At 35.9% G+C, this 57,671-nt stretch carries 61 protein-coding genes (1 of these 61 running past the window's edge); 25 read left to right on the forward strand and 36 right to left on the reverse strand.

Going from position 1 to position 57,671, the window contains the following annotated elements; all coding sequences use genetic code 11:
* Positions 1–1,010, reverse strand: a 1,010-nt coding sequence (locus tag ACFYKT_RS18940; RefSeq protein ID WP_389222726.1) for a type I restriction enzyme HsdR N-terminal domain-containing protein, incomplete at its 3' end; no start/stop codon positions are given.
* 49 nt (positions 1,011–1,059) lie between these two features.
* Positions 1,060–1,608: a hypothetical protein gene (locus tag ACFYKT_RS18945; protein ID WP_389222728.1), complete on the reverse strand. Its 549-nt coding sequence runs from the start codon at positions 1,606–1,608 to the stop codon at positions 1,060–1,062.
* A gap of 573 nt (positions 1,609–2,181) precedes the next feature.
* Between ACFYKT_RS18945 and ACFYKT_RS18950 the strand changes: the two genes are divergently transcribed.
* Together ACFYKT_RS18950 and ACFYKT_RS18955 are read left to right on the forward strand one after the other, a co-directional pair.
* A complete protein-coding gene (locus tag ACFYKT_RS18950; RefSeq protein ID WP_389222730.1) occupies positions 2,182–2,541 on the forward strand; it encodes a hypothetical protein in 360 nt (119 codons plus the stop codon).
* A gap of 3 nt (positions 2,542–2,544) precedes the next feature.
* A complete protein-coding gene (locus tag ACFYKT_RS18955) occupies positions 2,545–2,859 on the forward strand; it encodes a type II toxin-antitoxin system RelE family toxin (RefSeq protein WP_389222732.1) in 315 nt (104 codons plus the stop codon).
* A 92-nt stretch (positions 2,860–2,951) separates the two neighbouring features.
* Here the strand turns inward: ACFYKT_RS18955 and ACFYKT_RS18960 are convergent, their stop codons facing one another.
* From ACFYKT_RS18960 to ACFYKT_RS18975, 4 genes are all read right to left on the reverse strand, one after another.
* The gene (locus ACFYKT_RS18960; protein WP_389222734.1) at positions 2,952–3,248 is read right to left on the reverse strand and encodes a hypothetical protein; all 297 of its coding nucleotides are present in this window, start codon (positions 3,246–3,248) and stop codon (positions 2,952–2,954) included.
* Positions 3,232–4,029 carry a ParA family protein gene (locus ACFYKT_RS18965; protein WP_389222858.1) on the reverse strand — a complete coding sequence of 266 codons (798 nt, stop codon included), beginning with the start codon at positions 4,027–4,029 and terminating at the stop codon, positions 3,232–3,234. Before ACFYKT_RS18965 ends, ACFYKT_RS18960 begins: the two co-directional genes overlap by 17 nt.
* A gap of 116 nt (positions 4,030–4,145) precedes the next feature.
* Positions 4,146–4,472, reverse strand: coding sequence for a type II toxin-antitoxin system PemK/MazF family toxin (locus ACFYKT_RS18970; protein WP_389222736.1), 327 nt, complete (start codon positions 4,470–4,472; stop codon positions 4,146–4,148).
* Positions 4,472–4,768 carry an AbrB/MazE/SpoVT family DNA-binding domain-containing protein gene (locus ACFYKT_RS18975; RefSeq protein ID WP_389222738.1) on the reverse strand — a complete coding sequence of 99 codons (297 nt, stop codon included), beginning with the start codon at positions 4,766–4,768 and terminating at the stop codon, positions 4,472–4,474. The genes ACFYKT_RS18970 and ACFYKT_RS18975 overlap by 1 nt, the downstream gene beginning before the upstream one ends.
* Before the next feature lie 231 nt (positions 4,769–4,999).
* Between ACFYKT_RS18975 and ACFYKT_RS18980 the strand changes: the two genes are divergently transcribed.
* The 10 genes from ACFYKT_RS18980 (at position 5,000) to ACFYKT_RS19025 (ending at position 10,608) form a co-directional block, all read left to right on the forward strand.
* Positions 5,000–5,188 (forward strand): hypothetical protein, encoded by a 189-nt coding sequence (locus ACFYKT_RS18980; protein WP_389222740.1) that lies wholly within the window; start codon positions 5,000–5,002, stop codon positions 5,186–5,188.
* Positions 5,189–5,412: 224 nt separating this feature from the next.
* Complete coding sequence (locus ACFYKT_RS18985) at positions 5,413–5,931, forward strand: hypothetical protein (protein ID WP_389222742.1); 519 nt, start codon at positions 5,413–5,415, stop codon at positions 5,929–5,931.
* Between the two features lie 163 nt (positions 5,932–6,094).
* Positions 6,095–6,307 carry a DUF1659 domain-containing protein gene (locus tag ACFYKT_RS18990; protein WP_389222744.1) on the forward strand — a complete coding sequence of 71 codons (213 nt, stop codon included), beginning with the start codon at positions 6,095–6,097 and terminating at the stop codon, positions 6,305–6,307.
* 41 nt (positions 6,308–6,348) lie between these two features.
* Complete coding sequence (locus ACFYKT_RS18995) at positions 6,349–6,564, forward strand: DUF2922 domain-containing protein (protein WP_389222746.1); 216 nt, start codon at positions 6,349–6,351, stop codon at positions 6,562–6,564.
* 69 nt (positions 6,565–6,633) lie between these two features.
* On the forward strand, positions 6,634–6,768 hold the full coding sequence (locus tag ACFYKT_RS19000) for a YvrJ family protein (protein WP_389222860.1): 135 nt from the start codon (positions 6,634–6,636) through the stop codon (positions 6,766–6,768).
* A gap of 179 nt (positions 6,769–6,947) precedes the next feature.
* Positions 6,948–7,613: an N-acetylmuramoyl-L-alanine amidase gene (locus ACFYKT_RS19005; RefSeq protein WP_389222748.1), complete on the forward strand. Its 666-nt coding sequence runs from the start codon at positions 6,948–6,950 to the stop codon at positions 7,611–7,613.
* Positions 7,614–7,796: 183 nt separating this feature from the next.
* Positions 7,797–8,363, forward strand: coding sequence for a site-specific integrase (locus tag ACFYKT_RS19010; RefSeq protein ID WP_389222750.1), 567 nt, complete (start codon positions 7,797–7,799; stop codon positions 8,361–8,363).
* Between the two features lie 564 nt (positions 8,364–8,927).
* Positions 8,928–9,107: a hypothetical protein gene (locus ACFYKT_RS19015; RefSeq protein ID WP_389222751.1), complete on the forward strand. Its 180-nt coding sequence runs from the start codon at positions 8,928–8,930 to the stop codon at positions 9,105–9,107.
* Between the two features lie 142 nt (positions 9,108–9,249).
* The gene (locus tag ACFYKT_RS19020) at positions 9,250–9,927 is read left to right on the forward strand and encodes an SOS response-associated peptidase (protein ID WP_389222753.1); all 678 of its coding nucleotides are present in this window, start codon (positions 9,250–9,252) and stop codon (positions 9,925–9,927) included.
* Positions 9,928–10,290: 363 nt separating this feature from the next.
* Entirely contained in the window at positions 10,291–10,608 is a 318-nt protein-coding gene (locus ACFYKT_RS19025; RefSeq protein ID WP_389222755.1) for a hypothetical protein, read from the forward strand.
* A gap of 776 nt (positions 10,609–11,384) precedes the next feature.
* Here ACFYKT_RS19025 and ACFYKT_RS19030 read toward each other — a convergent pair.
* Positions 11,385–11,726, reverse strand: a complete 342-nt coding sequence (locus tag ACFYKT_RS19030; RefSeq protein WP_389222757.1) for a hypothetical protein — start codon at positions 11,724–11,726, stop codon at positions 11,385–11,387.
* Between the two features lie 801 nt (positions 11,727–12,527).
* Here ACFYKT_RS19030 and ACFYKT_RS19035 point away from each other — a divergent pair.
* Together ACFYKT_RS19035 and ACFYKT_RS19040 are read left to right on the forward strand one after the other, a co-directional pair.
* Positions 12,528–13,826, forward strand: coding sequence for a replication protein (locus tag ACFYKT_RS19035; RefSeq protein ID WP_389222759.1), 1,299 nt, complete (start codon positions 12,528–12,530; stop codon positions 13,824–13,826).
* Positions 13,827–14,065: 239 nt separating this feature from the next.
* Positions 14,066–15,433 (forward strand): MmcB family DNA repair protein, encoded by a 1,368-nt coding sequence (locus ACFYKT_RS19040; protein WP_389222761.1) that lies wholly within the window; start codon positions 14,066–14,068, stop codon positions 15,431–15,433.
* 81 nt (positions 15,434–15,514) lie between these two features.
* On the opposite strand, the gene ACFYKT_RS19045 is transcribed toward ACFYKT_RS19040, so the two are convergent.
* Positions 15,515–16,753, reverse strand: a complete 1,239-nt coding sequence (locus ACFYKT_RS19045) for a replication initiation protein (protein ID WP_389222763.1) — start codon at positions 16,751–16,753, stop codon at positions 15,515–15,517.
* 822 nt (positions 16,754–17,575) lie between these two features.
* Between ACFYKT_RS19045 and ACFYKT_RS19050 the strand changes: the two genes are divergently transcribed.
* The 7 genes from ACFYKT_RS19050 (at position 17,576) to ACFYKT_RS19080 (ending at position 22,937) form a co-directional block, all read left to right on the forward strand.
* A complete protein-coding gene (locus ACFYKT_RS19050; protein ID WP_389222765.1) occupies positions 17,576–17,905 on the forward strand; it encodes a YolD-like family protein in 330 nt (109 codons plus the stop codon).
* 9 nt (positions 17,906–17,914) lie between these two features.
* Positions 17,915–19,180, forward strand: coding sequence for a Y-family DNA polymerase (locus tag ACFYKT_RS19055; protein WP_389222767.1), 1,266 nt, complete (start codon positions 17,915–17,917; stop codon positions 19,178–19,180).
* Between the two features lie 433 nt (positions 19,181–19,613).
* On the forward strand, positions 19,614–19,859 hold the full coding sequence (locus tag ACFYKT_RS19060; protein WP_389222768.1) for a hypothetical protein: 246 nt from the start codon (positions 19,614–19,616) through the stop codon (positions 19,857–19,859).
* On the forward strand, positions 19,859–20,257 hold the full coding sequence (locus tag ACFYKT_RS19065; protein WP_389222770.1) for an aspartyl protease family protein: 399 nt from the start codon (positions 19,859–19,861) through the stop codon (positions 20,255–20,257). Before ACFYKT_RS19060 ends, ACFYKT_RS19065 begins: the two co-directional genes overlap by 1 nt.
* 198 nt (positions 20,258–20,455) lie before the next feature.
* Complete coding sequence (locus ACFYKT_RS19070) at positions 20,456–20,677, forward strand: hypothetical protein (RefSeq protein WP_389222772.1); 222 nt, start codon at positions 20,456–20,458, stop codon at positions 20,675–20,677.
* A 135-nt stretch (positions 20,678–20,812) separates the two neighbouring features.
* Positions 20,813–21,763: an HNH endonuclease gene (locus ACFYKT_RS19075; protein WP_389222774.1), complete on the forward strand. Its 951-nt coding sequence runs from the start codon at positions 20,813–20,815 to the stop codon at positions 21,761–21,763.
* A 259-nt stretch (positions 21,764–22,022) separates the two neighbouring features.
* Entirely contained in the window at positions 22,023–22,937 is a 915-nt protein-coding gene (locus ACFYKT_RS19080) for a hypothetical protein (protein WP_389222776.1), read from the forward strand.
* A 120-nt stretch (positions 22,938–23,057) separates the two neighbouring features.
* On the opposite strand, the gene ACFYKT_RS19085 is transcribed toward ACFYKT_RS19080, so the two are convergent.
* The 12 genes from ACFYKT_RS19085 to ACFYKT_RS19140 all read right to left on the reverse strand — a co-directional run bounded on the left by ACFYKT_RS19085 (position 23,058) and on the right by ACFYKT_RS19140 (position 35,827).
* Positions 23,058–24,239, reverse strand: a complete 1,182-nt coding sequence (locus tag ACFYKT_RS19085; RefSeq protein ID WP_389222778.1) for a M20 metallopeptidase family protein — start codon at positions 24,237–24,239, stop codon at positions 23,058–23,060.
* A 335-nt stretch (positions 24,240–24,574) separates the two neighbouring features.
* Positions 24,575–25,858 (reverse strand): TRAP transporter large permease, encoded by a 1,284-nt coding sequence (locus ACFYKT_RS19090; RefSeq protein WP_389222780.1) that lies wholly within the window; start codon positions 25,856–25,858, stop codon positions 24,575–24,577.
* Complete coding sequence (locus ACFYKT_RS19095; protein WP_389222782.1) at positions 25,855–26,349, reverse strand: TRAP transporter small permease; 495 nt, start codon at positions 26,347–26,349, stop codon at positions 25,855–25,857. The genes ACFYKT_RS19090 and ACFYKT_RS19095 overlap by 4 nt, the downstream gene beginning before the upstream one ends.
* Positions 26,350–26,416: 67 nt before the next feature.
* Entirely contained in the window at positions 26,417–27,442 is a 1,026-nt protein-coding gene (locus tag ACFYKT_RS19100) for a TRAP transporter substrate-binding protein (protein ID WP_389222784.1), read from the reverse strand.
* A 39-nt stretch (positions 27,443–27,481) separates the two neighbouring features.
* Positions 27,482–28,630, reverse strand: a complete 1,149-nt coding sequence (locus tag ACFYKT_RS19105; RefSeq protein WP_389222786.1) for a M20 peptidase aminoacylase family protein — start codon at positions 28,628–28,630, stop codon at positions 27,482–27,484.
* A 45-nt stretch (positions 28,631–28,675) separates the two neighbouring features.
* Positions 28,676–29,026 (reverse strand): Rieske (2Fe-2S) protein, encoded by a 351-nt coding sequence (locus tag ACFYKT_RS19110; protein ID WP_389222788.1) that lies wholly within the window; start codon positions 29,024–29,026, stop codon positions 28,676–28,678.
* Between the two features lie 35 nt (positions 29,027–29,061).
* Positions 29,062–30,174 carry an amidohydrolase family protein gene (locus ACFYKT_RS19115; protein WP_389222790.1) on the reverse strand — a complete coding sequence of 371 codons (1,113 nt, stop codon included), beginning with the start codon at positions 30,172–30,174 and terminating at the stop codon, positions 29,062–29,064.
* A gap of 29 nt (positions 30,175–30,203) precedes the next feature.
* Positions 30,204–30,878: an RraA family protein gene (locus ACFYKT_RS19120; protein WP_389222792.1), complete on the reverse strand. Its 675-nt coding sequence runs from the start codon at positions 30,876–30,878 to the stop codon at positions 30,204–30,206.
* Positions 30,879–31,030: 152 nt separating this feature from the next.
* A complete protein-coding gene (locus tag ACFYKT_RS19125; RefSeq protein ID WP_389222794.1) occupies positions 31,031–31,348 on the reverse strand; it encodes a DUF3870 domain-containing protein in 318 nt (105 codons plus the stop codon).
* 225 nt (positions 31,349–31,573) lie between these two features.
* Positions 31,574–32,488, reverse strand: coding sequence for a tyrosine-type recombinase/integrase (locus ACFYKT_RS19130; RefSeq protein ID WP_389222796.1), 915 nt, complete (start codon positions 32,486–32,488; stop codon positions 31,574–31,576).
* Positions 32,489–32,707: 219 nt separating this feature from the next.
* A complete protein-coding gene (locus ACFYKT_RS19135) occupies positions 32,708–34,393 on the reverse strand; it encodes a hypothetical protein (RefSeq protein ID WP_389222798.1) in 1,686 nt (561 codons plus the stop codon).
* 327 nt (positions 34,394–34,720) lie between these two features.
* The gene (locus tag ACFYKT_RS19140; protein ID WP_389222800.1) at positions 34,721–35,827 is read right to left on the reverse strand and encodes a replication-relaxation family protein; all 1,107 of its coding nucleotides are present in this window, start codon (positions 35,825–35,827) and stop codon (positions 34,721–34,723) included.
* Between the two features lie 836 nt (positions 35,828–36,663).
* On the opposite strand from ACFYKT_RS19140, the gene ACFYKT_RS19145 reads away from it, so the two are divergent.
* On the forward strand, positions 36,664–36,804 hold the full coding sequence (locus ACFYKT_RS19145) for a hypothetical protein (protein WP_389222802.1): 141 nt from the start codon (positions 36,664–36,666) through the stop codon (positions 36,802–36,804).
* A gap of 115 nt (positions 36,805–36,919) precedes the next feature.
* Here the strand turns inward: ACFYKT_RS19145 and nfsA are convergent, their stop codons facing one another.
* From nfsA to ACFYKT_RS19205, 12 genes are all read right to left on the reverse strand, one after another.
* Positions 36,920–37,660, reverse strand: a complete 741-nt coding sequence (gene nfsA / locus ACFYKT_RS19150) for an oxygen-insensitive NADPH nitroreductase (RefSeq protein WP_389222804.1) — start codon at positions 37,658–37,660, stop codon at positions 36,920–36,922.
* A 155-nt stretch (positions 37,661–37,815) separates the two neighbouring features.
* Entirely contained in the window at positions 37,816–38,727 is a 912-nt protein-coding gene (locus ACFYKT_RS19155; RefSeq protein WP_389222806.1) for a fumarylacetoacetate hydrolase family protein, read from the reverse strand.
* Positions 38,728–38,770: 43 nt separating this feature from the next.
* On the reverse strand, positions 38,771–39,949 hold the full coding sequence (locus ACFYKT_RS19160) for a pyridoxal phosphate-dependent aminotransferase (protein WP_389222808.1): 1,179 nt from the start codon (positions 39,947–39,949) through the stop codon (positions 38,771–38,773).
* 48 nt (positions 39,950–39,997) lie between these two features.
* Positions 39,998–40,657, reverse strand: coding sequence for a bifunctional 4-hydroxy-2-oxoglutarate aldolase/2-dehydro-3-deoxy-phosphogluconate aldolase (locus ACFYKT_RS19165; protein ID WP_389222810.1), 660 nt, complete (start codon positions 40,655–40,657; stop codon positions 39,998–40,000).
* 10 nt (positions 40,658–40,667) lie between these two features.
* Positions 40,668–41,621: a sugar kinase gene (locus ACFYKT_RS19170; protein ID WP_389222862.1), complete on the reverse strand. Its 954-nt coding sequence runs from the start codon at positions 41,619–41,621 to the stop codon at positions 40,668–40,670.
* A gap of 53 nt (positions 41,622–41,674) precedes the next feature.
* Entirely contained in the window at positions 41,675–42,946 is a 1,272-nt protein-coding gene (locus tag ACFYKT_RS19175) for a Zn-dependent hydrolase (protein ID WP_389222812.1), read from the reverse strand.
* 15 nt (positions 42,947–42,961) lie between these two features.
* The gene (locus ACFYKT_RS19180) at positions 42,962–44,326 is read right to left on the reverse strand and encodes a dihydroorotase (RefSeq protein WP_389222814.1); all 1,365 of its coding nucleotides are present in this window, start codon (positions 44,324–44,326) and stop codon (positions 42,962–42,964) included.
* Positions 44,327–44,393: 67 nt separating this feature from the next.
* Positions 44,394–45,365, reverse strand: coding sequence for an ABC transporter permease (locus tag ACFYKT_RS19185; protein WP_389222816.1), 972 nt, complete (start codon positions 45,363–45,365; stop codon positions 44,394–44,396).
* Positions 45,366–45,392: 27 nt separating this feature from the next.
* Entirely contained in the window at positions 45,393–46,898 is a 1,506-nt protein-coding gene (locus ACFYKT_RS19190) for a sugar ABC transporter ATP-binding protein (protein WP_389222818.1), read from the reverse strand.
* 45 nt (positions 46,899–46,943) lie between these two features.
* Positions 46,944–47,957, reverse strand: coding sequence for a sugar ABC transporter substrate-binding protein (locus tag ACFYKT_RS19195; RefSeq protein WP_389222820.1), 1,014 nt, complete (start codon positions 47,955–47,957; stop codon positions 46,944–46,946).
* 16 nt (positions 47,958–47,973) lie between these two features.
* Complete coding sequence (locus ACFYKT_RS19200; protein WP_389222822.1) at positions 47,974–48,723, reverse strand: aspartate/glutamate racemase family protein; 750 nt, start codon at positions 48,721–48,723, stop codon at positions 47,974–47,976.
* A gap of 40 nt (positions 48,724–48,763) precedes the next feature.
* A complete protein-coding gene (locus ACFYKT_RS19205; protein WP_389222824.1) occupies positions 48,764–49,765 on the reverse strand; it encodes a substrate-binding domain-containing protein in 1,002 nt (333 codons plus the stop codon).
* A 347-nt stretch (positions 49,766–50,112) separates the two neighbouring features.
* Here ACFYKT_RS19205 and gucD point away from each other — a divergent pair, with 347 nt between their 5' ends.
* The 3 genes from gucD to ACFYKT_RS19220 all read left to right on the forward strand — a co-directional run bounded on the left by gucD (position 50,113) and on the right by ACFYKT_RS19220 (position 53,832).
* The gene (gene gucD / locus ACFYKT_RS19210) at positions 50,113–51,579 is read left to right on the forward strand and encodes an alpha-ketoglutaric semialdehyde dehydrogenase GucD (protein ID WP_389222826.1); all 1,467 of its coding nucleotides are present in this window, start codon (positions 50,113–50,115) and stop codon (positions 51,577–51,579) included.
* A 57-nt stretch (positions 51,580–51,636) separates the two neighbouring features.
* Positions 51,637–52,587 carry a U32 family peptidase gene (locus tag ACFYKT_RS19215; RefSeq protein WP_389222828.1) on the forward strand — a complete coding sequence of 317 codons (951 nt, stop codon included), beginning with the start codon at positions 51,637–51,639 and terminating at the stop codon, positions 52,585–52,587.
* Between the two features lie 696 nt (positions 52,588–53,283).
* Positions 53,284–53,832 carry a helix-turn-helix domain-containing protein gene (locus ACFYKT_RS19220; RefSeq protein WP_389222830.1) on the forward strand — a complete coding sequence of 183 codons (549 nt, stop codon included), beginning with the start codon at positions 53,284–53,286 and terminating at the stop codon, positions 53,830–53,832.
* A 19-nt stretch (positions 53,833–53,851) separates the two neighbouring features.
* Here the strand turns inward: ACFYKT_RS19220 and ACFYKT_RS19225 are convergent, their stop codons facing one another.
* The 4 genes in view from ACFYKT_RS19225 to ACFYKT_RS19240 are tightly spaced (at most 55 nt apart) and all read right to left on the reverse strand, a layout consistent with a single transcriptional unit that may run on beyond the window.
* Positions 53,852–54,826, reverse strand: coding sequence for an ornithine cyclodeaminase family protein (locus ACFYKT_RS19225; protein ID WP_389222832.1), 975 nt, complete (start codon positions 54,824–54,826; stop codon positions 53,852–53,854).
* 38 nt (positions 54,827–54,864) lie between these two features.
* Positions 54,865–55,929, reverse strand: coding sequence for a M42 family metallopeptidase (locus ACFYKT_RS19230; RefSeq protein WP_389222834.1), 1,065 nt, complete (start codon positions 55,927–55,929; stop codon positions 54,865–54,867).
* Positions 55,930–55,984: 55 nt separating this feature from the next.
* Positions 55,985–57,148, reverse strand: coding sequence for a DUF917 domain-containing protein (locus ACFYKT_RS19235; protein ID WP_389222836.1), 1,164 nt, complete (start codon positions 57,146–57,148; stop codon positions 55,985–55,987).
* A gap of 29 nt (positions 57,149–57,177) precedes the next feature.
* A protein-coding gene (locus ACFYKT_RS19240) for a DUF917 domain-containing protein (protein WP_389222838.1) crosses the window boundary here: on the reverse strand, positions 57,178–57,671 show its 3' end. The gene runs 658 nt beyond the window's last position; only the last 494 of its 1,152 coding nucleotides appear in the window; its start codon lies beyond the right edge, outside the window; its stop codon occupies positions 57,178–57,180.

Raw genomic sequence — 57,671 nt, forward strand, 5'->3', positions numbered from 1 at the left:
TTCTTTTTTGATTCAGTAGGTAAGAGATATTCGAACGCATCATCCATAATACGAAGATTTGAACCCATTAAACGGACACCCTCAATAGGTCCTATGCAGACCTGTAAATGCTTTTTAGTAAGTTCAATATCTTCACCCTCTTTAAAAATACCTGGCCACTCCTCACAAGCTTTTTTGAAGAGATTGTTTATTCTTTCATAAGTAATTTCTGGATCCAATGCTTTAGTGAAATGAATCTCTTGATTCTGGCGAATTTCTGAAGCCTCTTTTTCATCCCATATCTTTGCGAAAATTAACTTGAATATTTCATTAAACTCGTCTTTACCACTATCAGCAAGTACAAGTTCTTCAAGATCTTGGATAATTTTTTTAAAGTTAAAGCTCTTTTTTAGGTGAGCAAGAGTCCTTTTTGCTTCAAGAACATCTTTAGGTTCTTGTCCTCTTTTAGGTATATCTACAAGAGTATCATTAAAGTTTGCAGGGTAAGGTCGAAAAAGAATAATACTATCACTACCGTTTGACCAAACACCTACAGGAGAACCTTGTGCATTTAGATAGCTTTTTAACTGTTCTATCCCATCTTTCCGCTTAGGCTTTTTAACTTCAATAATAATTTTGGGTGTTTGCTTTGTGCTATCTGTATACACAACTATATCTGCTGCTTTTGCATTAATTTCGGTCCCAAAATGGACGCTTTTTTCTAGTTCAATTTCGTCTGCCTTATAGTCGTAAGCATTAAGTAGTTTATAAACCCAAAGCTGACGAACAATTTCTTCAGGATTTGATTTTCCTTTCTCATCAAAAACCTGAACTTCTTCTTTTCCAGAAGAAAAGGGAACAAAGCTTTTCAAGTAATATTTAGTTTTACCAGCATCCCTACCAGAATCTGATGTCTTTGAATAAATATTTAATATTTCATGAAGGGATTTACCAAGAGTATCAAATTCGGTAAGTTCGTATAGTGTTTTAGGATCCTTAAAAATCTTGTCTAATATTTCTTTAGTATTCATTTTGTCCTCCTGCATCTTTCTGTCTAAACTATTTTTGCTATTGAACGCATTATTCGGTGTCTTCATATTTCTGTTTTAGATATATCAATGTACTGCCATCTAAATCTTCCTGGCCTTTAAGCGCTGTTACAATTTCCTTAGCTTTTTCATCAGTTAATCCAAAAACTGTATCGCCAGGGCGTGGTCTTATATCTAAGTCTAAATCCTTGAAAGAAACACCCAATTTCGGATGGATAATCCAATCTAAATCAACAGAGTAAGGCCATCTACCTTCAGTAACTTTTAAATTCGATACCACTTTTGTGAGTCCAATAATTTTTTTTTCAGGAGCTGTTACATATATAAACATGAACTGACCAATAGAAAGTTGTTCAGCTACAGTTCTTCTATTTTTAGGAAAACCAGCTTTCGGTTTATCAATGTTACAGTAAATCCCAGGGTAAACAAGCTTTATCATATAATCTGAGACAATATTTCTGTTCCACTCTCGATTTTCCTTTTTCTCTTCCTTGATTAAAAAATTTGTTAATTCATTAACCTTCCCCTTCAGTTCACTTACTTCAGCTTCTAATATTTCTATTCTTCGCTCCTGGTTCATCCTATCTCTCCATTTCTTTTATCTATCTTTATTTTATTAATAAGTAAACACTTATTCAAGTGTTTACTTATACTGGTGGATCATTAAATAGAATACCGTCAACACGAAGGGTTAATGGAACTAATCTTTTTACTTCTCTTCATTATTCACATGCTAAATTCATCTCCTTTTTGACTCCATAAATTGTATTTTGAGTCATATCAACTTTCGGATGAATATCCATCATACTCATTCCTGACTCCAACAAATAAACAATCCTTTCATAGATGACTTTATATTTCTCGGTTACATCGACATGGTACTTTTTTGTTCCTCCTCGAAATCCCCTTTGGTTATTTGCAATCTCAATGCCCTCACGTTGAGTTGTTCTAATTCGCTGCGTTTCGTATTTATTACAACCAAATCGACTTAGATATCATGAACAGCCTGCACATCAATTTTATAACTGAGAAGATAAAATTGATATCAAGTGAATTATTACGTAATATTTTCATGAATATTTAACTTTATATATTGCGTATGAAGTTGTATACTTTTATTAAAATCAACGTATACTGAAGGGAGATGGAAAGATTGGCGGTGGATGTAATGGATAAACCACGTTTTAATGTGGATCAAGTGATTCCAGCCTCAATAGCTTCTAGACGTTTTGGGGAAGTTCGTAAGAATGCAAAGTCACTCCCCCAATTTATTTCCGAAAATAACCGAATTGATTCTGTTATCCTTGATTATCATCAATATGAAGAAATGTTCAGGGAGTTAGAAACGCTTCGTGAGTTGACTTGGGAACTTCAAATTGCGCAACGATTAAAGCAAGCTGACGCGAATCCGAATGCCAGATATAGTCTCCAAGAAGTTATGGAAGAGGACAATTATGAGGAATTTTGTAGAATTGATCCTAACTCCATTCCCGATGAAGACTTATTCGAGTAATAAATGAAGAATAAATTTGAAGTAGTTTTCATTGAAGAAGCAAGAAAAGAATATCGGAAGCTAGATGGTTCGGTTAAGAAATTAGTAAACGTTGCAATTGCTAAAATGCAGGAACGTGCGGATGAGCTTGGTGAAGATTTAACAACCAAACACGGTATCAATTTAATTGGATGTAGAAAAATTAAATTTCGAAACGCTGGCATTCGTATTGTCTACCGAATTGTTGGTGATAGGGCTGAAATTGCGGAGATCATTACAATTGGTAAACGTGAAGACAATGAGGTATATAAAATTGCTGCCAAGCGTTTAAAGAGTTAATAAAAAACGAAGGAGGATATCCGGTTAGATATCCTCCTTCGTTTTTTATTGTAAGTTCCTTATTCAACGTATTTTGATATGAGATATTTTATCTACTTACTCTCCTTCAAATACTTCTCCAAAGCCTCTTCAATTAAAATATAAATATTTTTCTCCTGAACTAGTGCTTCCATTTTTAATTCTTTATGTAAATCTGTTCGTAAATCAAAAGATACGCGTTTTCTTTCCACTTTCTTTTCTTCCTTTCTTGTTGTGTTGTTTTCTTCGTTCGAAACAACGTTTATTTCTTGGTTGCTTGTTTTATCTCCTACGATTTCAGCTAATGCTTGTGTTGGGCTAACAGTTCTTTGATTTCGTTTCATGTTTTTGATGTCATTGACCTTTGACACGTTGAATCAACTCCTTGTAGAAGTTTCTATATTGTTCTAATGCTGGTTTAAGTTCAATATTTTCATTGAATCCGTATAAGGCAAGTCTTCCGGTTTGCGCTTTTCGTGTAATCACTGTTTGAAATACATCATCGGGATAATCTTCTTCGATCATTTCATTGAATGCTTTTGCATCGGTACGTCTCACATCATTCAAAGTTCTTAATATCCCAATTACTTTTGTATCTCGTTTTCCAAACTCATTGGCACTTGTGACAGAGTCCATGAAGTTAGGGATTGCAGAATAACACCAGTTAGAGCTTTCAAATAATACAACGACATATTCGCTAGCACATAATGCATTTGTTGTTTGCTCGCTTAGTGAAGGTGGAGTATCAATAATAATGAAATCATATTCATCGCGAACTTGATCCAAGGCATGATCCAATATCAAACTTGGATTTCCACTGAATGGGATCGTCTCCCCTTTGTATGTTTTCCCTGTATAAATCCAACGTGGCAAAGTGGCTAAGAAATTTGTAGCTGGAAGCACATCAAGATTTTCACTAACTGGTACAACATAAGACTTTATATCATTTTGTTGGATTGCCTCCAATACTGATTTCTCAACGAATTCATTTGATGGCTGTTCTGTTAAGAGTTCTGTTAAGTTCCCTTGTGAATCCATATCTATAGCTAATACCCGATATCCATCTTCCTTAAGTAAGTAAGATAAGATGCCAGTAGTAGTGGACTTGCCACAGCCGCCTTTTTGAATGCCCATTGTAATTGTGATTGCCAACTTATATACCTTCCTTTCTACCAACGTTGTTTTCTTCCTTTCTTTTTATTAATGGGTTTAAAGAAAACTGGTTGTTTATATTTAATACACTAATTATGTAATTAGCAGAAAAGCTTTCACAAAAATGTACGTATCTTCGCCAAACAATCACTCACAATATCCTCAGGGGCTTGTCCTTTTATGTGAAGATTACGAGCTTGCCAATCTAGGTTTTTAACTTGGTCTGTTAATATAACCCCTTTGAAAGCTAAACCATCAGGGAGCTCGACTTCATATCCCCATCCCCTGATGGTATTCGTAATCGGACAAACGGCTGCAAAACCGGTGATTTCATTGAATGATTTTGGTGATAATACGATTCCTGGGCGATTCCCTGCTTGTTCATGGCCTGCTTGCGGATTAAAATTCACATAAACAAGATCGCCGCGTTCCGGTGCTGACATTAGATTAATTCATTCCCCTCTATCCCATAATCGATTTCAGGATGGCGATTATTAGGTGTGCATTGGGCTAAGAGCTCATCTAATGAATATTTCTTTTGTTGTTTTTTTGGAACTAATGTGATGACTCCTTCGTTTTCAACCACTCTCATTTCCATTTCTGCCCCTTGATAAATAGCCACTCTTTCAGCAATATCTTTTGGAATCCGAACGGCAAGACTATTTCCCCACTTTTGAACCGTTGTGGCTAACGTCATGATTTCCACCTCTTTTGCCTGGTTTCTCTCTTTCCCTTCCATTGTAACACGCTCCTATTTCATTGTATACACACAGTATATACAATATTGTTTAAAATGATTCTCTTTATTTTAAATATATGTAGAAATGAATCTTCCTTCATAGAAACGTTGTTTTCTTCCCTTATTTTAATAAACTCAATTAATAACTTCAATTTGACAAATTAAGTATAATTACAAGTAATTCCAATATGGTACTCTATGGATAACCATTAATGAGAGGAGGAAGAAATTATGAGTATACGTTGCGGTCATTGTGGTAGTGAACTGGAGAAAGATAACTATGTAGTATTAGACTTCATTTATACTTTAAGTCATATAAATTGTTCACACGTAGATCCCAACCTAATTTTATCGACTGGCGTATTAGAAGATATAGCTGATGAATACCCATTATTGAATATTAAGAACCCGCTGAATTAAGTATTAGTAAGAATGTGAAATTTCCCTCTCAGAAAATCCCCTAATTTGTTACTAATAACTTCATATCATGAATAAAGCATGTCATTTTATCTTTATTGGCCTTTTTATGGCTATTTTGTGATGGTAACGAGCTGAAAGGGAAGTGGTGAAATTTACCCGAAACAGCTATATTCTACATAAATAGTTATTTTTCGGGTTGAAACAACCAATATGGAAGGGAATGTATGCAAGTGGATTGGAAGAAAATTGATATGTTTTTATCCTTAGGACAAGCATTTATCCCAGTATATGTTGAAGGGAAAGGCGATCACGTTCAGCTTTTCTTGAAAAATGGATCGATGGAACTACTAGATATTCAGAGTGATTCTTTCCTAAACAAATTGCTTCATTATTTTGGTACGAGTGTCTCCGCTAATCGAAGTCGATATGGAAAACTAGTAGGGAGAAGCCAATTGGTCCCTGTTGTTCTCTCATATGGAGTGACATTGATTCCGTATATCGTTAGAGAGTCAATAGGAGGCCGTCAATCACGTGTGGGTTGGTTTGTTGCTCGAGAAATTGAATGCTTTCAAAAAAAATCACAGCATAAGACGTTCGTTCAGCTATCAAAGGAGCACGAGATCCCTGTTTTCCATTCAGAAAAGTTTTGTTTTGAGCAGTTAAAGAATGCTAGATGCATAGAGTTGTGCTTTGGTGAAATTCATGAACCTCACAGGAGAAATTGGCTTTTTTCCGTTGTTTAAAATTTTAAAATTATGGTGTTTCAGCCTCTTATCTGCATGATAAGGGGTTTTTTGATGTCTATTTTAGGAAAGAAGCTACAAATTAAGAGTTTTCAGCTTGAAAGCTCCTTTGATAGATAATAGAGGAATCGCTATAGTTGCAGTAAGAAAGGAGGGGATATTCATGGCTATGGAGGCATTGGTGAAAAAGTCACTTATTCTTACTGTTGAAGAGGGATTGAATGACAAGGGAGAACCGATTACTAAACGTTATACGTATTCGAACATCAAAGGAAATGCTACACCTGACAAACTAGTTGAAGCTGCAGTTGCACTTGCAGGACTGTGTAATGGTCCGGCTAACTTCTCAACCGTTATTACGAACGAATTAGTTTAATCACTCGAAACCATTAAAATGAAGAAAGGAGGGAATCCCAAATGGCAAAAACGTTGGAATTGAACTTTGATGCAGAGGTTGGATCAGCAAAGATTTCGGTTAGGAATCCTAAAGAAGATCTCACTCCAGCAGAAATTAAGGCTGCAATGGAAAAAATGGTTCAAGCAAATGTATTTATCACGGCCAAGGGCGATTTAGTTCGTGCCGTCAATGCTCGAGTCATCGATCGTACAACTGAAGAAATTGAATTTGTTTAAATAATGAACGGAAGGTGCTCGAAGCCTTCCGTTTTAAACTTATTAAAGAAGGGAGTGGGAATGATGGAAATGGATTGGGTGTCTATGATCAGTCAAGTTGGGTTTCCGATATTGATTACCTTTTATCTACTAAATCGGATGGAGACAAAAATTGATCAACTCTCACAATCTATTAATGATCTGACCCTATCATTAAAGCAATAAGGGCAAGAAAAGTGAGGAACGTTATATGGTTTCCTGCATCCCAGCAAAGCATAAGGCGTGCCGCACGGAGTTTATTTCTTCAGGGAGTGGTGCATGAAGGGCCTCGAGGAGGACGGCACGCAGCTAACCCCTAATCTTAATGCGTTATATTTTCTTTTTGAAAAGGAGTGGTGAAATCAATGCTTATCGCACTAGACCCAGGACACGGGGGAAGTGATCCTGGTGCTGTTGGTAATGGTTTATTAGAGAAGGATATTACCTTAAAGTTAGCACTTAAAACGGGCACGATTTTACGTACTCAATACGATTGCGATGTCATGTATACAAGGAATAGGGACGTTTCTCTGACACTATCAGAACGCGCATCTATCGCCAATCGGTCAAAAGCAGATCTTTTTTGCTCATTCCACATCAATAGTTTTAACGCCACCGCGAAGGGATTTGAAACATTCCGTTATTCCAAAACAACGAAAGAAAAATCAATTGAATTACAGAAAAATGTCCATGAAGAAGTAATGAAGGCTTTGAAGCCATATGGGATTATGGATCGGGGAATGAAGGCAGAGAACTTTGCGGTTGTTCGGGAAACGATCATGCCGGCTCTTTTAACGGAAACACTGTTTATATCGAATCCGAATGAAGCCAAGCTTTTAAAGTCGGATGCTTTTCTTGATCAGGTGGCTGCAGCTCATGCGGCTGGGATTGCGAAGGTTGCAGGGTTAAAATCAGCAGAGAAAAAGCATTATCTCATGATTGGTTCATTTAGTAGTAAGGCTGAGGCAGAGAAAAATGCAAAGATGCTGAAAGAGGAATACGGTTGGGTTGTTCATGTGAAGGAAGGCTAATCATGCTCTGCCGATAAGGGTGGAGTTTTTTTCTAATAAATAAAAATCTGACACAAGCAACTTAAGTCAGATTTTTATTGCTCTGCAATCTGTACATACATAAGGATTTATATGGTTTATTTAAGAGCTAAAAATACAGATGAAATCTGCTATATTCCCACGTTTAAAGGAAGGTGTCAGATAATGAAAACTGTCCAACCCATACGTGATCGCGAGAAAATTGAGACGATAAAGAAGGTGTTGCGCGCATCTTCACTAAGAAATGAGCTCCTCTTTGTTCTTGGGATCAATACGGGACTACGTATTAGTGATTTATTGGCCCTTCAGATAGGGGATCTGAGAAATCATGAGGGAATAGTGAAATGGATTGAAATACGTGAGAAGAAAACGGGGAAATCTCGCTATATAGCTTTAAGTAAAAAGACGATTCGTTTGATTGAAAGATATATGGATACGGAAAGAAGGAATGCAGCTGTCACCTCCCCGTTATTTTTAAGTCAAAAAGGAGGTCCGATCAGCCGGCAGCATGCCTATGATATTCTCAACAAAGCCGCTCGTTCCGTAGGGATAAATGAACGAATTGGTACACATTCCTTGCGCAAAACATTTGGTTATTTTGCTTATAAAGACGGGGTGGATCTAACGTTAATTCAAAAGCTGCTAAATCATTCTAGTCAAGCTGATACTTTACGTTATATTGGAATTACACAGGAGCAGTTGGATGAGGTGGTTTTGAAGTTAGATTTGTAGGTTAACCCAAGATAACTAAGTTAACCTATCTATATATTTATGTATTATTAGTTAACTAATTGAATTAATATATTTCGTCTCTTAATCTATTGAAACCTAGCATGTCCTAATTCCGTCTAGTAATTGAAAGAATAGATAAAAGCAAAGAGGGATGCCTATGTTTTATCCTACAGTTACTTGTGGTAAGGGGAAAATTCATGCAGTAAATGATGAATCTTCCTGCATTTGTGGTGTGAACTACCGGACTACTACTCCTCAAAAACAAAAAGAGTTATATAAATCAATCCAATTTAAAAATATAAATTCAATTAACTGCCGGAAATGTAGATTGGCACTTCTAAGTTTTTATAAAAATTAAGTTGTGCCTTAACTAGATAAGTAGAGAAAGAAACAATCTAGGAAGAAACGTTTATTTCTTCTTTGGTTTATTTATTCCAATAACCCTTTGCCATTACATGAATGTCTAATTGCAGCATGATTATGCCTACTCCTAAGTCTCCCTGTTCTAATTTATGCATAAATTTAAAAGAGGACCATAAAGAGATTTGATTGGAGGCAACAGCAATGGAGATGTTTTCTTCTATCTTACCGTTTTTATTTATGATTGTTATTTATTTTGGGGTTCTTGGATTTACCATTTGGTTTGCGGTTAGTCTTATTAAAGCTCAAAAGGAACGAAATGTTATTCTGAAAGAAATTGCAAATAAACTTGGAAATGTAAAGATTGAAAAAAAAGAAGAGTGATCTTCTTTTTTTGTAAGAAATCAACCTTTATATAAATAAACGTTTCTTCTTTTATTCGGCATGATAATGATTTTTATTGTCTATTTTGTCTATAGTAATTTATTTTGGTACAATGTTTCAAAATAATAATTGAGGTGCAATTATGTGCGGCCGATTCACTCTAACAGCAACATTCACTGAAATCATTCAGCGATTTGAGATTGATGCAGCAATCCAAGAAGAACTATATAATCCAAACTACAATGTAGCCCCATCACAATCTGTCTTATCTGTAATTAATGATGGCAGTAAGAATCGTTTAGGCTTTCTTCGCTGGGGGCTGATTCCGCCCTGGTCGAAGGAAATGAAGATCGGATATAAAATGATCAATGCGAGGGCAGAAACAATCTCTGAAAAACCTAGTTTTCGGAATCCATTCCAGAAGAAACGCTGCTTAATCATTGCTGATTCTTTTTATGAATGGAAACGTCATGAGGATACAACGAAGACGCCTATGCGAATTAAACTTAAATCGGGAGGTTTATTTGCTATGGCTGGCCTGTGGGATCGTTGGATATCTCCACAAGGAGAATCTATCTATTCTTGTTCAGTTATAACAACAACTCCAAATGACCTTGTAAAAGACATACATGACCGAATGCCGGTTATTTTAAAGCCAAGTGACGAGAAAATATGGCTAGATCCTGCAATTTCAGATATTAAACAACTTAATCAGTTATTGATGCCTATGAGTCATGATTTAATGGAGACCTATGAGGTATCTTCACTTGTTAACTCTCCGAAAAATAACTCCATTGAACTGATACGAGAAATTTGTTAATTAAGGTTCTTCTATTTTTTATAAAGCTAAAAATAAATCTTCTAAGAAATAAACGTTTCTTCATTAGAAGGAACGTTTATTTCATCTTTTCCTATTGTAGTTTTCTATAATGCAGCAACGCTATGCAAGCACGTGAGTTCCTCGAGTAGAATGTTGTGTGGCTTAGGAGCCCGATGTCGGAGAAGAAACACACGGATTTCTAAATAAGAAACTGAAAGAATGATGCACCCATATTAATATAGGGCATAATAAAGTTCGACAGATCAACATCTAATTTACGATCTAATCCGGCTTAAATTAAACAACTAATTTTTAATGGGAATACTAAAATATATCTTATTAAAAAAGCAAGGAGTGACGAAGATGCCACGAAAGTCCGCACAAACCAATGAGGAGTTGGTGAAGGAGACAGATGTCCAATCGCCAAATGATCAACAAAACAAAGATGAAATCGGTAACTTATCTCGTATGTTAGCGGCAGTGTTGAATTATCTATCAGATGAAGACGTAGAAGAAATAGATATTGAATACATCTTGGAAGAGACGGAGGGGCTAAGAGATTGGTGGAATCTATATCGAGAAAGCAGCAGGAAACTAATTGAGGAAGAAATTAGAGAATCCCTAAGTGAACTGTCTCTGGATGAACTTCAAAGGATCCGTGAACAAATTAAGGATAAATAGGATTGAATCTACGATCAGTTTAACAACCTAATACAAATATGTTTGAAAGATCGTTTCAAAATAACTGCATTCTGCTTTAATAGGATGCTTTTTTTCTTCTTGGGGTAGCGTCGGGAAATACCCAAAATATAAAAGGAATAAATAAACCTTACAATAAAGAAACGTTTATTTATTCCTTTTATTTATATTAATTCTCATATAACTTTTAAATGCAAACCCGCCCAGCGAAGCGGTCCTTATTTAATCGGTTAATAAGGAAGGGCAGCAGCGTATAAACCACTAAAAGAATTTCAAATCTATCGACTTCTTCACTTCGTTTCGACCCTAAAGGGTGAAATTCCTTTTTTGATGTGACAAGAACAGTTCACCGACACCCGATATACAATAGGATCTTGATTGTGCTTGGTGTCGATTTTTTAGTCTATCACATCAAACCGTTCAATTTGGCATTCTCCCGCCCTCTCCCCTTCAACCAATAGGCCATAAAGGATATCCCTATCCTTTAAGAAGAATAATTGAAACTCATGCATGAAAAGCATATTAATTAACGTGATTATCACGCGAAAATTTGATTATTGCTGATCTTTTGTTATTTCCCTCTTTTTATGAACCCTTTTTAAAATACAAACCCGCCCAGCGAAGCGGCCCTTTACTTGGGGGGGCGCTCGTGGTATCGCGCAAGCGAAATTTGCAGAGAAGCGAAGCGCCCAGAGGGACGGAGCTTTTTAGCAAATTCCACCACGAGCGCAGGGGCCCCTGGTCAAGGGGGGCGGAATTCAAAGCGCTATCTTCATAGCTACGATAATAAGAACTTGCGTCAGCAAGTTCTTTCCTCTTTGTTCTTCTGTGAATCCGCCTTTAAAAAGGAGCTGGCAATGATTCAAAAAGGATCTTCCGACTGCACGTGGGAGGAAGTTCCTGGTGCTGGAATGATTGCAAGGTGGTTTCCCTTGCAATGTTTCCAGCATTTGAATGATTGCCAGCTTTGCCTTGCAACCTTCGATTAATCTTTCAAAGGGCCGCCAGTGATTCGAAAAAAGATTTCCCGACTGTAAGTTGGAGGGAAGTCTTGGTGCTGGAATGATTGCAGGTGGGCTTCCCTGCAATGTTTCCGGCATTTCGAATGACTGGCGGCTTGCTCTGCATCTCCGAGTATTCTATCGATGGTCTTAATTCATATTTTAAGCAGGAACTTTATTTTAGATGTAAAGGCGATCTCATGCCCAATGACTGAGGTGGGTTTCCTCAGTCCGTCACGTATTCCCTCCCCGGCCACTTCGGATAACATTGGTTATGTTAACTAGCGTCTAGTTATACATAATGAAATGTTATCGGAAGTGGCCGTCTTTTGAGGGGAGGGGACAGTGGCGCTTTTTCGGGTGATTTTCCCGAAAAAGATTGGGGATGGGATTGCCATCTTTATTCAAAGACGCACGCTTCGTGGGTTTAACTTTATTCAAAATGCCATACTTTCTTGTGAGTGCTGAGCCGCGAGTCTTTCGGCAGCCGAATGTCTCGCGGCGGGCCTTATTCAAAGACGCATACTACTTTTTTTGATAAAAAAGAACACGGTGCGGCAGCACGGTGTTCTTTCCCCCTTAGTTCATAAAGTATTCACAAAAATTTTGGAGGATATTGGAAACACGTGTCGAAAATTAGAAAATGTAAGCGCTTTTATTATCTTCATCTGTCTTTCTATCATTTATTATCGAAGTTATTATTTTTTTTGCCTTTGTTATAAGTATAAATAACTATTACAAATTGACTAGAATTTATCAAAAAGAAGACCCCTAATTGAGTTTGGCCGCTCCAGGGGTTTTCTCTACAATTTGAGAAGGAATCGCATCCCTCTATGTGAATTGTTTTTATATTTTATCATATAGTTTCTGCGATTGTCCTTCATTTGGGGAGGACTTTTTTTGATAGAGCAATTAAATGCACTAGAAAATTGTTCAATAGATGAGGCAAAACGTCATGTGATGTTTCATCATTATAAAGCTGCAGGATGGATTACTCTAGCTCAAAAGGATAGGGATGGATCATGGAGGCAATACCATTATCGACCTGAGCAATTGGCTTCAGAGCTGTCAGAGTGGCTAGGAGAGAATGTCTTTTTTAGCCAGAATACTTTCTTTAAGCCCCAAAGGAGAATTGAAAATTTAAAGCAATTGAGGGCTTTATATGTAGATGTAGACTGCCATCAGTTAAATTACGACCCTCACTGGGTTGTAGAAAAGCTAAACCTAGAAGTGTTTCAAGAGACTGTTCCTTTACCAAATTTTATTATTTTTTCAGGCAGAGGATTAGTATGTGTATGGCTTATAGAACCTGTTCCATATCAAGCTTTGCCGTTGTGGAAGGCAATTCAAAATCACTTTTACAAGCATATGGAGTATGTCGGAGCCGATAAGAAATCAATTGATTCAACAAGGGTATTTCGAGTCGCAGGAAGTACAAATTCAAAGAATGGAAAGGAAGTCATTATTGAATATCGACATGATTATAGATATGTCTTGAGAGACTTACAGGAAGAATACTTGCCTGAATTAGCTCCATCAAAGGCTAAAAAAACTGGTCGTAAGTCAAAACTTGTTTATTTACATAATGTGCGTAATCTTCACTATTCTAGATTGCTAGATTTAGTGAAGATTGCTGAGCTTCGAAAATATGATCTAAAGGGGCACAGAGAGCTTGTTTGCTTCTTGTATAGATATTGGAGTTGCTGCTTAACGGATGATTTTGAAGACTCTTTGGCACAAATGCTTGAGTTTAACAGTGAATTTAAGAATCCTTTGCGCAAGAGTGAAGTAATAAAGGCAACAAAAAGCGCTGAAAAGGCTTGGGAAGCGAAAAATAATGTACTGGCAAATGAAGAAGCGATTGCCAAGGGGTATCCAGGTGCGGGCTATAATTTAAAGAATTCAACAATTATAAAATGGCTCGAAATTACCCCAGAAGAGCAGAGACATTTACGTACCATTATCGATATCAATGAAAAGCGTAGACGGAAACGTGAACGAGATAAGCACGCTTTTCGGGAAAAAAATGGATCTGTTAGTAGAGGGGAATATTTGTGTAAACAAAAAGAGAGAACAGAAGATAAGTTATGGCAGCTCAAGGGAGCAATACAAAGGCATCCGAAGGCATCTAATGTAAGGTTAGCTCAGATAATAGCTGTCAGCGAGGGATACATACGAAAATTAAAGAAACAAATATAAAAGCCTCGTACTGGTTCTCGCCCTTATATTATGGGCGTTAGCCTGTTCACCCGCGGCAAAGTAAAAAATCTACTATACATAGCTTAAATGAATATCACTATGTTTCTGGGGACACAGCCTCGTAGCGAGGTTAGCGAGCAAGCGATAGCGCGCAGGTAGAGAAATCCCTAATTGCTTTTGTTAGAAGGAGCATTGTATAATATCCTCAAAAGGTGCACGGTGCACTTTGGGAGGATATTATGAAAGCCACCACCACCGGAAATGATTCACTTAGCAAACGTATTTTACTGGACTTACAAGACGGTTTAAGAGTTTCTGAAATTCCTACTCATTACCCTGTTTCGTTGGATCAAGCAAAGAAGCTGTCTCGGTTTAAAAAGATGCTTGATTTAACTAAGGAGAACCTGGGAGAAGAACACTATCATCGATTGCAGCTGCTAGGGATAAAAAGCTTTCCTCTAGCACCTTTATTTAAAAAGTCTGATTGGTCAGGAGTAACTGAAATCTTATCTGTCGTTACGGATGAAACAACGAGAGATGAGTTGCAGATGCTTATCAATGGACTAACTAAAAAAAGAGAAAGGATTCATGAATTTAAAGAAATTGCGGATCTTATTTTAGAACAATTGGAGAATACGGATAAAACCCTACGGATCAAGGAAAAGGAACTATTGCAAATGCAAAAAGAAATGGATAATCAAAATAAGATTTTCAAGGGGTATCCAGAGCCTTATCGTTCCTTTTTGAGTGAATATCTAGGATTATATGAAGGGAAGCTAGTATTAGCAAAGAGGCTTAATCCTAACTGGCAAAGGAATTTAAGGAAAAAAGGCATTATTGTTTACAATGAAGAGTTATATGTTCATTTTTTAAAAGACTTTCTTGCTTTTACAGAGGATTTGAAATCAAGGCATCAGCGAGGCCTGGATTTCCGATGGAATTCTGACAGTGACAAGGAAAGAATAAAAAAAGGAACACCTTGGATAGATGTGCCAGAAGACGGCAAATACAAACTACCTTCAGCATTTAATGAGCAACTGAGTGTTGCGATAAATAAGGTAAATCAAGAGTTAACGGAGATTAAAGGGAAAAGGGTAACAATTGAAACAGAATTGAAGACTATGAAGAAAAAAACGGTTCATTCTTATATGGAAATAGCCGAAGTATCAGACTTCCTCTCGATGATCAATTTAAAGCGTCACAAAGAATTGCAAGACAAGGCCCTTAAATGGCTGTTTCAGCGTGGTTTTATCGCGGTGGCAGAGTTAACCCTCCCAAATGGAAAAAGAGCCGATATTTTCGCGTATAATGAGTCTCAGATTGTTATTTTTGAAGTGAAGACCTCACAAGGGGATTTAAAGACAGATAAAAAATGGACGGACTATCTGCCATACTGCCATGAATTTTATTTTTTAACGCCTGCTGATTTATCCCATTCGGTAGAAGAAAAGATCAAAAATGTTAACTGTGGCCACTATGTCGAAGCTGGGGGTAGTTTGAAATTGATAAAAACGGATGATCGTCCTGTGAATAAGGTGGATCAGGAAAGTGAACTGAGGTTCGCTGCGGGGCAGTTGTTGTCTCGGAAGTTTATTTATGGGTATTAAACGGATTCCTTGATAATTCACTTACTTCCTATAAAAAAAAAAAAATGGTGCCATAATTTATTGACACCATTTTTGTTATATTTAATTCCCTCTCAATTTTTTCAATGTTTCCTCCAGTTCTTTCTTCTTCCTCATTTTGTCTTCTTTTGAGGCAGTTTCAGGCTTAAAGTCTTTCACGCCTAACATTTCAAACAATTCATCTTTCACGCTATCGAACATGGCATTGGCTTCTTCCACATTTACTTGAAATTGTGTCTGAAGTTCTTCTACTGCTTTGTCTTTCACAAACCAATTCGGCACTTTTTCTTTCGATTTGCGGAAATAAGAAACCAAAAAGGGCAGGATCATTTGATTCTCTGAAGTCGTTGCTACTTCGGATTCCACATTTCCTTTTGAAGCATTTAAAACAGTCGTTATGTATCCAATCAGGTTTTCTATGTCCGTTCGATGCTGTATTTTTTCCATCAACACAATGACATTTTCTTGGCCAAATTTCTCCCAGGCTTGAATCGTTTCGTCTGTTATCCGTATGCCCATCATCAGACCTAACTTTTTCACTCTTTCAGAAAAGGAATTCGGTTGTTTGAATTCCTCTAAGCTTTCTTCAAATAAGCTTAATTGTTCTGTCTTCTTCTTTGCTGGATAAATCACAAATTTTATTTTCGAGACTCTTCGGCCTGTTTTGATCTCTTCGATTTGAAAAGAAATATCTGTTTTCTTTTTCAGCTCTTTTTGAGCCGGTACTAAGACACGCTGCTTAAAATTTCCGTATGCAGGGTAGATGTCCTCTGCACCAAGCATTTTTCTTAATGATTCAATCGGAAATGTCCGTTCTTGGATTTTTTCATATTGTTTTAACAGTTCATAGATTCGAATAGCATAGGAGCTTTTTAACTTCACTACGTTTTCTAATTTATAGCTAGTAAACTCTCTTTTTAGCTCCAAAAGGTAAGGCCGTAAGAAAGGATCGAATCGGATGTCAATCGTTCCTTCCGTTTCGTTATACGCAACATAACTTAACCATCCAACCTGGATGACCTTTTTATTGATACGCACCTCAAACACTTTCTGCATGAGTTCTTTCGTGATTTGCCTTAATTCCGTGTACTTAGGGGTCCCCTTCAGTCCTAATAACTTAGTAAATTCTTTTATCGGCAATGTATATGTCTTAAAATCTGAATCTGATGGATGAATATTACTTGCCAAACAGAGGATAATTTTTTGTTCCACAACCCCAAGCTTATAATTAGCCTCAATTAACATATTTGATTTCGTTACAAGCTTATTGTTACTTACTTCAATGATTTCTGTTTGGAACAAAAGAGCCCCTCCCTTCCCATGTCAGTTCCTTAGACTAATTATGACAAATTACGAAGTATAACAAAAGAGTTTTTTTGTTATATATACTAGTTTTATAACAGACACCATTTTTGTTATGGTTGGCACCAAAAATGTTATAGTCGCACCGTTTTTGTTATAGTTCACACCATTTTTGTTATATTAATGGCACCATTTTTGTTATGATTCACACCATTTTTGTTATGGTTCGCACCAAAAAAGTTATAGTTAGCACCATTTTTGTTATATTAAAACGCTGAATCCCCTGATATGACTAGCCTCAGAGCCTCCGAAAACAAGTAAAACAATGTAAAATACTTAAAATATATATTGTAAAACACTAAAACAGTGTGTGACTTAAATCTATTAATCTAATTTTCGTATAATCCTGCTTTAATTCTGAATCAAAGCAATAAAACGAGTACGCCAAAAATAAATTCTATAATGTGAGATTTTAATTAAGAAAAGGTAATCAATAGGGCTCTTTTTGAAATTAAATAGTAATTATAATTGGCAAAAGATCAAGTATTGGTAAAGAAATTACTTTAACATATGCAAAAGATAGAGCAAGAACTGATGGCTGATTTCGATGAAATAGGATTACAACATACAGTAAAAGAATTAAATGAAATTCTAAGAAGAAAACAATATTTCTATTAATAAATAAACGTTGTTTCTTTGATTCCTTTTTAGTTTCCTGTCGTTGTAAATTCTTGCTTCTGGGACGAGACCTATCCATACATTTTTTGGTTGTTTAACGAACGTATGTTTGTGTATAATATATTAAAAAGGAGTTGAACATTAATGATCCGTGATCGGGGTACCCAAAAGTGGACTGCAATGATGCTTCCAGAGCATGTTCAAAGTTTAAAGGATTTATTAATTGATGAAAAAAAGGTTAAAAGGCCTGAAATAGACGAGCAAGCTCTTGAAGAGTTTGAATTGCTAATTTGCGAAGCGATAGAATCTAATCGGTCTCTTGAAATTAAGCTCTTTGATCGTGGGTTTACTAAAACAATTATTGGCACCGTTCATTTTATTAACCACCTAAAGAGTCAATTAATTATTCAAGATAAGGAAGGGTACTTCCACCATCTACCTTTCGCTAGTCTAATTAATGTACATCAGGAGTGAATTAACATCATGATTGATTATAGTCAATTTCCAGACCGCAAGATATTGTGTGTGGATATGAAATCGTTCTATGCTAGCGTTTCAGCTGTGATGCTTGGTTTGGATCCTCTAACTTGTTATTTAGCTGTTGTCGGGAACATCGATCGTCAAGGAAGCGTTGTTTTAGCTGCTTCTCCTGCACTGAAGAAGAAATTTGGCATTAAGACAGGTTCCCGACTATTTGAAATACCAAATGATTCCCGTATTAAAGTAGTTAATCCGAAAATGGGAATGTTTATTAGAGTATCTACAGAAATTACTAAGTTGTTTTATCAATTTGTCCCCCCTTCAGCCATTCACACTTATTCGGTTGATGAAAGTTTCCTAAATGTTAAAGGACTTGAGAAAATATGGGGATCCCCAGAAACAATTGCACAACTAATACAATATGAAATACAGAATACTTTTGGACTTCCCTCAACCGTTGGTATTGGGCCAAACATGCTTATGGCTAAATTAGCGTTGGATTTAGAATCAAAAAAGGCTCCTAATGGAATAGCTGTATGGTCATATGATGATATTCCCCATAAATTATGGCCTGTTAGTCCTTTATCGAAAATGTGGGGAATCGGTCGCCGTATAGAAAAAACATTGAACGGAATGGGGATATTTAATGTAGGTCAAATCGCTCGTTATGATCTTGAACTATTAGAAAAGAAATTTGGAATCATGGGAAATCAACTTTATCACCATGCCTGGGGTGTTGATTTATCAGAAATTGGTGCGCCGATTTTAGCTGGTCAAGTAAGTTTCGGGAAAAGTCAGATCCTGATGAGGGATTACAAACAAATAAATGAGATCAATATTATTATTCTAGAAATGTGTGAGGAGGTAGCGAAAAGGGCGAGAGATAAACGTAAGGCAGGAAGAACTATCAGTTTTGGGCTTGGGTATAGCAAAGATGAATTAGGTGGGGGCTTCCATAGATCAAGAACTGTTGAGACCCCAACGAACGTAACAATGGATATTTATAAGGTTTGCCTTGCTTTGATGCAAGAGAATTATAGAGGTCAAACCGTTCGTTCAGTATCGGTATCGATAACAAAACTGGTTAATGATGATGAAATTCAACTGAATTTATTTGATCTAAACGGATGGAAGAAACGTGAATTAGGCTACACGGTTGACAAAATTAGAAATAAATACGGGTCAGCAGCCATTTTAAGAGCCGTTTCGTATACTCCTGATGGAACGGCTTTGCATAGAAGTAAATTAGTTGGAGGTCATAAACAATAGTTTTCTCTAATTACCTACGGACCATTAGCTAATTTTTAAAAGTAAGAACATGAATGTGCTTGTTCCAAAAACACATACCCAATCTTTTCGATTAAATCCTGCCGTGAGATGCGAATCACTGGCGGCCTTTTGGAAAGAGACTTCACAGAAGAAAAAACAGAAAGCTTGCCTTAACAAGGGGTCCCACCAAGAAAACGCGGAAAACATACGCTAAGCAAGTTTCGACATATAGAAAGCCAATCTTCCATACGCTAAGGAACATCGGCATGGTTGTAGAATGACATTAAAGTTGCTTGATTTTTGTTGAAAGTCTGCCCTTCGAACTTAAAAAACTGCAGTCAATTTCAGGATTGAAGTAACCCAAATTTCATTGTTAGAAAGATGATATGTAATTAGCTATAGCTTATAATAAAGGAAAAGGGAGGGATGAAATATGAAGTGGCAGGAAGTTAGAGAATTATTTCCAGATCAGTTTGTTTTAGTATCGATCCTTGATTACCATGAGGAAGATGATAAAAAAATTATTGATGAAGTCGCACCCATCCGTTCCGTTCCAGATGAAAATGCTAATAAGGAGTTTTTTAAAGTAGAACCAGGAAACATTGTTTACCATACATCGAATGAGAAATGTATCGTTTATATTCGAAAAGATCCATTGATGAGAGTGAGACGAATTTAATGAAAATATCATTTGATGGACAACTTATTACAACATCACTTATTGTTACTTTTCGAGGAAAAACGCTGCAAATCGATGATATGATTATTGATACAGGATCCTCTCATACGGTTATTAGCCCAGATGTTTTAGAAGAAATAGGGGTAAGGTATGAAAATGGAGACGATATTTATGAAGCATATGGGATAGGCGGATCAGTTCCTTTCTATACTAAGGCAATGGATGAGATTCAAATTAATAAATTTAATATAAAGAATTTTGAAATTGATGTGGGGGTTCTTCCGAAAGATCATAATGGACTTCTAGGGTTGGATATTCTAATGACCTACAATTTTATAGTGGATATGGACAAGTTAGAATTATATCCATCAAAGAATAAAGCTAAGAATTTAGTATAACGAATCTGATCATTCCAGGAAGCAATCAAGTTAAAAAGTCCCAATTTCCCACAACCGAGAAATTGGGATTTTTTAATTCTACAGAGAACCTGATTATTTGGTAATTTCTGTCCAAAAATAGTAGTAGATAACTTCCTGCACAAAGGAAAAATGCAACTCTGGTTACAATTTAAAATAGATGCAGGAGGACAATGCGAAATGATTACTTTATTAGGTTTTTTTCTAGTCTTTTTTATTTTTACTATCGGTTTCTATCTGTTTGCATTATTCATTTCTGCCCTTTTTAAGTTTGGCGGTAATGATTTAATTGGTGATAAAATAGCAGGCTTTATTTTTGATGGTGGCTGGGCAAATTTTTGGATTACATTTTGTTGTATTTTTGTGTTTTATCTGCTAATAGGTTCTTTTTCAAAAAAATGAAAGTGAAGGGCAAAGGTACCCTCATCTAGAGTTGCTTATTCAAATAATCTATGAATCTCCTAATATATGAGGATAAATTCGTACTAATGCTATATAATAGTTCAAAAGTCACACGGGTATAGAGGGGGATGACGCATGAGTTTTATCAGAGGGGTAGGAAAAGGTTTTGGTAAAGTAGCAGGTTTGGTTGTGGGCGGGCCAATACAAGTAGTTGGAGAGCTCACGGGAGTTGAATTAATTGAGGATATTGGTAGAGGAGTAAGAAAAGCTTCCGAATTTGCTGGTGACACTGCTGGACAAGTAGTTGGAGGTGCAGTGGATACTGTAGCTGGAATGGTAAGCGAAGATCCTATTAAACGGGATAAGGGCTTAAGTGATATTGGTAATGCAGCATATAGAACGGGAAAGGGTGTATTTATAACAGCTAAAGATGCCCTACATAACGGTGGAGAAGTCATTGGTGGTGTCATGGATGGAGATCATAATAGAGTAAAAAGTGGGGCAGCATCACTTGTTAAAACCGTAGCAATAGGGGCACTTGCTGTTGGTGTAATTGACATCATTGATGGTGCTGATGGAGAAAATGTGGCTCATGCAGAAGCTCTTGACACTGCAAAAGATGCTTTACCTGCTGATATCTATGGGGATGGAGATGAATCTATAACGATTGAAACAAGAAATGATCATTTAGAAGGTTCTGTTCATCACGAAACCAATGTTTTATTTGAATCAAATACCATTGTTTTGCCTAGTGGAACAGAAGTAACGGGGGTATTTCCGGTTTTCGAATCAGAATATGAAGTCCAATTAGACGAGAGTTTATATCTTCAATCTAGTCATGTTCATTTCAGTTATGCGAATGCTGAATTATACGAGGCCATTCAAGAAGATCCCAATCTAGCTGATGATTTAGGGTTGAATGAACAAGATATTAAAGCGTTAGCAAATGGGGATAATCCAGAAGGATTTACATGGCACCATCATGAAGAACCAGGTACTTTACAATTAGTTGATGAAGAAGTCCATGCAAATACAGGACACGATGGAGGAAGAGAAGTATGGGGTGGAGGGAAAGACTACCGTTAATGTTTACGAGTTACTCATTCTACCACAAACGTTAAAAATAGGTAATGAGGCTTTAATTGAATACTTTATCTCCAAAAAGAACTCATAGGGGTTCTTTTTTTCGTATGTAACATCCTTTTTATCTTTTTTTGAATATTCAATTGATGGAAATAGACAAGGCTGTGATGATAGATTATAATGAAGTTAACTAATGGAAACTAGGTTAACCATTGATATAATAATAAATTATAGTTAACAAAAATATGAAGGAGTGTATAAAATGGCAGATAAAACATTTGGTGTAAAAGTGAATGAGGATTTATACGATAAAGTTAAGTTGATGATCGATTCGAGTGGGATTTCTGCAAAAGAATGGTTCGAAAAAGCTGTCTCCTTGACTGAAATGAATGCAATTAAACAAGGAGCAACCGATTATAGCCAGGATATTTCTGAATTAGAGGTTCATACAACGAGAATCTATGAGCTTGTGGCTAATATGATTCAGCGGTCGATCTATATAAAGGATCATGCGGTGAAGGAATATGCCGATAAGCTAGATCAGAGGGAATCTATCATTGGCGAGTACCAAGACAAAGCAAAAGTAGCTTTGGAAGAAGCGAAAGCATCGATGCAAATGGCAGAAGTGCTAGAAAAGGAAAAAACAGATCTTTCGAAGCAACTAGAAAAAGAAAGAGCAGATTTATTAAAGCAACTGGAAGAAGTGCGTTCGGTTAACCTGAATAACCAGTTGTTAATTGATGAATATAAAGAGAAAAATGATACGTTGAGTGGATTGGTTAGTAAGTACCAATCTTTTGCAGAAGAGAACGAGAAATTGAAAGATAAACATGCAGATGAACAAGAGCGTCTGCATTCTCAAGTGGTAGAAATAAGTACTCAAGCTCATGATCAGCAGGATGAAATAAAAGATTTGAACCAACAGATTGAAATGATGAAAAATAACCATGAAATCGCGTTAGAACGGTTAACTGAAAAGAAAGAGTATGAAAAAGACAAAGCGTTATTAGAGTGTGAGCGGAATTATCAAGAGAAATGGTTGAAAGCTAATGATGAGTACAATGAAAAGATAAAAGAACTATATAATGAAATTTCGGTTGTACGGAAGGAATATGAGGAAAAAGTTAAAAATCTTGAGATTGAAGTGAAAAATGTAAAAGCTGAAAGAGATCAATAGGAATCAGAAGAAATGGAAAATAATTTGACCTATCTTCTACAAACGAAAAGGACCATGATAGGGTCCTTTTTTACACTGTATAATTTAATAAGTATAGTGTTTTCTGCTGAAGAGAATCATTTATATTTCTTGATTTAAATATTTCAATGCAAAGGAACTCATAGTAATGATACCTGTTGAAATAGCTTTTTCATCAAAGATGATACCTGGATTATGCAAACTCTTTTGAGATGCTGGATTTTCATTTCGAGTTCCTAGTCTAAACAACATCCCATCAACATGCTGAAGATAATAAGAGAAATCCTCTCCACCTAATGAAGGCTCTAATAAATAATCTAGTTGTTCTTCTCCAAGTGTTTCTGTTACAACTTCAGATAATAAATTAACCAGTTTATTGTCATTTATAACTGGAAATGATCCCGGATAATAAGAGACTTTAGCGCTTCCTTTAAATGCTTTTGCTGTGCTTTCTGAAATTCTCACCATAGTTTCCTTAACCTTAGTGCTTACCTCCGTCTTTAAGGTTCTTACTGTTCCAGATATCATCACCTTATTGGCAATAATATTATCTGCAGTACCACCATGAATTTGTCCGATTGTTACAACTGCTGAATCTAATGGAGATAACATTCTGGAAACGATTTGTTGGAGTCCGCTCACAATCTGAGCTGCAATTGGTATTGGGTCAACACTTTTTTGAGGGTGTGCCGCATGGCCTCCCGTTCCTGTTACTTCAATCTCAAAACGGTTTATTGATGCCATTATGGCATCATGCTTGACCCCGATTTTTCCAGCATCAGTGAATGGCCATACATGCAAACAAACAATTTTATCAACTTTTGGTTCAGTGAGTACTCCTTCTTTAATCATTAACTGTGCACCTTGCATTGTTTCTTCGGCAGGTTGGAAAATAAATTTTATATTTCCTTTTATTGAATCCCTCATTTTATCTAGTACAATGGCGGTCCCTAGTAAAACAGAAGTATGAATATCATGTCCACAGGCATGCATTATTCCTTTATTTTGTGAAGTAAATTCTAAACCTGTTTCTTCTTTAATGGGTAAAGCATCAATATCAGCTCGTAACCCAAGTGTTGGCCCATCTCCCATTCCTTTTAACAAGCCAATAATTCCTGAGCCATTTGAACATTTTCGTAATTCTATATTCGTATTTCTTAAAGTATCAAAAATGAGATCAGTGGTTTTAAATTCCTGATGACTTAATTCGGGATTTTTATGTAATTTTCTCCGAATCTCTATTATTTGTTCTTCTATTTCCCCTGTTATTTTTTTTATATTCAATTAGTTATTCCTCCTTGTTTACCCATTTCTAAAATAAAAGAGATTAAGGCTATATTAAGAATAACCTTAATCCTTTTTTAATTAGTTAAGAAAGCCTTTACCCTTTTTCAACGGCCTGCTTGTATACTTCTTCTCCCCAAACGTCTTTACCGGGTTTGTCCCTAATTGGTTGGATCGCCTCCATAAGAAGATTAATATCGAGCTAAATAAACTTAACACCCACAACTTCAAATTCATCCCTATCATCTGTTTGTTCTTTGCCAATTTTTATTCCATGTATTTTTCGGCATTTTTTACTGCAGCGAGTAATATTTGTTAAAGGGAGTGCTTAAAACTTATTCCTTAACTATAAGGTCTGGCAGCCAAGTACTTAATTCTGGTACAAATGTAACTATTAATAAACATATAATTAAAGAGATAATATAAGGGATTGTGGCTGGTACGATGCTTTCTATTTTTAACTTACTTATATTACTAATGACAAAAAGCCCAACACCAATTGGTGGAGTAACAACTCCGATAGCCAATGCTAAACACATTACTACTCCAAAGTGAATAGGATCTATACCGTAATTCAAAATTACAGGTACTAGGATAGGAGCTAAAATAATTAGTGCCTCGGTACCGGACATTATAGTGCCAGCAAATAATAAAATAACTAGAATAATAAGTAATACTAATAAAGGGTTATCGGTAAGAGATAAAAAGAAGTTAGTTAGTGTTTCACCAACTCGCTCATATGTGACAATCCAACCTAGCATCCCAGCAATTGCAACTAAGAAAATAACATGTGAGGTAAGCAAGGCAGACTCTTTAAATGCTTCAACCATTTTACTCCACGTTAATTCCCTATATATAAAACCAATAATAATTGTATAAACTACTGCAATAATTCCAGCTTGTGTAGGGGTCACTAGTCCTCCAACCATTCCATAAAGAACGATAATTGGTGTTCCTAAAGTTAAAAGAGCCGCCTTGAATGTTTTCCATTTGTAAGAGAAAGGAGTAGGTGGATCAATTGGGCAAACTTCCCTACCGGATCTTACCTGAATATAGATAGCAATCATTAAAACCAGGGTCATCAGTATGGCCGGAATAATTCCTGCAATAAATAACTTTGCAACAGATACCTCTGCAATAACGGCGTAAATGATCATAAAAATACTAGGTGGCATAATGGGTCCGATACAACCAGATACTGCTGTAATAGCAGCACTAAATGCATTACGATATCCAGCCTCCTTCATTGCTCTATACTCGATGACACCTAGCCCAGCTATATCAGCAACTGCAGAACCGGATATTCCCGCGAAAAGGGTACTAGCAAATACATTTACATGGGCTAATCCACCGGGAATTCGCCCTACTACTGAACGGGCAAAATTAAAAATTCTATCGGTTAACCCTCCAGTATTCATTAAGTTTCCAGCTAGTATGAAAAAGGGAACGGCAAGTAACGTAAAATTAAAAACAGACCCTGTCAAAGCTTGTGGAATAATTCTGAGTGGTAAACCTCCTACCCAGAAGGTAATTAATGCGGAAATTCCCAAGGTCATAGAAATGGGAGTTCTAATTGCAACTAATACAATAAGTAATACAACCGTTAACAAGGACATCATGATATTTCTTTCCCCCTTGTTTGATGAAATAATTCAATCAATTCCCTGATAGTAATGATAATCATGTAAGTAAAAGAAAAAACAATGGGTAAAGAAAATAACATATAATTTATTGGAAGGTAGTTAGCTTCTCTTAAGGATTGTACCTTTAAATACTCGACCATAATAATTAAAACTGTCGAAAGGAAAACCATTATAAGGATGTTAACAACAATATCAAAAAAAACATGGTATTTCTTTTGTACGAATCGATCTAAGAATATAGTGATTTTAGGATCCAAATTTCTCTTTAAAACAACAGCCATTCCTAAAAACACCATCCAAGAGAAGCAAAGAATTGATAATTCTTGTGTTGCTGTAATGGAACTTCCCACTGTTAGCCGATATGCAATATCAACAACGTTAATTAAAATAAGAATAGCGAAAATTAAAGTTGAAAAGAATAAGTACGTTTTTTCAATTTGTGAAATTACCGTATCAATTAATCGCAATCATATCCCCCCTATAGGCAAATATTGCAGTAAAGAAGTTCTTCTTTACTGCAATATAATAATTGTATTATTGTTGTGCCTTCCAATCCTTTATTTCATTAAGTAATTCTTCGTTTAGAAAACCATTTTTAATTAAATCCTTATATACATCATCCATTTTTTCTTGCCATGGGCTTAAGTCAACTTCATAGACCTGAACCTTTGCTTCTTCTAGCTTGTTTATTACACTCTCAGTTTCTTCGTTAATATATTTGCTACCTATTTCACCAGCTTCGTTAGCAGCTTCTACAAGAGATTTCTGTAATTCCTTCGGTAATGATTGAAATTTATCTTCATTCATTGCCATTACTAGAGATTGAGGGTATTCATAAGTAACCGTTACATGCTTTGCTACTTCGTGGAAATTCATACTTGTAACTGTAGAAATTGGTGATGTAGCAGCATTTACTACCCCTTGCTTCAAAGCCAGATATGTTTCTGACCAAGGGATAACAGTAGTATTTGCCCCTAAAGCTGACCATGCTTTAATAGCTGTTTCTGATTCAGCCAATCGTAAGTTTAAACCCTTTAAATCCTCTAGTTTTTGAACGGGTTTTGTACTTACTAAAACTCTATAAGGTCCTCTTATAAAGTTCTTCTCTGAATTGATAAAGCGAATTCCCACTTTATTTATCAAGTCATCTTCCATTTTTTTTTGAATATCTGACTGTAAAAACTTTAGATATTCTTCATTATCTTTAAAAAGGAATGGCAAACTGTGAATATTGAAATCTTTTACGTAGGGAAGATAATAGGTCATGGTCTCAAAATAAATATCCTGTGCTCCAGATATTACATTTTCAATTTGTTCAGACTCAGTGCCCAATTGTTCATGGAAAAACACATCAATTTTTAATTTACCAGCTGTTTTTTCCTCTACCAGTCTTGCAAATTCTGTAACTCCTTTACTTTCAACATTGTTTTCTGGCATTTTTGTACCCATAGTTAAAACAATCGGTTTATCACTATTTGATGAACTAGTTTGAGTTCCACTACAAGCAGCTAATGCAACCATAAAAATCGATAATATAATACTGAGACCTACCTTCTTCATACTATTTCCCCTTTCAAAATATATATTGAATTATTGTAGTCATCTGTTAATAGTAGATAAGCTATTCAGTCTACTTAGGGCGGTTATCGCTGCTCTTGTCAAAATTTCAATCCCGCTAAATATTGCCTCTTTGTCAAATGTCATATTAGGATGGTGAAGGTCAGGTTTTAAGCCGCAACCGAGACCTAATACGGTGGCTTTCAGATAAGGACGCTTTAAAGTGTAATAATGGAAGTCCTCCCCTTTAGGTGTAATAATAGGGGATTTTAATTTATCCTGATCAAGGGTATCTATTATTGCATCTTGAATTATTTGCTCAGCATCTGAGTCAACCTCAGCAGCTGGAAGGTTTCCTGTAATATTTAGACTAATTTCTACGTTATATACTCTAGCTATATTTTCGATAACATGTTTAACCTTTTTGGTTAGAAGATCCATATCCCTGTTTTTCTGAACACGCAGATCTAAACTAAAGCTGGCATTCCCTGGGATAATATTTGGACTATTACCGCCCGCCTCTATTTTGGTCATTTTAATAGAATGAGGAATCATCGGATCAATACGGATATGGGAAAGCGCTTGAATAATAGTACTTGCAACTTCAATTGCATTCGGGCTTATATGTGGCCGAGAGCCATGAGCATCTGCTCCTCGAATTTTTCCTTCTATGAACCTACTTGCGGAGTGAATGACCGATGGTGAAGCCTCACCATTTTTTATATCTTCTTCAGATCTTAGAAGTACTCCAAAAAGATAATCCACATTATCAACTACACCTTTTTCAACCATTTTTAATGCTCCAGTTCCTTTTTCTTCTGCGGGTTGAAATATAAATCTAAGAGTTCCCCTAGGAATTGTGCTCATTTTTTTAAATAGTAATAGTACTCCTAATACCATGGTCATGTGGGCATCATGCCCACATGAATGGTTTGCTCGGACTACGCCGTCAACTTCTTGAAGTAATCCATCGATGTCAGCACGAATTGCAACAACAGGTGAACCTTCTCCTATTTCACCAACAACACCAGTGCAGTCATCAAAGGTTGTAACCTTACATTCATATCTTTCTAAGTAATTCTTTAAGAACTCTGTTGTTTCATATTCATGCCAGCTAATTTCAGGATTATTGTGTAGTTGATTGAAAATCTCAATTATTTCTTTTTTAGAATCCTCAATTATCTCTTTCATGTCTATCCTCTCTTAAGGTTTTTTTGTATAACATAGGAGGATTAGCTAGATTTGTATAAAAAGGTCTCCATTTTCTTCAAATACCGTATAGGTTTTAAGTTTTGACTTGGTTACTCCAAATAGCGGCTTTCCGGTTTCAATATCGAATTCATAACCATGCCAGGGACATACCAGAACCTTGTCTTCCATATCATAATTTATCTCACTTGGATTAGAAGGTATCATAGTCCCTCGAATGTCTCCAGCACACATACTTGCCCCTTTGTGAGGACACGTATTTGATAATGCATAAAAGGTTCCTTGAGAATATAAAACTGCTATACTTTTCCCATCTATTTCGAAATTATTACAACGCTTTGAAGATAATTCAGAAACTTCTCCAAGCCTATAGTTCAAGATGTTACCTCCTTTGTAAACGGTTCCAATTAGTGTTAAGCTCTTATCCTTGAACCAAATAGGTTCATTGCATTATCATGTAATATTCGCTTTCTAAGTTCCGGTGATGAAAATAACCGATTAAAGGTTTCATCAGGCATATCATTATCCCAATGAGGATAGTCACTGCTGAAAAGTAGATTGTGTTCCCCCTCAATCATTCCTATCATGCTATCAAATTGTTTCTTTGGCATTTCATCAATAGGTTGAGTTGTGAAATAGACATTATCTCTAACGTAGTCACTAGGCTTTTTCTTAACCCAAGGAGTTTCAATACGTAAATTTCTCCAGGATTGGTCCATCCTCGTTAAAACAGAACCTAACCAGCTAAAAGCATATTCAACAAAAACAATTTTTAAATCTGGATATCTTTCAAATACTCCTTCAAAAATGAGGTTTACTAACGTCGATTGAGCTATTTGCGGATATGTTATATATCTTTCTACATAGTATTTTGTTACTCCTCCTGCAAGCGGTGCCGCTCCAATATAGGTGCCTTCTGCTCCTGTAACATGGGTCATAATTGGTAGGTTTTCTTCTATTGCAGCCTCAAATATTGGATAAAAGTATCGGTCGCCCAATGGTATATTGATTAAAGGAAGGTTAATTCCTATAACCCCCTTTACCTTTGACAACCTTTTAATTTCTTTAACAGCTAGTTTTGGATCTTGTGGAGTAACATTTATTACTAAATGGTAACGCGGGTCAACACTTAACCACTTATCTATAAAATAATCATTATATGCCGATGTCACTGTATGAACCATATCTGGATTCGTCCAAACAAGGGATAATTGTGATGGCTGCATAGCTATTAGTGCAGCACACTTTGGATCGTATACATCCAAATATTGTTCTCTTGTAAAGAAAGGGTCTGAACCACCAATTTTTCCTTCTGGGGAAATCGCATCCTTTCGAGTAACGCTCCCCCTAGGATTTACATGTCTGTTGGAATGAGGAACAAGCCCAGACATCTGGAACTTTTTTTTCCAAGAACTATCCATATAAGGGTAAAGTTGTTCCAGTCCCCCTTCGACAACTGGATGTACATCACAGTCTATAGGTCTAATTATTTCTTCACTTATATTATTTTTTTCAGGATTATTCATACAAATACCTCCTTTGATAGATTGGAAAATTATTCAAAAGTTATCCCACTTTCTCTTAAAAGTTGATCAGCCTTTGTAATGGAGGCAAGCGGTAATCCTTGGTCTATCTTATCTTTCATTATCTTTTCCATTGCTTCTTTTTCTTCCGCTTTCAATAACCACTCCTGTATATTTAAATCTTTACTCAGTACCAATAACCCGTTATCATCGCCTAAAATAGTATCCCCGGGCTCTACGGTAACTCCCCCACATTGGATAGTTGTATTAATTTCACCTGTGTTTCCAACTAATCTTGTTGTAACTGGGGAAAGTCCTGTTGAATAAACAGGAAAGTTAAGTTCCCTGACTGATTGAATATCCGTTATAGGGCCGTCAACGATAATACCAGCTAGATTCCTTTTCTTTGCTGCATAAACAATAATTTCACCGACGCAAGCATATTTCTCATCTCCATTTCGATCAATAACTAATATATCTCCCTCTCTTGCCAGACTTACGGCTTTATGAACCATTACGGAATCAATTGATGTTGTTTTTACAGTGAATGCTGAACCTACAACTTTTATATTATTGACCATTGCTTTGATTCTTGAATTCATAAAACCAAATTGTAGCCAATGTCCTATGGTTGCAGGATCAATTTTTAAAAGCCTGTTTTTAATATCCTCAGTAAGTTCCCTTTTTTTACGGGGCATTACCTTCATTAGAATTCCTCCCTATTTAAACTTATTTAAACAAAAAAACCAGTAATAATAAGCACAAGAAAAAAGTGCCTACTACTACTGGTTTATACCCATTAATAAAAATTGATTTTTGGTCAATTCCTCATAGATACCCAGTTATTATTATAGTTTTTTTACTTAGGGTTTTCTTTAAATCTCTCATATGCAGAACGTACAGCTTGAATGATTGCCCCTTGAGAAGGCATAAGACATAACTTTTTAATTTTATTTAATAAATTATCAATACCTTGATTTAAATCATAACCAATTACTAAATTACTTAAGAATTCATTTGAAAGGCTTGTTATTAAAGTAAATTCGGCTTTTTCAATTATCTTGGTGCTTTTATTAATGACCCAAACTGCCCCAATATATTTTTTTTCTTCATGAAGTGCTACGCCTTTTGGAACTTGCGCATGTCCACTTACAATTAAATAGACATCATCACTCATAAAAACCTCTCCAAACTTTATTATAACTATTATAACAGTGTTAATGTTTATTCTCAATGTTTTTTATTGTTTAAATAGTGAAAAAGTATTTTCATCTGAATTACTATAACTTTTATTCGACGTTCTAAATTTATTCATATACTAGCCCCTAGGTTATGTTTGTTTATGTAGTGGATAATTGTCTTTAAATTCTTTTTCAGATGTGCAATTTTAAGTCAGCTCGTTTTAAAATTTTGGCAAAGCATCCACTGCATCCGCCAAATCACTATACGAATCTTTCAAATATCTACTCGTCGTTGCAATATTACTATGTCCTGCCAATCTTCTCACTTTTTCAATATCATTATTCGTCGCTTTCAACATCCATTTACAAAATGTATGTCGGAACATATGAGGTGTTAGCTTTTTCTTAGGTAAGCTGTATCCTTCAATCATAGTCTGGATCCCTCTAACAGTAAATTTCGGTGAACGTTGACTATAAAAGATATATGGAGATTCCTCTACATGCGTTTTCTGTTTTGCCATCTCTGCACGAAATACAAACCATTCTTGAATTTCCGCAAGCAATGTATTAGAAATCGGAACCGTCCTTACCTTCATACCTTTTCCTACGATTCTTATCCGTTTTAAGTCTAAATCTATATCCGTTAATTTTAAATTGGATAGCTCATCGACACGAAGGCCAGCATAAGTCAGAAGATAAATAATGGCTCGGTCTCTCCGGTACTTTTCCTCTGGATTGACTCCCCTGCTTTTGACGGGTTTCTTCCTTATTATATAGAGGAGATTTTCAAACTCTTCTTCCGTCAGCCACATAATTTTTTCGCTATCGTCATCGGCTGATTTCAAATCCTGAATATCGCTCATTGGATTTTGCTGCAGCTGGTTAGTTTTAGTTGCCCATGAATAAAAACTCCGCAATGAATTTAGGCGCCGGTTGATTGTTGAAATGGCCAGTGGTTTTGCGTTAATGGGATTTAACATTTCATAGATCCATTTGCGAATATCGGCAGCTGTGACAAAATCATCGGGTTTAATATGTAATTGATCGAAAAAAGAGTTCAGATCATTCGAATAGGAAATAATGGTATTTTGTGATTTCCCTTTTTCTTGAAGAAAGGAAATATACGCTAGAAACAAATCATTCACACTCCTTTACTTATATGACGAGTTTAACAAATTAAAAAGCGATTTATTAGATATATATTTTCTATATTATATGATGAGTATAACATAAGTAAAAGGAGGATGAACGTATATAATGTATATTATGTGACTAGTTAAATGACGGTTTTATGACGTCATTTTTATATAGACAAGTAACATTATAATAGAGTTGGAAAAATTTACATATTAATATTAGCTAATTCTTCGTTTTTTCTGTGAACATTTGGGACACCAATGACCTTTGAAAATGACAGCAGGGGAAGTAGTCCATATATGTTTTTCTCTACATTCGAATTTTAAGTGGGTAGTACTATTATTATATCGTGGGGAGTGCAGTTTTCCATTCCGGGATTCTACTATCTCATTTAACCGACTAAGCTGATTTTTACGATGAATCTCTCTATTACATTCCTTACACCAACGTACTTCATTTTTTACTGTATACGGCAAATGCTCAAATTGATGGCCATTTTCACATTCAAATAGAAGTTTGGTATAAGAATCTACATAGTTAGTCGATAGCAATTTGCCTTTTTTCCTTTGAGCAATTTCCTCATATTCTTGCACTCGACTTTTGTTTTTATAGATATCGTTGAAATCAATAACTACATCGTTATTAAAACTGATGTTCAGGCATACCAATTTATCTTTAACATAATCTACTAAATTTTCTTCTTCAAAATAAGGGATAATGATTAAGTGAATATTTTGTAGTTTACACCGATACTTCTTTTCTAGGTCAGTTAGAATTTGATATAAGAATCCATCTTCATCACCATGAAAATACTTATTAAAATGATAGTGTTGTTCTCCATGAAATTCAAATGCTATCATTTTTTCAGCATTGTAACCATCCAATTCTAAATGGTCACCCAAGATTTTTCTCGTTTTCTTAAAGGATACTTGCAGGAGTTTCTCAAGGATTAATCTGGAACGTTCCTCTCCCTTTGAGGTTAAACAATATGGACACCATGCACCACTATTTTTTACAGTAGAAGGAGTTCCAAAAAATTGGTGCCCTTCTTTACATTGAAATTCTAAAGGAGTCACACGGTCTTTGTAAGCAATTGAAATACAATGCCCTCCTTTATATAACGCGAGCTCTTGAAACTCTTCAATATTCCCTTTTCTACATTCATGACACCACCTACCACTAGCAACTGCACCTGCTGGAGCAAACCATTGATGTCCTTTTTCACACTCCCACTCGTATTCCATCTGCATTCCCTGGTACTCTCTTGATAGCAATTTTCCATTCCTTGATTCAGCAATCTCACTCAAATAGTTCAAGTCTCTTAGTGGTTTTATATTACATACATGGCACCAGTGGCCTTTAAGGATATATTTGGCTGGTGTTTCCCATATATGCCCATGTTCACACTCCCATTTCATCGGGGTGTTGTAATTAGTATAGTTCGAGGATAAACATTTTCCACCTCTTTCGCTAGCGATCTCTTGAATTCGGGAAAGATTATAGCGAGGGGCTGAAGTACATTCCCGATGGTTGCACCAAGTATTATTATTACTAACGCTATCAAACGTTGATGAAAATTGATGTCCTTTTTCACATTCCCATAATAAGGGTATTTTATTATTTATATAAATATCTGATAAACATTTTCCACCTTTTTTTTCGGCAAATTCATGCATTTCATTGATAGTTTTCTTTAATCTGCCGGAGCATTTAGGACACCATGTGCCATTCACTATATTATTAAATGACGCTTCCCATACGTATCCGCATAAACACAGCCATTCGTATTGATCCTTCATCTTGGTATATTCTTTGGATAGACACTTACCTCCTCTGTCTTTTGCAAAATCCTTAAGATTTTGAATTGTATAAAGTGATTTTTTCCATCCTCTTTTCCTTCCCAATTTTTTTGTACCCCCTTCTAATAGAGATGAGATAATATGATCAATCTATTAACTATTTTTATCTGTTAGAAGTATAAGCACTAGATTAAAAATATATACCAAGTGACAACAAATTAATCTATTAAATATTGACCGGAATCGTTGACAGAAGGAGTGTTTAAATACAATACCAATCTAGAGAAAGATGCTAAGTTTGGGAGATGTTACGCATGATGATTCCAAATTAAGAGCAGCGGAAAGAATGACTTCGACCTAATGTGTAAAAGGCGAGAATCCACCAGAGGTTCTCACCTTTTTGTAAGAAGTTTGTTTTGTTATTAATTATTCTTACGAAAAAAACTTTCCTACTCCATAAAAACGTTTTTTCTTTCGTTCTTCCTCTTCTAATTCTCGCGTTCGTTGCTCTTCTTCTAATCTCTTTTTTCTATCATTAGCAAGTCGTTCCTGTCGAATCCGTTCCTCTACTTTTCGTTGTGCTTCCTCGGCAAGCCGTTTCCGTTCTTCTTCCTCTCGTTGCTTTTCTCTCTCTTGTTGCCTTTTTTCTATTAAAATAGGATTCTCTTTTGAGGGAATGGCAATACCTAGATTTCTAAACAAATCCTCCTGTTCTTGAAAGAGTTGGCTTAAAACAATCCCTTCTCCACGGTAAATTTGGACTGAGAAAATCCAGCAATAATACCCTAACCCTGCGACTATCGCCCTTAAAATTGTATGAAGACGCTGGTCTTTTTCTATGCTTAATTCCGTGTGTTTGCAAACAAACAACAGTCCCTCCCACGCAGAATCTACTTCATGTTTCATGCAATATTCAAGGTATTTCTGGTAGTTTTCGAACTTAGCTGTTAATTGCTCCAGTCTTTCGCTCCCGGTATCGATTTCTAAAGTAAATAAAATATGCTGATTAAATAGTATTTCTCCATCTGGACGGACCTTCCCATTTTTATAGTAACCAGAATTGGTGGAAACCTTATTAAAATATAGGTATTCCTGAACTGCAAACAAATTGTGGCGGATATCTAATTTCTTTCTAAACTTAGTCGCAAAGTCTAAATACATCATGGTATGTTCTAAGTTTTTCAAACCTGGCTTCAGCATGGTGGCAGAAAAATCACCATAGGGTTGATCTTTGAAGCCAGCTAGTTTGTTCTCTTGATCGATCTGAACTTGTTCCTGAACAAATTCAATCCCCTTGCTCGTTAAGCAGTGAATCAGTTCCTGACTATATGGATAGCAACTAAAGGATTCGATCATCCTAGTGTTTCGTAATTCAGATGTATATCGAGAAATATTTGCCTTTTGTCCAGCCTGATTAGAATCTAAATGTCCAAAAATTAACTTTCTTAAATGCTCGTTGGTTAATCCGCGGTATTGATAAATCAAAGTTAATATTTGTTGCTGCTTGTTAGAAATACGGTTATTTCTCCATAAAATCATAGTGAAAATCAGTTCCTTTCGTAATAAAAATGAGTGGTGAATAGGGTGTTGCATTTGAGGGTATTTACTTGCGCTTCCAAAACCATACATACAAAGTTCATAGAACCCTTGTTAGTTATAGGTTCTTTTAGATTGGTAGAAAATACATCATCTATGTATGGTATCTAAGTCGTTCTAGACCATACATAGAAGTCGTACATACCAACCATACATACCTCCCAAAAAGCAAAATAAAAAAACAACCTACCTATGGCAGCTTGTTATCCTTTTCTCACGGTATTTAATTCATTTCCGATTAATGGGCAGACTCCCCCCTTATCGGTATACCATTCTTTTTCGCGGAACCCGCAAATCACTCATTCCTAAAGGAACGTTTATTCAAAAATTCTCACTCGACCCCAAAGGGTGCATTGTTTTCAAAACCATCTCACCCTAAAGGTGGATTTTTAAAAGTACCTATCTTTATTATAGATATTAACCTTAAATCTATCAACTCATTTACACGATAGAACTATAATAAAATGGATTCTTGGAGGCAATGGCTTGTCTTTAAGCGTAGACAGTTAGATAATGGATCGATCGTATGCATTTTCAATTTGCAGCCATGCTAATGCTACTTTAAGAAGGTAAAGCATATATCGCTACATTGATGTATAGGTAAGGTAGAAGAACACCGTGCTCACCCGTACCGTGTTCTTTTTTCATTAAATCAAACAATATCCTTCTTTGAATAAAGTTAAAGGCAAGGAAAAGAAGCATCGTTTAAGCACACTATGATTTTTTTTATCTAATAAAGGCAAATCATGGAGCATACTCGCAGAAGAATGCCGCCAAGCATGAAGCAACTCAGAGAAGCGAGGCCCATTCGAGGAAGCAGTGAACTTGAAAGTGAACTCGAAGTTGCAGAGCAAAGCTGGCAATCATTCAAATGCTGGACCATTGCAAGGGAAGACACCTTGCAATCATTTCAGCACTAGGAACTTCATTCCTCCCAATTACAGTCGGAAGCTCCTATTTGAAGGTTAATTCTTGGAAGGGACTGAAAGAACCTGCTACCGCGAGTTCTCCTAGTCCCTTCCCTTTTTTTATTTCCTATTTTAATTGAATCCCTTGTTTAATTATAGATTTTTTTAATTTTTGATTGCGTGGTTCACTAACATATTTAGCCATCTGTTTTGTCCATCCAATGGTCTTTCTCCCATTAGTTCTCCTATTATAATAATCTGCTGATATTTGTTCATAACCCTCTAACTCGAAAAGCAATTGATCTATTTTATAAGTTTCATTATGAATAACTGCTCCTCCTGGCAATCTTGGTTTTTGCCAAGGTATATCTGCTGGATAACCTAAACACATACCAAAAAGAGGAACTACATACTTTGGTATGTTTAATAATTTTATGACAGTATCAAGATCATTACGTATTCCTCCCATGAATACTCCTCCTAATCCATAGGATCTTGCTGCGATCAACACATTTTCAGCAGCTAAAGCCGTATCAACCGCACCTACAAGGAGGTTTTCAACCTCATCAATTTCAAAATTAGTGGAATACATGTCTGTAGTAAGCTTTAGACGATAATAATCTGCACAAAAAACAAGAAAAATTGGGCATTCTATTACCCATTTTTGCGACTTGCAAATCTCTGAAAGTTGTTCTTTAACCTTTGTATTTCTTACAATGATTACACTATAAGCTTGAACATTATGTGAAGAAGGTGCCCATTGTGCACATGATAATATGTTTTTAAGAATATTGTCAGGAATAGAGTCCTCGGTATATTTCCTAATTGAGCGATGACTTTGGAGTAAACGGGTTATATCGTTTGGCATAGAAAAAGCCCCCCTCTCTTAATCTTTTTACAGTGAAGGTACCTAGCACCTATATTTATTACTTAGATTAAATTGTCTATCTTCTTGATTCATTTGATTTTTTAAAGCCCAAGAAAATATACTTCTTGGGCTTTAATGTTTTGTTTTATATATGGTTATTCAATTTTTCCTACTAACTGTTCTTTTGGGGCAGGTAATTTAACGTCATTTTTTAAAATGCCAATTCCTGAAATTTCAATTTCGATTCTGTCTCCATCCTGTAATGTAAATTCATTAGGAGGTACTATGCAAGTTCCTGTTAGTAAAACAGTGCCATCAAAGATTTTATTATCCTTAATTAAATAGCCGATAAGTTCAGAGTATTTCCTTTTTAGCTGTTTTGTATTTGCAGTTCCCTCAACTACTTTTTGATTATCTCGATAGATTTGACAAGTAATTTGAAGGTTATAAGGATCTTCAACAGTTTCGGCTAATCGGATTACTGGCCCAATTGAACAAGAATTTTTCCAAATTTTTGCTTGTGGAAGATATAGTGGGTTTTCTCCTTCGATATCACGACTACTCATATCATTTCCTATGGTATAACCTAATATTTTCCCATCTTTATTAATTACTAGGCCAAGTTCAGGTTCAGGAATTTGCCAATTAGAGTCACTGCGAATGTGGACAGCATCATTAGGCCCTATCGTACGTGCTGCAGTAGACTTAAAGAAAATCTCAGGACGATCAGCATCATAAACCTTATCATAACAAGTTATGACATCAGTTTTTCCACCTGTTGATTCATATTTTCTGGCATCTCTACTTTTCTCATAGGTAACACCACTTGCCCAAACTTCTGGGGCAATTATTGGAACAAGCAATGAAAGTTCATCGATTGACTCCTTTATTGGTAAGGATGTAGCAATTACATTTTCAACTAAGAAAAGGGTGGTAACTTTTTGATTTTCAGCCTCATTTACTAGATTCATAAAGTCTGTATAAGGTAATCTATATACCTTGTTTTCATCAGTTAATGCAGCTAATATTGAATCCTCATCATTATATTTAAAACGGATAATACGCATTGTTATCCTCCTCTCAATTATTTATTACTCTAACTCTTCTAAATCAAAGGCTTGGAACATTTTTTTTTGCCTTTCGGTTTTTATTTACGAAATTACATATTCTAGAGATACCTTCTAATAGTTGCGATTCCTCTGTCGCAAGCGATATGCGAACCATATTTTTAGATGAATTTCCAAAGGTTGTTCCAGGAGCAACCGCTACTCTTTCTTCCTGTAATAAAGAAAGTGCCAGCTCAGATCCTTCCTTATCTAGTTCACTTAAATCTATCATCATATAAAATGCACCTTTTGGCTTGAATGCTTTTAATCCATTATCTTCTAATAGCCTGTATGCTTTATCACATCTGTCTTTATAAATTTCTTGCATTTCCTTTAAAAAGGTTTGTGGACCAAATAAGGCAGCTTCACCAGCTTTTTGAGAAACAGAAGAGGCACAAGAAACCATTAGTTCTAAAGTTTTAGACATAATTTCAGCAATATGTTGAGGAACAGCTGCGTACCCTAATCTCCAGCCAGTCATTGCGTAATTTTTAGAAAAACTATATACACTGAGAACACGATCATTATCGTCAAAAGTCTTTGGACTAACATGTTTTCCATCAAATATTATTCCATCATAAACTTCATCAGAAATTATATATAGATCATGTTTTTTGGCAAATAATAATATCTTTTGTATAGTTTCTTTATCGAATATTCCACCTGTTGGATTTCCAGGTGTATTTATCATCATAACTTTAGTCTTATTTGTAACTACTTTCTCTAAATGGTCAAAGTCGGGTATAAAACCATTCTCAGGTATCAAATTGTAACGTACTGGAATAGCCTCTTGATTTAAAATCATTTGTTCATAGTTAGGCCAACCAGGGTCAGGTATAAGAACTTCCTCACCAGAATCCACCAACGCAAGCAAACTAACATTTAATGCTGTAACCGCACCAGGAGTGACAATTATGTTAGTTTTATCAATATTTAGCTCATACTGTTTTTGTAAATGAATTGCCAATTGTCTTCGTAATGAATCAAGACCAGCGTTTGAAGTATAATGAGTAAACCCTTCATCCATTGCTTTATATGCAGCTTCACAAATATGTGAAGGTGTAGCAACATTTGGTTCACCTACCTCCAAATGTATAACATCCTCCATAAGAAGTGCCTTTTCCATTATTTCTCGAATACCAGAACGAGGAAGTTTATTACGAACTATTGAAATAGGTTTCATTTTGCGCCTCCTTAATTACTTCAACTTAATAATGATTCTGTCCTCTACTTACAAATAAGCTGTATCGGTTTGAAGTCTTAATTCTTTAATTTTATTAACAAATTGCATTGCCCTGTCTGTAATTTCATGTAGAATAGTATCATTTATTCCACTTTTTGTATTAACTAATGTACTTCCAATTCCAACAGCTACAGCTCCGTTTTGAATATATTCCTGAATATTGGAAAGGTTAATTCCGCCTGTTGGCATTAGTGGAATTTGCGGAAGGGGTCCATGAATATCTTTTAAATATTTTGGACCAAGTGCATTAGCTGGAAAAACCTTTATTATGTCAGCTCCGTGCTCATAAGCATAAAGAATTTCAGTAGGAGTCATTGCCCCTGGAATACTTAATACTCCATACCTCTTTGTTATTTTTATTGTTTCAATATTTACGGTTGGTGAAAAAATAAATTCAGCTCCTGCTATAATAGCTAGTTTAGCTGTTTCTGGATCAAGTACTGTACCAGCACCAACAGTAATCATATCTCCTAATTGGCTTTTAACTTTCTTAATACTCGATATAAAATCAGGAGACTCTGCTGTAATTTCTAAAACCCTAACCCCACCTGCCAACAAGGCATCTGCAATAGCAACAATATTTTTATCTGTAACATTTCTTACAACTGCAACAATCTTTTGGTTCTTGATGGTTTGCAAGGCACTCATGCTAATCCCCCTATCGATGGATATCAATTTTATTAAATTGTTCTAAATACCCATTAAGTTGATCCCTGTCTGGAAGCCCTTCAACATCTCCCTCAACCATTGTCACCATACTTCCTATTACTGTAGCCCTTTCCACAGCTGTATACATAGTTAAACCATCTAATAATCCTGATATAAACCCAGCAGCAAATCCATCTCCTGCCCCAACTGGATCAATAACCTGCTTTACCGGATAAGCTGGAACATATTTATTTTCTTCTTTTGTGTAGTAATACGCTCCCTTTTCACCGAGTTTTAATACTACGATAGAAGGACCAATTTCATATAAGGTCTTGGCTATTCTTTCTGGAGTCTCTTCCCCAGTTAAGAACTCTCCTTCATCTATACCAGGTAAGATTATATCCGACCTTTCAGTAATTTCTAATAACACTTTCTTGGCTTTTTCTTCCGACCATAGTTTTCTTCTTAAATTTGGATCAAATACAACTTTTACTCCATTCCTTTTTGCTATATCTATAGCCTTTAATATAGTTTCATAGCAAGTGTCATTTAATGCAGGGGTAATTCCAGATATATGCAGATATTTTGCCTTAGCAAGATATGATTCATTAAGATCTGTTGGTTTCATTAAACTCGCGGCTGAGTTTCTCCGGTAATAATGAACACGTACATCGTTACTAGATATCATTTCCTTAAAATAAAGGCCAGTCTGGTTAACGGGATCTAATATAACCTGACTAACATCCACACCTTCCCCACGTAAGAAGGCTAAGATTTTCTTTCCAAATTCATCATTCCCAAGTCTACTAACCCATCCCACTTTGTGTCCCAATTTAGATAAACCAATGGCTACATTTGATTCAGCCCCTGCGATTGTTGCCAAATATTTAGATTTATATCTCATTGGTCCCTTAGTATCGGGTGTAAAAAGGATCATAGATTCTCCGATTGTTACAACATCCATGCTTTCCTCCCCAATCAATAGTTCCCTTAAATATACATAAGTATCCAATTAGCCTATATCTCCTCGTCTATACTTATAATATTTTTATTGACTTTCAGATTTGCGGTATTGGTTACTGTATAGAGCAACACTTGAGCTCCATCAGATAAATCTTCTTTTGTTGAATACTCCTCTGGGCAATGACTTAATCCATTAATACTTCTTACAAAAATCATCCCAATTGGACATAATCTCCCCATAATCATTGCATCGTGAGCAGCTCCACTTGTTACTTTAGAAAAAGGAATTTTTAATTCCTTTGCTACTGCTGTCATTTGTTCTAGGATTTCCTCTTTAACAGGTACAGGTGCTGTATCCTGTGTTACTATAATTTCATTTTTAAGTCCTCTTTCATCACATACTTTATTAATATAGTCTCGAATTCTATTAACTACCTTATCTCTTGTATCTAAATTAATATCCCGATAATCAATTGTTAATTCAACCTCTTCCGGAATAACATTATGTCCTCCTGGATGGGCTTTAATGTAACCAACTGTACCTCGGGTAGTAGGTGCTTTCTCTATAGCAGAACGCTCCACCTCCTGAATAATCATTCCTGCTGCTACCATTGGGTCCCTACGTAGATTCATAGCGACAGCACCAGCGTGCCCGGACCTCCCGAATATTCTTACTTTCATTTGGTAAGGGCCAGCTATTCCTAAAACAATCCCCGTGGGCTTATTTTCCTCTTCTAACGTTTGAGACTGCTCAATATGTAGCTCAAAAAACGCTGCAATTTCAGAACTTGGCCGCTTTGAAGCTAAAATTCGATCTGGATTAGCACCAAATTCCTTTAATGCACTAGCTAAAGATATCCCTTCATTATCTTTTTCATCCAGAATAGATTCAGGCAGGAGACCGGCAACAGCCATACTTCCCATTAATCCACCAGCAAAGCGACTTCCCTCTTCATTTACAAAGATGGCCATTTCAATAGGAAGAGTTGTTTCTATATTGTTGTCCTCTAATGTTTGTAATACTTCTAATGCGGAAAGTACACCAGCCGCCCCATCGAATTTTCCACCATTTCTAACAGTATCAAGATGAGAACCTGTTAAAATAACAGGTTCCTGCACTTTTCCTTTACGTTTTCCGAATACATTACCGACAGGGTCTGTCCAGATTTCTAAGCCTGCTTCACGCATCCAACTTATAACTAAATCGGTTGCTTCCCTATCCTCTTTAGAAAAGGCAAGGCGTGTTACTCCTCCGTCTTTTGTACTTCCTATTTCACCCAATACTTGTATGCGATTCCATAACCGTTCACTATTAATTTCCAACATTCTCACCTTCCTAAATCAAAGGTCATAATTTGCCTGCTTTTTCACCCATTGGCCATATCCTCGTTCACCGATCACTACACCGTCTGCATAAACTCTTTTTCCGCGTACAAAAGTCTCTTTTACATTCCCCGTAACTTTCATACCTTCGTACATTGACCAACCAGATTGAGCACGTAATCTTTTACCTTCAATTTCCCATTCTTTTTCAGGGTCAAATATGATTAAGTCCGCATCCGTACCTACTTCTATGGATCCTTTTTTTGGATAGATTCCTAACAAACGTGCTGGATTGTATGAAAAGAGTTTAACAAGATGCTCTAAACTAATTTGTTTTTTGTGTACACCTTCGGAAAAAATCATTGGGAGCATCGTTTCAACTCCAGGACTACCAGAAAAGTTATCAAAAACATTCGGATACTGATCTATAGGATGCGGTGCATGATCAGAGGCAATAAGATGTACTTTTCCTTCTCTTACCGCCTTCCAAACCCCAAGTCTACTTTCCTCACTTCTTAATGGTGGATTAATTTTAAAATGGGCACCAACCTCTTTCCAACGGTCGTAATTACAGAGTAAATAGTGAGGACAGGTCTCAACGGTTACCCTAACACCACTTTTTCTAGCTTGATCCACTAACTCAAATGATCTTGGAGTACTAGCATGTACAATGTGAAGACGGCAATTTAATTCCCTAGCGATTTCGATTGCCGTGAATGTTGCGATTATTTCGGTCATTTCAGGTCTTGTTTCGTGGTGAGCTGCTAAATATGTTTTACCTTCTTCTGTATATTTTTTTACTAAATGATCGATAATCCACTCATTTTCAGCATGTACCATGGCTGTTTGATTACTTTGGGCAATTAAGTTAAACATTGCATATAGTTCTCCATCATCAACAGCACGCATATGATAAGTAGCTGCACCTGAAGTTGCGTGCATTAAACTTTTATATCCAGTAACTCCAATATCAGCAATTGTAGGTATATCTTCTAAATATTCTGGTAACCCGCCAGCAAGTAGGGAAAAATCAACAACTGCTTCCGCTGATGTTAATATTGCTTTATTTTCAATATCACTAACACTAGTTGGAGCTCCTCCTAGATCTAATGGGTGATCGTTAATAGTCGTAACTCCACCAGCAGCAGCTGCAGATGTAGAATTCCAATGTCCTTCATATTTATCTCCTAATGAATGGACATGATTATCAACAACACCAGGCATTATTAGAAGGTTTCCGTAATTTACCTCTTCATCAGCTGAAGGCATTGAACTCTTAGAGCCAATATTAACAATTTTTCCATCCTTAATAGCTATAGAAGTATCTTCAAATACTCCATAATGAGTAACGATCTTTCCTGTAACAATTAAATCAACTGTCATTTTTTATCCCGTCCTTTTATTCAAATTCTATATATATATGATTTTTTAAAAGCAATAGTTGTAGCCTTTAAGACTTGCGTATTCGTTGTAAAGAGGTAATAGAAACTGCAAGAATAATCAAGATACCTTTCGTAACATCCTGAAAATAATAAGGAACATTTAACAATGTTAATCCATTTACTAAAACCCCAATAATTAAAGCTCCAACTAATGTCCCAGCTAGATTAGGTTCTCCGTTTTTAAATGCTGTACCTCCAAGGAAAACTACTGCAATAGCATCTAGTAACATAAATTCCCCTGCAGTAGGACTAGCTCCGGCCATATGAGAAGTTAATACAACCGCAGTTAGGGCAGCACCAATACCACAAACAATAAATGCTAACATTAAATTCCACTTTGTATTTACACCCGATAACATTGTTGCTTCTTCGTTACTTCCAATGGCATGAATATATCTCCCATTTCTGGCTCTATATAAGAAGATATGAATAATCAATAGAAAGATAGCCATAATAAAGATAGAGGTTGGAATACCAAATAAATACCATGACCCAAATATTCCAAAAACATCTGGGAATCCCGATATTGGATGTCCATGTGTGTACGCTTGATTTAATCCAGCTACTAAGAATCCAATCCCCAAAGTAGCAATAAAATCAGGAATACCCATATAGGCAACAAAGAATCCATTTATACAACCAATTATTGCACCAATAACCAAAGCAATAATAACCGCTGTCATCATAGACATACCTGCATCAACAATAAGTGCTCCAAGAAGTACACCAATTGCACTTGCCACATATCCAATAGATAAATCAATTTTTTTGGTTATCATAACAACTGTTAAACCGGTACTAATTATCATTAACATAGAAATCTGTCTTAATATAGTTAGAGCATTACTGTATGAAAAGAATGAGGGACTTAAAATTGAAAATACTAAAATAAGTATTATAAGCCCTATTAAGGTTCCGTAAACTCTCAATAATTTCGAAATATCAAAATTCGGTTTGGACTTTTCTAGCTGTGCTTCCATTCTTCTATACCTCCTTATGTATAGTAATTAAATTTCTCCCATTGCATGAGCTAGTATCGTATCTGCTTCAAATTCATTTTTCTTCAATTCAGCAACATTGTGGCCTTCCTTCATTACTATGATTCGATCACAAATAGCTTGTAATTCTGGTATTTCTGAAGAGATCATCACAACAGATGTACCATTAGATGCTAGGTCTTCAATTAATTTGTAAATCTCACCTTTTGCCCCAATATCAATACCTCTAGTAGGCTCATCCAAGAAAAATATCTTTACAGGCCTACTAATCCATTTTGCTAATACTACCTTCTGTTGATTTCCTCCACTGAGGTTTCCAACCAATTGATCTGGTCCGGAAGTCCGAACTTGTAATTTCTCAATTAAATCTTTGACCACATTCTTTTCCTTAGATTTATTTATAATTGAGCCTCTACTACTCAACATTTCTAGGCTTCCTAACGAGATATTGGATTGAACAGAAAGATCAGATACAATTCCTTGCTTTCTGCGTTCTTCAGGTACTAGTACTAATCCAGCTTTAATAGAGTCCCTTAAATTTTTAAAATTCACTTCTTTTCCTTCTAGAAAAACCTTGCCACTGTCTTTTTTATCTATACTAAGAAGCGTACGTACCGTTTCTGTCCTGCCAGCACCAACTAATCCAGATATCCCAAGTATTTCGCCTCTTTTAACTGAAAAACTTACATTATTTACGACGCCTTTTCTCGAAAGATTTTCAACTTTTAATATTTCATCCCCAATTGTTCTATCAGATTTACTAAAAAAACTATTAAAATCTCTATTTACCATCATCTTTATCAAATCATCTTTAGTAACGTCTTTAGTTCTTTTAGTTGCTATTGATTGACCATCCCGTAACACTGTAATCTCGTCTGAAATCTTAAATAACTCTTCGAAATGATGGGATATATATATAATCGTTATTCCTTGTGATTTTAGATGAATAATATAATTTAACAAATGGTCTATCTCATGATGTCCTAACCTCGCGGTTGGTTCATCTAAAATTAAAATTTTTGCATTTTGTGAGAGACTCTTTGCAATAACAACCATTTGTTGATCTGACACACTTAAATCCATTATTTTTTCCTTAGGGCCTAATTTTATGTCTAATCTTTCTAATAAATCACTAGCCCTTTTATTTAATTCCTTTTCATTTACAATAGAAGTTCCATACCACTTAGGTTCATTACCTAGAAATATATTTTCTGCAACGGTAAACTCTTGTACCAAGGAAAGCTCTTGTGGAACAAGAGCTATCCCTAATGACTTTGAATGTGCAAAACTGCTAATATTTATTGATTCTCCGTCTATAAATGTTTCTCCATTATCCTTACTGTAAATACCACTTAGAATTTTCATTAATGTGGACTTACCTGCACCATTTTCACCAACTAATGCGTGGACCGTCCCTTTTTTGATTCCAAAACTAACATCTTTTAATGCATGGATTCCACCAAATTGTTTACTAACACCTTTCAGTTCCAATGCAAAGCTAGTTTCATTCTCCATCTTTTTTCTCCACCCCTTTACCGATCTTTTCCATATAACCTCCCTTTAGTTTTCTAAAAATTCATCAACATTTTCTATAGTTACTTCGATCATCTCGTTTGAATAATATTTTTCTACTTGCTCTCCATTTGCTAACTTTTCTGCAGCATCTACTGCCTTTTGACTTCTATCTTCTATGTCAGCAACATAAGTAACAACTATTGGTCCGCCCTCTTTAATTGATTGAAAAGCTTGTTGTTCTCCATCAACACCACCTATAACAATTCCTTCTTTTCCTAAATCTTTTACTGCTTTTGCTGCACCAATGGCTTCTAGGTCAAATGTAGCCCAAATTGCGTTAACATCAGGATGTGCTTGCAGTGTACTTTCAACACCTTTATAAGCTAATTGTTCAGTACCAGGGAACCCTGTAGTTATATTAGCAACTCTTTCAATGCCAGAATATTCTTTTAATATTGCATCTTGAACATTCCGTCTCATACGAATGGAGACATGATTATTATGGCTTAATGTAATAACCTTTCCCTGAAAGCCAGTTTCTGCGGCTAAATATTGATAAAGCCGTGTTGCAACTTCAAAATCATTTGGTGCAATCATCGTTGATACACCAGGTATCCACCCTGATAAAACACTAATAACTGGAATTCCTTCTGAATTTGCCTTTTCCACAACACCTTTTAAAACATCTGTTTCTCCAGCTTGAATAATAATTACGTCTACTCCAGCCTGAATTAAAGTTTCAATATCCTGTACTTGTTTTTGCGAAGAGCCATTCGCATTTACCATAAACGCTTTATGCCCTTTTTCTTCAATAAACTTTTGAGTATATTCATAGTCTTTTTGGTTATTAATATTACTAAGGGCTAAGGTACTAACACCAATTGTAATTGGACCATTGTTTCCGTTTTCTGAATTAGAGGTTTTGTTTTCTTCAGTCTTTCCTTGATTATTAGATTGTTCCTTTTTGGTAGGTGCAGATGACGAAAATACTGAACAACCAGAAAGTAAAAAAATGAGAATGAAAGAAATAATTGTTATATATTTAGACCTTTTTACCATCGATTATTATCCCCCTTTAGACCCTGGTATTTTGAAGACTAGTTATATTTTCATATCCAATTATTTGTTTATTCTCTGGATATCCCCAAGTTAGAAACTTACTTGTTCGGCATCCCATACTAACCAAAATTTCTGCAAGTTTTACTGCAGGACTAACGCCATCTAATACTGGTACACCGAGTCTTTCTTGTAAATCATCTACAAAAGAAACAAAACCAGCACATCCAAGAAGAATACTTTCGGCACCATCTTCTTCTACAGCTTTTAGACTTACTTCTGATAAGGCTTTTAATCCTTTTTCTAAATTCCTATCAAATTCTAAAACTGAAAGACCAGTTGATCTAATAGATTTACAGCGATCTTCCGCTCCATGCATACGTACCATTTCTTCTGACATTTTCCTTGATCGATCTAAGACAGAAACAATTGAAAAGTTAGGTGCTAAAAACTTAGAAACAGTTATTGCAGCTTCTGCTATTCCAACGACTGGCTTATCAGTAACTTCCCTTGCAGCGTATAAGCCAGGGTCTCCAAAACATGCTATAACATAAGCGTCTATTTTTTCCTCTTTATCTCCTTTAAGAATCTCCTCAATCACACCTGGAACAGCTAAATATTCATCATAATAGGATTCTATACTGGCAGGTCCAGTAGACGGACTGACTGCAAATACTTCTGTATCAGGACTAACAAACTTTTGCCCAGCGAGTTGAATATTTTTAGTCATCGACAACGTTGTGTTAGGATTAATTATTTTGATACGCATATAAAACACCTCTAATTCTTTCAGAATATCCATTTATTATTTACGTGGAGTTTCTTGCTATTAGCTTTCCTTCAAATTTAATAATTCCGGTTTTTCCCTCACTACTTTCAAGTATCCTTTTTAATAAGATCATTGCAGCAGTTTTCCCCATTTCAAAGGCTGGTTGCGAGATATTACTTAGCGAGGGTGTAAATATATCTGCAAATGCCAGTTCATCTACACTTATTAAAGCAAGATCATCTGGTATGTTTATATTGTTCTTTACTGTGTAGTGTAGAATTTCCATCATAGATAGATCGTTCCCTGCAATAATTGCAGTTGGGGGATTTTTCAATGACAACATGTTAGCTAATCCTTTTTGAATAACACTTAGCTCAAGACCTTTAACCCATTCATTGTCAACCGCTAATCCATTTTTATTCATGGCGTTGACAAATCCAGCTATCCTTTCCACCCTTGGAGTTACATTTCTTATAAGCGAAGTTGTAATAATGCCAATTCTTTCGTGCCCCCTTTCGGTTAAATGATTTACCGCAAGTTCCATAGCATGTTTGTTGTCTAACAATACAGTGTCTACTGTAAGCCCTTCCACAATTCTATCTATAAAAACAAGTGGAAACTTTTGTTTTTCCATCTCTGCGTATAAATCAAAATTTCCACCTGTAGGGAAGATTATTAAACCATCAACCTGTTTGGCCCTAAGCATGTTTATATAATCTTTTTCTTTTCCAGGATCATCATCTGCATTACAAACAATGATATGGAAGTTATTCTTATTGCAAGCATCTTCAATTGCTCTAATAATTTGTGTTGAAAAAGTATGTAGTATATTTGCCACAATTACCCCAATTGTTGATGTTTGTTTCATCTTTAAGCTCCTAGCAACAAAATTAGCTTGGAATCCTAATTCTTTAATTGATGCCTCAATTCTTTTTTTAGTATTTGAACCCATGTAATCATATCTACCATTTAAAAATTGAGATACTGTACTCTTTGAAACGTTGGCATGTTGAGCAACATCAGTTATGGTTATTTTTTTCATTTTGTAATAGCCCCTTTAAGCCTTTAATAAATCGGTTTAGTAAATCGGTTTATTGATATTTTATTCTGAATCTTGTAAAATATCAATATATTATTTAAAATTCTGAATTTTTTTAAAAAAAGTTTTTAAAGTGAAGCTAATAGAAGCTCTAATTCTCCATTATTAATTCCTTGAAGTTGTTATGTAAGAGAAAAGAAAAATGGAGATAGGAACTTTAATGAAGGGAGTGGAGATTTTAGGAAAGAGTGGATTTAGAGCCTTTAATATAACAATCCATTTATTAATACATTCAAGAGATTGATTTGTATTTCTAATTAAAAAATGATTTAAAAAGGAGCTAATATTTTATGAAATCTGTAATGAAAGAAAAGTTATTTAAAAATTTTATCTGTAATGATTGGGTAGAATCGGTATCACAAGAAACAATTAAGAGTATTAACCCAGCAAATAAGGAAGAAATAGTTGGTTTTGTTCAAAATTCAACAAAAGAAGATTTAGAAAAAGCAGTTCAGGCAGCACATAGAGCGAAAAAGTCTTGGCGTAAACTTGGACAAGTAGCTCGCGGACAGTTGCTATTTAAAGTAGCTAATATTATTGAGGAGAATTTAGATGGAATTGCGGAAACAATGACAAGGGAAATGGGGAAAACACTGCCAGAAGCAAAAGGTGAAACAGCTCGTGGTGTCGCTATCCTTCGATACTATGCAGGGGAAGGAATGCGAAAAGACGGGGATGTTATTCCAGCTACTGATAAAGATGCTCTTATGTTTACAAAACGTGCACCTTTAGGTGTAGTTGGAGTTATTACTCCATGGAATTTTCCAGTTGCTATTCCAATTTGGAAAATAGCTCCTGCCCTTGTTTACGGCAATACAGTGGTGCTGAAACCAGCAACTGAGGTTGCAGTAACATCCGCAAAAGTGATTGAGTGCTTTACTAAAGCTGGCTTTCCAGAAGGAGTAATTAACTTTATTACTGGTTCAGGATCAGTGATTGGCCAAGCTCTAATTGATCACCCACTATTAAATGCCATTACATTTACTGGTTCTGAAGGAGTAGGCGATGTTGTGGCAAAATCCGCAGCAGCAAGAGGAATTAAATTTCAATTAGAAATGGGTGGGAAAAATCCAGTAATTATTACAAAAGATGCGGATCTAGATGCTGCTGTTGAAGCAGTGGTTAGTGGAGGATTCAGATCTACTGGACAAAAATGTACTGCTTCAAGTCGTGTAATTGTTGAAACAAGTATATACGATGCTTTTAGAGAAAAATTGGTTAATTCATCCAAGCAGATCACTATTGGAGATGGCCTAAAAGATGGTATTTGGATGGGTCCTTGTGCGAGTGAAAGTCAATTCAATACAGTAAGAAAATATATCGAACAAGGAAAGAATGAAGGTGCTTCTCTTGTACTTGGTGGAGATATTTTAACCGGAGAAGAATATGATAAAGGGTTTTATATTGAACCTACAATTTTTGAGAATGTTAATTCAGATATGACTATCGCTCAAGAGGAAATTTTCGGACCAGTAATTGCACTTATTAAAGCAGACGGCTTAGAAGAGGCCATAGATATAGCTAATAATACAAAATACGGATTAAGTGCTTCCATATTTACATCTAATATAAGCTCTTTACTTGAATTCATTGATGAAATTGATGCTGGTCTCGTCCGAATTAATGCAGAAAGTGCAGGAGTAGAACTACAAGCACCATTTGGGGGCATGAAAGCTTCTAGTACTGGTGCACGAGAGCAAGGTGAGGCAGCCAAAGAATTTTTCACCTCCATAAAAACGGTATTTATAAAAGGTTAATTTCGAATCTATATAACTAGAAATCTATCGGATTTTAAACAAGGAGGGAACTTAATCATGAGGGAATCACAAATATTATTGGAAAGACTGGGTTACCCATCTACAGATTTAAAAGCACTTCCTATTTCTACAAAAACATTTCCAGATGGTGCTCAATATCGAATCGAGCTTCCTAGTGTAGAGGGTCCAGCTGCACTAAGGGAAACTCTTGATGAAATTGATCGCTATGGTATTACAGTTCACCGTGTATCACAGGGAAGTGGTATAATGCTTCATACTGATAAAGAAATTCAGGAAATGTGTAATATGACTGCAGAAAGAGGAATGGAACTCAGTCTGTTTGTTGGACCGAGGGGAACATGGGATATTAGTGCACAACCATTAACAAATGGAGGTAAGTCCATTGCATTGCGTCATGAAGGTGCAGATCAACTTGTTTATGCGATGGAAGATCTAAAAAGAGGAGCTAGGTTAGGACTGCGTGGTGCATTAGTAGCCGATGAAGGTCTTTTAATGATAACAAAGGAAATGAAAAAACACGGCCAACTGCCAGAAGACTTTGTTGTAAAAGTATCTGTTCAAATGGGTGCTGCAAATCCTGTTTCTGTCAAACTAATGCAAGACTTAGGGGCAGGTACATATAATGTACCAACAGCACTTTCACTCTCTAAACTTTCTTCCATTCGGCAAGCCATCGATATACCGATCGATTTATATGTTGAAGTACCAGATAATTTCGGTGGGTTCCTACGTTATTATGAAATACCAGAGATCATTCGTGTCCTAGCACCAGTGTATATTAAATTTGGTCTTCGTAATCATCCTGATGTATATCCTTCTGGTAAACATCTAGAATCTACTAATATTGAATTGTGCAAAGAACGGGTTCATCGGGCTGCTTTAGGTATTGAAATAATAGAACGATATTATCCCGAAGCAGTAACTTCCAAAACAGGGGTTGGTGATCTAGGTATTCCAAAGGTTAAAATTCCCAAAGGGGAACTGTAATTTAGTCCAATAAAGCATCTGGTATGAAGAAAACACTGCAACTCATTCATCCGCGAATCACTTGCAGCTACATTCGTACGTACGGTCCCGTATACGGCGGTTCAATAACTTGAGTATCGACGTTCATATAAATGGTTAAGGTCTTTTAAACCCCATTTATTGAGCGTCTTTATTTTAATTGCATTATGAAGTGTTTCACAGCCCGAAAACTTCCAATAGCCCCTTTCGGGTATTGGCTACTTTCCAATCCTCTTCGTGTTGTATTCCTAATCTCCTTAGTTGCTGATACCGCTTTTCAATCATCTTCCATCTTTTCTATATTATGTCCTAACCGATGATTCAGCCATTTTGCAACATCTTCTATAAGGGGGAGCGTCAGGAAAATGCGGTTTTCTGATGGGACCCCATGTAGAGATTACATGTTTCCAATTAGGGTAGTTAGTCAGTAATTCCCCACATTATTTTTATCATAAACAAGCTAATAATCCTGCTGGGCCTAAAATATAGCTCATTCTCAAGACGAATACATTGTTTAGATGACAACAATGCTTATAATTTCCTTCTAAAAATTATAAAATACCACAAAAATATTTTGAAGTAATACTTCAATTTTTATATAATATAATTATAAGAAATTTACATTAATTGCTTTAGTTTAGAATAATAAAAATATCTGGATTGTGATGAGGGATATACATGGAAAAGTCGATTGGTGAAAAAATTAAGATAGCCAGAAAAAGTAATGGATTGACATTGAAAGAAATATCAGAGAAAACGCAACTATCGATAAGCTTCATTTCACAAGTTGAGCGATCAAAGTCCTCCGTAACATTAGAATCACTAAAAAAAATCTCGGAAGCCATTGGATTGAATCCGAGTTATTTTTTCTCGAATCAAGATGGTGAATCGAAAGCTACGATTAAACGAGATGTATTAAATGAAAACAATATGACGCAAAATAGTTTCATTTATAAAGATCTGTCAGGAAATCTACCTAATCAACTTTTTACACCTATTTTAGTAACACTTAACCCTGGTGATAATCGGGGAAAACCTTTTTCTCATAAAGGGCAAGAGTTTATTTATGTTCTTGAAGGTATACTTTCTATCTTATTAGATGATGAAGAATATAATTTGAAGCCTGGAGATTGTATTCATTTTGATGCATCACATCTACATTACTGGTTTAATCGAACAATAGATGTAGTGAAATTTTTATGTGTTTCATCAGGTTCGAACAACTGATAGCAAAAAACAGTCTAAATTAATAGACTGTTTCTTTTTTTGTAATTGATTCGTAAATGGAAACTGCAACAACAAGATCTAATATAGAGAATCCGACAGATTTAAAAAAGGAAATCTCATCATTTGTTTCTCGCCCTTTTTTCTTACCAATGACAATCTCACCTAATTCAGCATAAATCTCCCCAATCGAAAAATCATTGGAAGCCATTGGAATAATAAAATCTCCTGCTTCTTCAAGAACCCCTTCCATCGTATCCACGACAATTCGATTACATTTTTTTAGTGTATTCACATCAACCTCTTGCATGTGGTGTTGATAGGAGCCGATCCCATTTATATGTGTACCAGGTTTTAATTGTGTCCCATCAAAGATAGGTGTGGTTGAATTGGTTGCACAAACTATAATGTCAGCTTGGGGAACACCTTCATCTGGATTTTCTAATACTTGGATTTCACCGTTCCAACTTAAATCGTTACGAAGGTATTCCTCAAATTGTTTCACTTTTTCTAATGTCCTATTATAGAGCATAATGAGCGAAAGATCTCTAACTTCTAAAATAGCACTGATTTGCCCTCTAGCTTGCTCTCCACAGCCAATAATCAAACAGCTTTCTGAGTTTTCTTTAGCTAAATACTTAGAAGCAACGCCACTTAATGAACCTGTTCTCATGACGGTGAGTAGTGATGCATCTAATAGAGCGATGTGCTCACCTGATTTCGCATCTGTTAAGACCAAAACACTTTGAAGTGTTTTTCTATTCTCAAGGTTATTATTAGGATGAATACTCACGATTTTCACTCCAGAATATCCAATATCCTCAGAATACGATGGCATATATAGCATTGTACCATTATAGTTTTTCAATTCAATTGATGTCCGAAGAGGTGTTTGAACAGATTTATTTTGTTGTATCCTCAATGCCTGTTCAACTGATTCGATACATTGTTTCATTGAATACTTCGATTTCACTTCTTCTTCTGTGATTATCCGCACCTTGTCCCTCCTCCTTTAGCATTTGCTATTTGCTAATACTACTTGGTATCTACCATAAATTCTTTAATTAAGGAAACGGAATGATTCATGTCATCCATATGTACACATCCCACTGCAGTGTGCATGTATCTCATCGGAATTGAAACACCGCCTGTTAGTACTCCTTTACCAGCTAAGCTAATTTTGGCTCCATCCGTTGCTCCTGCAATCATGACATCTCTTTGAAAAGGAATATCATGTTTTTGGGCGGAACTCATAAGTTGATTTGTCAATTTCTTAGGAACTGCATTTCCATTAAATGTTTTTAATGACCAATCAAAGAACTTTATAGCTGGACCACTTCCCATTTTAATAGGAAGTGCTTGTTCGGGTGTACCCGGTGTACCACCAGCAAAAACAACATCAATCGCAAGGGCAAGATCTGGTTCAATTCCAAATGCGGCTGGGCCTGCTCCTCGAATACCAATCTCTTCTTGCACGGTTACAACTGCATATACTGTAGGAACGATCTCAAGATGTTGTAATTCCTTCATAACCTGTATTAAAACTGCACAACCTGCGCGATTATCTATCGACTTTCCTGCATATACTTTCCCACCATTTAAAAATTGTCCTTTTCTAGCAAATGATACATAGTCTCCTACTTGTACTCCTAACTCTTCAGTTTCAAGTCTGCTAGAAGTACCTACATCTACATAAATTTGGTCAATAGGAATGGTCTTACTTGCTTCTTCTCGAGAAACTATGTGACTTGGCTTACTTCCTGTTACACCTGTGACAATTCCTTTACTCGTATTAATAGAAAGAAACTGGTTAATGGCCATACGGGGATCGTGGATTCCAACTGGGAATATATAGACAAATCCCATCTTATCAATATATCTAACGACATAGCCAATTTCATCCATATGGGCAGACAGCATTATTTTATAATTTGGGTCTGTCCCTTTCTTTATAAATACTAAATTCCCAAGATTATCTTGATAAAAATCATCGGATATGGGTTGCATGTTTTCCATTAGATAGTTAGCAACCATCTCTTCATCACCTGATACGCCGTGAAGTTCATCTAATTCTAGTAAATAATCCCTCAACTTTTTCATCTATCAATCTCCTATTTCGTATTAGGTAATAGAATTCTCAAAGCCATTCTTTCATTTATTTCTTAGTTTTTTGTCTCTCTTCAACTGGTATATAATCAATATCATAACCGAAATGTCTTGGACCAAATGCCTCGATTCCTTTTGGTGTTCTCATACGGTCCTGTGCAGCCAATAATAGAACTGTTCCACGATATCCATATTTCACAATGTCTGTACGGATTGGTTCTCCTGTTTCAGTGTCGAGGATAATGATTAAATCAGGTGTTGTACATTCTAAATGTCCATCCACAATAAGATTTAACCACTCATTTTGAAAATCAATCGTTGCCGATTTTCCTTTATCCTCATTTATTCCTTCCATGACTAACTGTCCGATTGTAAACCCTTTTTGTAATTCGCCACCAAATTCTCTCTTAATATCTGTTATTTTCCCATCGAATACCTTATACCCATGAATATTGTATTTTTGCTTAAGGGTTGAAATAATGTGTTCGGCTGGATTCAAATGCTCTTTTCCTGCATGTAAAACAGACTTCCCAACATCCCAGGCAATACTTTGGGAGTTAATAATGGAGGTGCGTTTTACATCAGAACCATTCATTGGATACGTAGCAATCCAAGAGATGCCACCGTATGACATCGATGTTTTCCTAGCAATTGATTCTGCCAACAAATGGTTATCCTTTGTATCAATAACCGTCGTGTTTAAACGGTCATCACATGAAACTGTTGGTGTTGGATGTACTCCATGGGTAGCCCATGAAGTCATTTGTAGCTCAGGAAAAGCTCGACCCATTCCATCCGCATCAATAATCGGAAGCTCTAACTCCCCTGCAACTGCATACGTAATCGTTGAAGCAACTCCGCCGCATTCTAATGGAATCGTCGCTTGAATTTTCTTACCTAAATAATCCTCGAGTTTTGCAATGGCATGTGTACACACCTCTTCATTTGGTGGTTTTTCTGTTAGAACAATAGACGAACCAAGAGGTGTGGGGCAAGCTATAAACATATTATCTGGAATATCTTCAGGGTCAACTAGAACAATATCTTTTCCTTCATCAAGAACTTTAAGTGCCCATAGTCTACCAATCTCGGGATTCCCTCCACCACCTGTGGCCAAGATCGAAGCTCCTAATGTAATTTCCTCTATGCTTTGGCGATCAATCACCTTATATTTAGTAATTTTTAATTCTTTCAATTTATCAAAGACGCTCATAAACTCCCTCCCTTATTGATTTATGCCGATTATTTATTTAATTCCTCAACAGGAATATAATCGAGGTCATATCCAAAATATCTTGGCCCAAATGTTTCAATTCCTTTTGGAGTCCTCATCCGTTCATGTGTTGCTAGAAGAAGTACGGTACCTCTATATCCATACTTTACAATTTCTGTACGAATCGGTTCCCCTGTTTCAACATCGATGATTGCAATTAAGTCTGGAGTCATACACTTTACTTCATCATCAATTAATAGATTTAACCATTCATTTTGATAATCGAGACTTGCTACCTTTCCTTTGTCTTCATTGATTCCTTCTAAAATTAGCCTTCCAATCGTAAAGCCCTTGCTTATTTCTCCACCAAATTCTCTTTGGATATCGGCTACTTTTCCATCAAACACTTTAAAACCTTTTAGGCCATATTTTTCATCTAATGCTAAAATAATTTGTTCAGCTGGATTTAAATGGTGTTTTCTAGCATACAGAACAGCTTTTCCAACTTCCCATGCGATACTTT

The organism is Cytobacillus mangrovibacter, assembly GCF_042865275.1.
In the GTDB taxonomy this organism is placed as follows: Bacteria; Bacillota; Bacilli; order Bacillales; family Cytobacillaceae; genus Cytobacillus; species Cytobacillus mangrovibacter.

What these genes read in the sequence shown, in the direction of transcription:
- ACFYKT_RS18945 (WP_389222728.1), bottom strand. Translation starts at nt 1,608, where the DNA reads ATGAACCAGGAGCGAAGAATAGAAATATTAGAAGCTGAAGTAAGTGAA.
- ACFYKT_RS18955 (WP_389222732.1), top strand. Translation starts at nt 2,545, where the DNA reads ATGAAGAATAAATTTGAAGTAGTTTTCATTGAAGAAGCAAGAAAAGAA.
- ACFYKT_RS18970 (WP_389222736.1), bottom strand. Translation starts at nt 4,472, where the DNA reads ATGTCAGCACCGGAACGCGGCGATCTTGTTTATGTGAATTTTAATCCG.
- ACFYKT_RS18975 (WP_389222738.1), bottom strand. Translation starts at nt 4,768, where the DNA reads ATGGAAGGGAAAGAGAGAAACCAGGCAAAAGAGGTGGAAATCATGACG.
- ACFYKT_RS18980 (WP_389222740.1), top strand. Translation starts at nt 5,000, where the DNA reads ATGAGTATACGTTGCGGTCATTGTGGTAGTGAACTGGAGAAAGATAAC.
- ACFYKT_RS18985 (WP_389222742.1), top strand. Translation starts at nt 5,413, where the DNA reads ATGCAAGTGGATTGGAAGAAAATTGATATGTTTTTATCCTTAGGACAA.
- ACFYKT_RS18990 (WP_389222744.1), top strand. Translation starts at nt 6,095, where the DNA reads ATGGCTATGGAGGCATTGGTGAAAAAGTCACTTATTCTTACTGTTGAA.
- ACFYKT_RS18995 (WP_389222746.1), top strand. Translation starts at nt 6,349, where the DNA reads ATGGCAAAAACGTTGGAATTGAACTTTGATGCAGAGGTTGGATCAGCA.
- ACFYKT_RS19000 (WP_389222860.1), top strand. Translation starts at nt 6,634, where the DNA reads ATGGATTGGGTGTCTATGATCAGTCAAGTTGGGTTTCCGATATTGATT.
- ACFYKT_RS19005 (WP_389222748.1), top strand. Translation starts at nt 6,948, where the DNA reads ATGCTTATCGCACTAGACCCAGGACACGGGGGAAGTGATCCTGGTGCT.
- ACFYKT_RS19010 (WP_389222750.1), top strand. Translation starts at nt 7,797, where the DNA reads ATGAAAACTGTCCAACCCATACGTGATCGCGAGAAAATTGAGACGATA.
- ACFYKT_RS19015 (WP_389222751.1), top strand. Translation starts at nt 8,928, where the DNA reads ATGGAGATGTTTTCTTCTATCTTACCGTTTTTATTTATGATTGTTATT.
- ACFYKT_RS19020 (WP_389222753.1), top strand. Translation starts at nt 9,250, where the DNA reads ATGTGCGGCCGATTCACTCTAACAGCAACATTCACTGAAATCATTCAG.
- ACFYKT_RS19025 (WP_389222755.1), top strand. Translation starts at nt 10,291, where the DNA reads ATGCCACGAAAGTCCGCACAAACCAATGAGGAGTTGGTGAAGGAGACA.
- ACFYKT_RS19030 (WP_389222757.1), bottom strand. Translation starts at nt 11,726, where the DNA reads ATGCCGGAAACATTGCAGGGAAGCCCACCTGCAATCATTCCAGCACCA.
- ACFYKT_RS19040 (WP_389222761.1), top strand. Translation starts at nt 14,066, where the DNA reads ATGAAAGCCACCACCACCGGAAATGATTCACTTAGCAAACGTATTTTA.
- ACFYKT_RS19050 (WP_389222765.1), top strand. Translation starts at nt 17,576, where the DNA reads ATGATCCGTGATCGGGGTACCCAAAAGTGGACTGCAATGATGCTTCCA.
- ACFYKT_RS19055 (WP_389222767.1), top strand. Translation starts at nt 17,915, where the DNA reads ATGATTGATTATAGTCAATTTCCAGACCGCAAGATATTGTGTGTGGAT.
- ACFYKT_RS19060 (WP_389222768.1), top strand. Translation starts at nt 19,614, where the DNA reads ATGAAGTGGCAGGAAGTTAGAGAATTATTTCCAGATCAGTTTGTTTTA.
- ACFYKT_RS19065 (WP_389222770.1), top strand. Translation starts at nt 19,859, where the DNA reads ATGAAAATATCATTTGATGGACAACTTATTACAACATCACTTATTGTT.
- ACFYKT_RS19070 (WP_389222772.1), top strand. Translation starts at nt 20,456, where the DNA reads ATGATTACTTTATTAGGTTTTTTTCTAGTCTTTTTTATTTTTACTATC.
- ACFYKT_RS19075 (WP_389222774.1), top strand. Translation starts at nt 20,813, where the DNA reads ATGAGTTTTATCAGAGGGGTAGGAAAAGGTTTTGGTAAAGTAGCAGGT.
- ACFYKT_RS19080 (WP_389222776.1), top strand. Translation starts at nt 22,023, where the DNA reads ATGGCAGATAAAACATTTGGTGTAAAAGTGAATGAGGATTTATACGAT.
- ACFYKT_RS19090 (WP_389222780.1), bottom strand. Translation starts at nt 25,858, where the DNA reads ATGATGTCCTTGTTAACGGTTGTATTACTTATTGTATTAGTTGCAATT.
- ACFYKT_RS19100 (WP_389222784.1), bottom strand. Translation starts at nt 27,442, where the DNA reads ATGAAGAAGGTAGGTCTCAGTATTATATTATCGATTTTTATGGTTGCA.
- ACFYKT_RS19105 (WP_389222786.1), bottom strand. Translation starts at nt 28,630, where the DNA reads ATGAAAGAGATAATTGAGGATTCTAAAAAAGAAATAATTGAGATTTTC.
- ACFYKT_RS19115 (WP_389222790.1), bottom strand. Translation starts at nt 30,174, where the DNA reads ATGAATAATCCTGAAAAAAATAATATAAGTGAAGAAATAATTAGACCT.
- ACFYKT_RS19120 (WP_389222792.1), bottom strand. Translation starts at nt 30,878, where the DNA reads ATGAAGGTAATGCCCCGTAAAAAAAGGGAACTTACTGAGGATATTAAA.
- ACFYKT_RS19125 (WP_389222794.1), bottom strand. Translation starts at nt 31,348, where the DNA reads ATGAGTGATGATGTCTATTTAATTGTAAGTGGACATGCGCAAGTTCCA.
- ACFYKT_RS19140 (WP_389222800.1), bottom strand. Translation starts at nt 35,827, where the DNA reads ATGATTTTATGGAGAAATAACCGTATTTCTAACAAGCAGCAACAAATA.
- ACFYKT_RS19145 (WP_389222802.1), top strand. Translation starts at nt 36,664, where the DNA reads ATGAAGCAACTCAGAGAAGCGAGGCCCATTCGAGGAAGCAGTGAACTT.
- nfsA (WP_389222804.1), bottom strand. Translation starts at nt 37,660, where the DNA reads ATGCCAAACGATATAACCCGTTTACTCCAAAGTCATCGCTCAATTAGG.
- ACFYKT_RS19155 (WP_389222806.1), bottom strand. Translation starts at nt 38,727, where the DNA reads ATGCGTATTATCCGTTTTAAATATAATGATGAGGATTCAATATTAGCT.
- ACFYKT_RS19160 (WP_389222808.1), bottom strand. Translation starts at nt 39,949, where the DNA reads ATGAAACCTATTTCAATAGTTCGTAATAAACTTCCTCGTTCTGGTATT.
- ACFYKT_RS19165 (WP_389222810.1), bottom strand. Translation starts at nt 40,657, where the DNA reads ATGAGTGCCTTGCAAACCATCAAGAACCAAAAGATTGTTGCAGTTGTA.
- ACFYKT_RS19170 (WP_389222862.1), bottom strand. Translation starts at nt 41,621, where the DNA reads ATGGATGTTGTAACAATCGGAGAATCTATGATCCTTTTTACACCCGAT.
- ACFYKT_RS19175 (WP_389222812.1), bottom strand. Translation starts at nt 42,946, where the DNA reads ATGTTGGAAATTAATAGTGAACGGTTATGGAATCGCATACAAGTATTG.
- ACFYKT_RS19180 (WP_389222814.1), bottom strand. Translation starts at nt 44,326, where the DNA reads ATGACAGTTGATTTAATTGTTACAGGAAAGATCGTTACTCATTATGGA.
- ACFYKT_RS19185 (WP_389222816.1), bottom strand. Translation starts at nt 45,365, where the DNA reads ATGGAAGCACAGCTAGAAAAGTCCAAACCGAATTTTGATATTTCGAAA.
- ACFYKT_RS19190 (WP_389222818.1), bottom strand. Translation starts at nt 46,898, where the DNA reads ATGGAGAATGAAACTAGCTTTGCATTGGAACTGAAAGGTGTTAGTAAA.
- ACFYKT_RS19195 (WP_389222820.1), bottom strand. Translation starts at nt 47,957, where the DNA reads ATGGTAAAAAGGTCTAAATATATAACAATTATTTCTTTCATTCTCATT.
- ACFYKT_RS19200 (WP_389222822.1), bottom strand. Translation starts at nt 48,723, where the DNA reads ATGCGTATCAAAATAATTAATCCTAACACAACGTTGTCGATGACTAAA.
- ACFYKT_RS19205 (WP_389222824.1), bottom strand. Translation starts at nt 49,765, where the DNA reads ATGAAAAAAATAACCATAACTGATGTTGCTCAACATGCCAACGTTTCA.
- gucD (WP_389222826.1), top strand. Translation starts at nt 50,113, where the DNA reads ATGAAATCTGTAATGAAAGAAAAGTTATTTAAAAATTTTATCTGTAAT.
- ACFYKT_RS19215 (WP_389222828.1), top strand. Translation starts at nt 51,637, where the DNA reads ATGAGGGAATCACAAATATTATTGGAAAGACTGGGTTACCCATCTACA.
- ACFYKT_RS19220 (WP_389222830.1), top strand. Translation starts at nt 53,284, where the DNA reads ATGGAAAAGTCGATTGGTGAAAAAATTAAGATAGCCAGAAAAAGTAAT.
- ACFYKT_RS19230 (WP_389222834.1), bottom strand. Translation starts at nt 55,929, where the DNA reads ATGAAAAAGTTGAGGGATTATTTACTAGAATTAGATGAACTTCACGGC.
- ACFYKT_RS19235 (WP_389222836.1), bottom strand. Translation starts at nt 57,148, where the DNA reads ATGAGCGTCTTTGATAAATTGAAAGAATTAAAAATTACTAAATATAAG.